Annotated in this window: 66 protein-coding genes and 1 tRNA gene (1 of these 67 running past the window's edge); 22 read left to right on the top strand and 45 right to left on the bottom strand. The window is 70.8% G+C overall.

The annotated features are described in order from the left end of the window. The 23 genes from DJ70_RS05990 to DJ70_RS05880 form a co-directional block, all read right to left on the bottom strand. A protein-coding gene (locus DJ70_RS05990) for a 50S ribosomal protein L18 (protein WP_094531071.1) crosses the window boundary here: on the bottom strand, positions 1–20 show its 5' portion. The gene continues 538 nt to the left of window position 1, outside the view; 20 of the gene's 558 nt are visible here — the first part of the coding sequence; its start codon is at positions 18–20; its stop codon lies off the left edge, out of view. Continuing rightward, complete coding sequence (locus DJ70_RS05985) at positions 20–481, bottom strand: 50S ribosomal protein L19e (protein ID WP_094531069.1); 462 nt, start codon at positions 479–481, stop codon at positions 20–22. The genes DJ70_RS05990 and DJ70_RS05985 overlap by 1 nt, the downstream gene beginning before the upstream one ends. Then, positions 474–1181 carry a 50S ribosomal protein L32e gene (locus DJ70_RS05980; RefSeq protein ID WP_094531067.1) on the bottom strand — a complete coding sequence of 236 codons (708 nt, stop codon included), beginning with the start codon at positions 1179–1181 and terminating at the stop codon, positions 474–476. The genes DJ70_RS05985 and DJ70_RS05980 overlap by 8 nt, the downstream gene beginning before the upstream one ends. A gap of 1 nt (position 1182) precedes the next feature. After that, positions 1183–1716 carry a 50S ribosomal protein L6 gene (locus DJ70_RS05975; protein WP_094531066.1) on the bottom strand — a complete coding sequence of 178 codons (534 nt, stop codon included), beginning with the start codon at positions 1714–1716 and terminating at the stop codon, positions 1183–1185. Between the two features lie 2 nt (positions 1717–1718). Further along, entirely contained in the window at positions 1719–2111 is a 393-nt protein-coding gene (locus tag DJ70_RS05970; RefSeq protein WP_094531064.1) for a 30S ribosomal protein S8, read from the bottom strand. A gap of 2 nt (positions 2112–2113) precedes the next feature. Continuing rightward, the gene (locus DJ70_RS05965; protein ID WP_066413547.1) at positions 2114–2287 is read right to left on the bottom strand and encodes a 30S ribosomal protein S14; all 174 of its coding nucleotides are present in this window, start codon (positions 2285–2287) and stop codon (positions 2114–2116) included. Next, complete coding sequence (locus tag DJ70_RS05960; protein WP_094531062.1) at positions 2284–2808, bottom strand: 50S ribosomal protein L5; 525 nt, start codon at positions 2806–2808, stop codon at positions 2284–2286. The genes DJ70_RS05965 and DJ70_RS05960 overlap by 4 nt, the downstream gene beginning before the upstream one ends. After that, on the bottom strand, positions 2801–3556 hold the full coding sequence (locus tag DJ70_RS05955) for a 30S ribosomal protein S4e (RefSeq protein ID WP_094531060.1): 756 nt from the start codon (positions 3554–3556) through the stop codon (positions 2801–2803). The genes DJ70_RS05960 and DJ70_RS05955 overlap by 8 nt, the downstream gene beginning before the upstream one ends. Continuing rightward, the gene (gene rplX, locus DJ70_RS05950; RefSeq protein WP_094531058.1) at positions 3553–3909 is read right to left on the bottom strand and encodes a 50S ribosomal protein L24; all 357 of its coding nucleotides are present in this window, start codon (positions 3907–3909) and stop codon (positions 3553–3555) included. The genes DJ70_RS05955 and rplX overlap by 4 nt, the downstream gene beginning before the upstream one ends. Before the next feature lie 2 nt (positions 3910–3911). Next, positions 3912–4310 (bottom strand): 50S ribosomal protein L14, encoded by a 399-nt coding sequence (locus DJ70_RS05945; RefSeq protein WP_094531056.1) that lies wholly within the window; start codon positions 4308–4310, stop codon positions 3912–3914. Beyond that, on the bottom strand, positions 4310–4654 hold the full coding sequence (locus DJ70_RS05940; protein WP_094531054.1) for a 30S ribosomal protein S17: 345 nt from the start codon (positions 4652–4654) through the stop codon (positions 4310–4312). The genes DJ70_RS05945 and DJ70_RS05940 overlap by 1 nt, the downstream gene beginning before the upstream one ends. After that, positions 4645–5091 (bottom strand): ribonuclease P protein component 1, encoded by a 447-nt coding sequence (locus DJ70_RS05935; RefSeq protein ID WP_094531052.1) that lies wholly within the window; start codon positions 5089–5091, stop codon positions 4645–4647. Before DJ70_RS05935 ends, DJ70_RS05940 begins: the two co-directional genes overlap by 10 nt. 2 nt (positions 5092–5093) lie before the next feature. Then, on the bottom strand, positions 5094–5306 hold the full coding sequence (gene rpmC, locus DJ70_RS05930) for a 50S ribosomal protein L29 (protein WP_066413526.1): 213 nt from the start codon (positions 5304–5306) through the stop codon (positions 5094–5096). Beyond that, positions 5307–6248 carry a 30S ribosomal protein S3 gene (locus tag DJ70_RS05925; RefSeq protein WP_094531050.1) on the bottom strand — a complete coding sequence of 314 codons (942 nt, stop codon included), beginning with the start codon at positions 6246–6248 and terminating at the stop codon, positions 5307–5309. Then, positions 6248–6712 (bottom strand): 50S ribosomal protein L22, encoded by a 465-nt coding sequence (locus DJ70_RS05920; RefSeq protein WP_094531048.1) that lies wholly within the window; start codon positions 6710–6712, stop codon positions 6248–6250. Before DJ70_RS05920 ends, DJ70_RS05925 begins: the two co-directional genes overlap by 1 nt. Before the next feature lie 3 nt (positions 6713–6715). Further along, positions 6716–7141 carry a 30S ribosomal protein S19 gene (locus DJ70_RS05915; RefSeq protein ID WP_094531046.1) on the bottom strand — a complete coding sequence of 142 codons (426 nt, stop codon included), beginning with the start codon at positions 7139–7141 and terminating at the stop codon, positions 6716–6718. Then, positions 7138–7860 carry a 50S ribosomal protein L2 gene (locus tag DJ70_RS05910; RefSeq protein ID WP_094531044.1) on the bottom strand — a complete coding sequence of 241 codons (723 nt, stop codon included), beginning with the start codon at positions 7858–7860 and terminating at the stop codon, positions 7138–7140. The genes DJ70_RS05915 and DJ70_RS05910 overlap by 4 nt, the downstream gene beginning before the upstream one ends. Positions 7861–7862: 2 nt before the next feature. Next, positions 7863–8117, bottom strand: coding sequence for a 50S ribosomal protein L23 (locus DJ70_RS05905; RefSeq protein WP_094531042.1), 255 nt, complete (start codon positions 8115–8117; stop codon positions 7863–7865). Further along, on the bottom strand, positions 8114–8860 hold the full coding sequence (gene rpl4p, locus DJ70_RS05900) for a 50S ribosomal protein L4 (RefSeq protein WP_094531040.1): 747 nt from the start codon (positions 8858–8860) through the stop codon (positions 8114–8116). The genes DJ70_RS05905 and rpl4p overlap by 4 nt, the downstream gene beginning before the upstream one ends. Positions 8861–8863: 3 nt before the next feature. After that, the gene (locus DJ70_RS05895; RefSeq protein ID WP_094531038.1) at positions 8864–9880 is read right to left on the bottom strand and encodes a 50S ribosomal protein L3; all 1017 of its coding nucleotides are present in this window, start codon (positions 9878–9880) and stop codon (positions 8864–8866) included. A 4-nt stretch (positions 9881–9884) separates the two neighbouring features. Next, positions 9885–10751, bottom strand: a complete 867-nt coding sequence (locus tag DJ70_RS05890; RefSeq protein WP_094531036.1) for a putative RNA uridine N3 methyltransferase — start codon at positions 10749–10751, stop codon at positions 9885–9887. A 125-nt stretch (positions 10752–10876) separates the two neighbouring features. Continuing rightward, entirely contained in the window at positions 10877–11974 is a 1098-nt protein-coding gene (locus tag DJ70_RS05885; RefSeq protein ID WP_094531034.1) for a molybdopterin-dependent oxidoreductase, read from the bottom strand. Between the two features lie 75 nt (positions 11975–12049). Next, complete coding sequence (locus tag DJ70_RS05880; RefSeq protein ID WP_094531032.1) at positions 12050–12808, bottom strand: HFX_2341 family transcriptional regulator domain-containing protein; 759 nt, start codon at positions 12806–12808, stop codon at positions 12050–12052. A 246-nt stretch (positions 12809–13054) separates the two neighbouring features. Between DJ70_RS05880 and DJ70_RS05875 the strand changes: the two genes are divergently transcribed. Beyond that, positions 13055–13396 (top strand): ArsR/SmtB family transcription factor, encoded by a 342-nt coding sequence (locus DJ70_RS05875; RefSeq protein ID WP_094531031.1) that lies wholly within the window; start codon positions 13055–13057, stop codon positions 13394–13396. Between the two features lie 43 nt (positions 13397–13439). Next, positions 13440–13510 (top strand) — tRNA-Gly (locus tag DJ70_RS05870). 627 nt (positions 13511–14137) lie between these two features. Here DJ70_RS05870 and DJ70_RS05865 read toward each other — a convergent pair. From DJ70_RS05865 to DJ70_RS05850, 4 genes are all read right to left on the bottom strand, one after another. After that, positions 14138–14437 (bottom strand): hypothetical protein, encoded by a 300-nt coding sequence (locus tag DJ70_RS05865; RefSeq protein WP_094531029.1) that lies wholly within the window; start codon positions 14435–14437, stop codon positions 14138–14140. Between the two features lie 77 nt (positions 14438–14514). After that, positions 14515–15042: a redoxin domain-containing protein gene (locus DJ70_RS05860; RefSeq protein ID WP_094531027.1), complete on the bottom strand. Its 528-nt coding sequence runs from the start codon at positions 15040–15042 to the stop codon at positions 14515–14517. Positions 15043–15120: 78 nt separating this feature from the next. Then, positions 15121–15741, bottom strand: coding sequence for a hypothetical protein (locus DJ70_RS05855; RefSeq protein WP_094531025.1), 621 nt, complete (start codon positions 15739–15741; stop codon positions 15121–15123). 43 nt (positions 15742–15784) lie between these two features. Further along, the gene (locus tag DJ70_RS05850; RefSeq protein WP_094531022.1) at positions 15785–17644 is read right to left on the bottom strand and encodes an acyl-CoA carboxylase subunit beta; all 1860 of its coding nucleotides are present in this window, start codon (positions 17642–17644) and stop codon (positions 15785–15787) included. A 117-nt stretch (positions 17645–17761) separates the two neighbouring features. On the opposite strand from DJ70_RS05850, the gene pyrH reads away from it, so the two are divergent. The 4 genes from pyrH (at position 17762) to DJ70_RS05830 (ending at position 21640) form a co-directional block, all read left to right on the top strand. Continuing rightward, positions 17762–18481, top strand: a complete 720-nt coding sequence (gene pyrH / locus DJ70_RS05845) for a UMP kinase (RefSeq protein WP_094531018.1) — start codon at positions 17762–17764, stop codon at positions 18479–18481. Next, positions 18478–20274, top strand: coding sequence for a lysine--tRNA ligase (gene lysS / locus DJ70_RS05840; protein WP_094531015.1), 1797 nt, complete (start codon positions 18478–18480; stop codon positions 20272–20274). Before pyrH ends, lysS begins: the two co-directional genes overlap by 4 nt. Then, on the top strand, positions 20275–20544 hold the full coding sequence (locus DJ70_RS05835; RefSeq protein WP_094531012.1) for a DUF7573 domain-containing protein: 270 nt from the start codon (positions 20275–20277) through the stop codon (positions 20542–20544). 154 nt (positions 20545–20698) lie between these two features. Beyond that, positions 20699–21640 (top strand): sensor histidine kinase, encoded by a 942-nt coding sequence (locus tag DJ70_RS05830; protein ID WP_094531009.1) that lies wholly within the window; start codon positions 20699–20701, stop codon positions 21638–21640. On the opposite strand, the gene DJ70_RS17925 is transcribed toward DJ70_RS05830, so the two are convergent. The 3 genes from DJ70_RS17925 to DJ70_RS05820 all read right to left on the bottom strand — a co-directional run bounded on the left by DJ70_RS17925 (position 21624) and on the right by DJ70_RS05820 (position 24128). Then, on the bottom strand, positions 21624–21758 hold the full coding sequence (locus tag DJ70_RS17925; RefSeq protein WP_255417605.1) for a hypothetical protein: 135 nt from the start codon (positions 21756–21758) through the stop codon (positions 21624–21626). The two genes, DJ70_RS05830 and DJ70_RS17925, sit on opposite strands and share 17 nt — an antisense overlap. A gap of 105 nt (positions 21759–21863) precedes the next feature. Further along, positions 21864–23126 (bottom strand): isocitrate dehydrogenase (NADP(+)), encoded by a 1263-nt coding sequence (gene icd / locus DJ70_RS05825; RefSeq protein WP_094531006.1) that lies wholly within the window; start codon positions 23124–23126, stop codon positions 21864–21866. A gap of 81 nt (positions 23127–23207) precedes the next feature. Beyond that, the gene (locus tag DJ70_RS05820; RefSeq protein WP_245810721.1) at positions 23208–24128 is read right to left on the bottom strand and encodes a glycosyltransferase; all 921 of its coding nucleotides are present in this window, start codon (positions 24126–24128) and stop codon (positions 23208–23210) included. 109 nt (positions 24129–24237) lie between these two features. Here DJ70_RS05820 and DJ70_RS05815 point away from each other — a divergent pair, with 109 nt between their 5' ends. After that, positions 24238–25149 (top strand): isoaspartyl peptidase/L-asparaginase, encoded by a 912-nt coding sequence (locus tag DJ70_RS05815; RefSeq protein ID WP_094530998.1) that lies wholly within the window; start codon positions 24238–24240, stop codon positions 25147–25149. A gap of 30 nt (positions 25150–25179) precedes the next feature. On the opposite strand, the gene DJ70_RS05810 is transcribed toward DJ70_RS05815, so the two are convergent. After that, the gene (locus DJ70_RS05810) at positions 25180–25830 is read right to left on the bottom strand and encodes a potassium channel family protein (protein ID WP_094530994.1); all 651 of its coding nucleotides are present in this window, start codon (positions 25828–25830) and stop codon (positions 25180–25182) included. Positions 25831–25833: 3 nt separating this feature from the next. Beyond that, positions 25834–27339 carry an APC family permease gene (locus tag DJ70_RS05805; protein ID WP_094530992.1) on the bottom strand — a complete coding sequence of 502 codons (1506 nt, stop codon included), beginning with the start codon at positions 27337–27339 and terminating at the stop codon, positions 25834–25836. A gap of 143 nt (positions 27340–27482) precedes the next feature. On the opposite strand from DJ70_RS05805, the gene cofD reads away from it, so the two are divergent. The 9 genes from cofD to DJ70_RS05760 all read left to right on the top strand — a co-directional run bounded on the left by cofD (position 27483) and on the right by DJ70_RS05760 (position 34184). Next, complete coding sequence (gene cofD / locus DJ70_RS05800; RefSeq protein WP_094530990.1) at positions 27483–28487, top strand: 2-phospho-L-lactate transferase; 1005 nt, start codon at positions 27483–27485, stop codon at positions 28485–28487. After that, positions 28484–29362, top strand: a complete 879-nt coding sequence (locus tag DJ70_RS05795; protein WP_094530988.1) for a tRNA-dihydrouridine synthase — start codon at positions 28484–28486, stop codon at positions 29360–29362. The genes cofD and DJ70_RS05795 overlap by 4 nt, the downstream gene beginning before the upstream one ends. Continuing rightward, complete coding sequence (locus DJ70_RS05790; protein WP_245810720.1) at positions 29359–30360, top strand: triphosphoribosyl-dephospho-CoA synthase; 1002 nt, start codon at positions 29359–29361, stop codon at positions 30358–30360. Before DJ70_RS05795 ends, DJ70_RS05790 begins: the two co-directional genes overlap by 4 nt. After that, positions 30357–31037, top strand: a complete 681-nt coding sequence (locus DJ70_RS05785; protein ID WP_094530984.1) for a DUF447 domain-containing protein — start codon at positions 30357–30359, stop codon at positions 31035–31037. Before DJ70_RS05790 ends, DJ70_RS05785 begins: the two co-directional genes overlap by 4 nt. 92 nt (positions 31038–31129) lie before the next feature. After that, a complete protein-coding gene (locus DJ70_RS05780; protein WP_066413442.1) occupies positions 31130–31324 on the top strand; it encodes a 30S ribosomal protein S17e in 195 nt (64 codons plus the stop codon). An 80-nt stretch (positions 31325–31404) separates the two neighbouring features. Continuing rightward, the gene (locus DJ70_RS05775) at positions 31405–32640 is read left to right on the top strand and encodes a tripartite tricarboxylate transporter permease (RefSeq protein WP_094530983.1); all 1236 of its coding nucleotides are present in this window, start codon (positions 31405–31407) and stop codon (positions 32638–32640) included. Positions 32641–32750: 110 nt separating this feature from the next. Continuing rightward, complete coding sequence (locus DJ70_RS05770) at positions 32751–32930, top strand: HVO_2753 family zinc finger protein (RefSeq protein ID WP_066413427.1); 180 nt, start codon at positions 32751–32753, stop codon at positions 32928–32930. Position 32931: 1 nt separating this feature from the next. Next, the gene (locus tag DJ70_RS05765; RefSeq protein WP_094530981.1) at positions 32932–33198 is read left to right on the top strand and encodes an elongation factor 1-beta; all 267 of its coding nucleotides are present in this window, start codon (positions 32932–32934) and stop codon (positions 33196–33198) included. A gap of 131 nt (positions 33199–33329) precedes the next feature. Next, positions 33330–34184, top strand: a complete 855-nt coding sequence (locus tag DJ70_RS05760) for an HpcH/HpaI aldolase family protein (protein WP_094530979.1) — start codon at positions 33330–33332, stop codon at positions 34182–34184. 232 nt (positions 34185–34416) lie between these two features. Here the strand turns inward: DJ70_RS05760 and DJ70_RS05755 are convergent, their stop codons facing one another. The 4 genes from DJ70_RS05755 to DJ70_RS05740 all read right to left on the bottom strand — a co-directional run bounded on the left by DJ70_RS05755 (position 34417) and on the right by DJ70_RS05740 (position 36474). Beyond that, positions 34417–34965, bottom strand: a complete 549-nt coding sequence (locus DJ70_RS05755; protein ID WP_094530977.1) for a DUF1684 domain-containing protein — start codon at positions 34963–34965, stop codon at positions 34417–34419. A gap of 64 nt (positions 34966–35029) precedes the next feature. Then, positions 35030–35734: a helix-turn-helix domain-containing protein gene (locus tag DJ70_RS05750; protein ID WP_094530975.1), complete on the bottom strand. Its 705-nt coding sequence runs from the start codon at positions 35732–35734 to the stop codon at positions 35030–35032. 81 nt (positions 35735–35815) lie between these two features. Continuing rightward, on the bottom strand, positions 35816–36094 hold the full coding sequence (locus DJ70_RS05745) for a DUF7521 family protein (protein ID WP_094530973.1): 279 nt from the start codon (positions 36092–36094) through the stop codon (positions 35816–35818). Then, positions 36091–36474, bottom strand: coding sequence for an ArsR/SmtB family transcription factor (locus DJ70_RS05740; protein WP_094530972.1), 384 nt, complete (start codon positions 36472–36474; stop codon positions 36091–36093). Before DJ70_RS05740 ends, DJ70_RS05745 begins: the two co-directional genes overlap by 4 nt. Positions 36475–36556: 82 nt before the next feature. Here DJ70_RS05740 and DJ70_RS05735 point away from each other — a divergent pair, with 82 nt between their 5' ends. Continuing rightward, the gene (locus DJ70_RS05735) at positions 36557–36859 is read left to right on the top strand and encodes a DUF7853 family protein (protein ID WP_094530970.1); all 303 of its coding nucleotides are present in this window, start codon (positions 36557–36559) and stop codon (positions 36857–36859) included. A gap of 28 nt (positions 36860–36887) precedes the next feature. Here DJ70_RS05735 and DJ70_RS05730 read toward each other — a convergent pair whose 3' ends face one another. From DJ70_RS05730 to DJ70_RS05715, 4 genes are all read right to left on the bottom strand, one after another. After that, complete coding sequence (locus DJ70_RS05730; protein WP_094530968.1) at positions 36888–39074, bottom strand: (Fe-S)-binding protein; 2187 nt, start codon at positions 39072–39074, stop codon at positions 36888–36890. Between the two features lie 66 nt (positions 39075–39140). Beyond that, positions 39141–39851, bottom strand: a complete 711-nt coding sequence (locus DJ70_RS05725; RefSeq protein ID WP_094530966.1) for an energy-coupling factor transporter transmembrane component T family protein — start codon at positions 39849–39851, stop codon at positions 39141–39143. Further along, the gene (locus DJ70_RS05720; protein WP_094530964.1) at positions 39848–40648 is read right to left on the bottom strand and encodes an energy-coupling factor ABC transporter ATP-binding protein; all 801 of its coding nucleotides are present in this window, start codon (positions 40646–40648) and stop codon (positions 39848–39850) included. Before DJ70_RS05720 ends, DJ70_RS05725 begins: the two co-directional genes overlap by 4 nt. 3 nt (positions 40649–40651) lie before the next feature. Further along, positions 40652–41233, bottom strand: coding sequence for a biotin transporter BioY (locus DJ70_RS05715; RefSeq protein WP_094530962.1), 582 nt, complete (start codon positions 41231–41233; stop codon positions 40652–40654). 139 nt (positions 41234–41372) lie between these two features. Between DJ70_RS05715 and DJ70_RS05710 the strand changes: the two genes are divergently transcribed. The 3 genes from DJ70_RS05710 to DJ70_RS05700 all read left to right on the top strand — a co-directional run bounded on the left by DJ70_RS05710 (position 41373) and on the right by DJ70_RS05700 (position 44965). Beyond that, on the top strand, positions 41373–41990 hold the full coding sequence (locus tag DJ70_RS05710) for a hypothetical protein (RefSeq protein ID WP_094530960.1): 618 nt from the start codon (positions 41373–41375) through the stop codon (positions 41988–41990). A gap of 430 nt (positions 41991–42420) precedes the next feature. Then, positions 42421–43080, top strand: coding sequence for a CRISPR-associated protein Cas4 (locus tag DJ70_RS05705; RefSeq protein ID WP_094530959.1), 660 nt, complete (start codon positions 42421–42423; stop codon positions 43078–43080). 304 nt (positions 43081–43384) lie between these two features. After that, positions 43385–44965 carry a (R)-citramalate synthase gene (locus DJ70_RS05700; protein ID WP_179233985.1) on the top strand — a complete coding sequence of 527 codons (1581 nt, stop codon included), beginning with the start codon at positions 43385–43387 and terminating at the stop codon, positions 44963–44965. A 21-nt stretch (positions 44966–44986) separates the two neighbouring features. Here the strand turns inward: DJ70_RS05700 and DJ70_RS05695 are convergent, their stop codons facing one another. Further along, entirely contained in the window at positions 44987–46165 is a 1179-nt protein-coding gene (locus DJ70_RS05695; RefSeq protein WP_094530956.1) for a CBS domain-containing protein, read from the bottom strand. Between the two features lie 93 nt (positions 46166–46258). Then, positions 46259–47599 carry an aminotransferase family protein gene (locus DJ70_RS05690; RefSeq protein WP_094530954.1) on the bottom strand — a complete coding sequence of 447 codons (1341 nt, stop codon included), beginning with the start codon at positions 47597–47599 and terminating at the stop codon, positions 46259–46261. Positions 47600–47665: 66 nt separating this feature from the next. On the opposite strand from DJ70_RS05690, the gene DJ70_RS05685 reads away from it, so the two are divergent. Next, positions 47666–48052 (top strand): cupin domain-containing protein, encoded by a 387-nt coding sequence (locus DJ70_RS05685; protein WP_094530952.1) that lies wholly within the window; start codon positions 47666–47668, stop codon positions 48050–48052. 19 nt (positions 48053–48071) lie between these two features. Here the strand turns inward: DJ70_RS05685 and DJ70_RS05680 are convergent, their stop codons facing one another. After that, entirely contained in the window at positions 48072–48875 is an 804-nt protein-coding gene (locus tag DJ70_RS05680; protein ID WP_094530951.1) for a succinylglutamate desuccinylase/aspartoacylase domain-containing protein, read from the bottom strand. A gap of 99 nt (positions 48876–48974) precedes the next feature. On the opposite strand from DJ70_RS05680, the gene DJ70_RS17295 reads away from it, so the two are divergent. Then, a complete protein-coding gene (locus DJ70_RS17295; protein WP_179233984.1) occupies positions 48975–49121 on the top strand; it encodes a DUF7550 family protein in 147 nt (48 codons plus the stop codon). Positions 49122–49161: 40 nt separating this feature from the next. On the opposite strand, the gene DJ70_RS05675 is transcribed toward DJ70_RS17295, so the two are convergent. Both DJ70_RS05675 and DJ70_RS05670 read right to left on the bottom strand, forming a co-directional pair. Continuing rightward, a complete protein-coding gene (locus DJ70_RS05675; protein ID WP_094530949.1) occupies positions 49162–50355 on the bottom strand; it encodes an ABC transporter ATP-binding protein in 1194 nt (397 codons plus the stop codon). A gap of 148 nt (positions 50356–50503) precedes the next feature. Beyond that, on the bottom strand, positions 50504–51599 hold a 1096-nt coding region (locus DJ70_RS05670), incomplete at its 5' end, for an AIR synthase related protein (RefSeq protein WP_245810718.1).

Raw genomic sequence — 51599 nt, 5'->3', positions numbered from 1 at the left:
TATCGTGGTCCTGTCGCCATTAGTCGTTCACCTCGTAACCGTACTGCGTCCGGATGTACGCCTCCAGCCGGGCGACGTCCTCGAACTCGCCGCCGCTCGCCTTGTTGTAGAGCGTGCGGTACTCCGTGGCGTCGAGGACGTCCTCCTCGTCACGCAGCTCCTTCAGACGGGCCCGCTGTGCGCGGATCCGCGCCTTCCAGTCGTCTTTGGTGTTCTGTCGCGCGCCGGCCTTCCCCTTCCGGGAGCCGGCACCCTTCTTGTGGCCGTACGAGCGCTTCTCCGCGCGCTCGCGGGCCCGACCGCGGGAGTTCGTCTTCGCGTCCTTCGCGCGGATCGTTCCCTGCTCGATCAGCTCGCGAACGTCCTCGCGGGTGATCGCGTCCGCGATCTCCTCCTGGGCGTCGGGGTCGAGCCAGACGCGGCCCTTGCCGACGTCGAGCTCGTCCGCGGCCAGTCGTTTCTGGGCTTTCAGATCACTCATCGTCCACCTCCACCTCGACGTAGGTCGGGTTCAACACGCGGATACCGCGCTCTTCCGCCTCGTCCTCGATCAGTTCGCGCTTCCGACCGCCGACCTTCGAGGCGATCCGTACCGCCTGCGTGTCGCCGTCGACGCCCTCGAGGTCGTCCGTGTTGTGAACGCGGACCTCCTCGAAGCCGCTCGGATGGAGGCCGCGGGACGCCGTCGGCGAGCGGAAGCCCGCCTCGACGACGGGGCCCTTCGCCTTCATGCGGCGGCGCTGCTTGGAGAGCCCGCCGCGCGGCTTGCGCCACGACGTCGGGATCCGCTTTTTCTTGTGGTAGTCCTGCCGGTTGAACTGCGGTTTCCCCTCGCGGTGCTTCTGTGCGAGCGCGCGAGCGGTCTCCTCGTCCAGCTCCGGCGTCTTGTCGGCGTGGCCGCGGGGACGAAGCTCCGTCTCGACCGTCTCGTCGGGCTCGGCCGCCTCGGCCGCCTCCTCGTCGGTCTCGTCTTCGATCTCCGCTTCGGCCTCCTCGTCGACCTCCAGACCGCCGACGTCGGCCTTGATACGCGCGGCGAGCGCGTTGCCGACGCCGTCGACCTCGGAGAGCTCCGACTGGGAGGCGGCCTTCACGTCCTCGACCGTCTCGTAGCCGGCCTCGCGAAGCGCGTCCGCCTTCGAGGGACCGACGCCGCTGATGTCTTCGAGTTCGTCTGCCATGTCAGGCACCTCCGGTCGGCTTCTCGACGATGTACACGCCGTCCTGGAAGACGCGCGTGTCCTTGTCGGTCACCTTGGTCAGCTGTTCGATGTCGGCGGCGGTCTGCCCGACGGCCTCCTTGTCGGAGCCCGAGAGCGTGACCGTCTCGCCGTCTACCTGTACGTCAGTGTCCCCGCGGATCGGGGTGCGTCGCTGCGCCTTCTCGCCGAGGAAGTTCTCGATGACGACCTCCTCGCTCTCCACGCTGACCTGCATCGGGAAGTGGGCGTAGTACACCTCCATCGTGTACTCCCAGCCCTCGGTCACGCCGTGGACCATGTTGGAGACGTGGCTCTCGAAGGTGCCGACCGTGGCGTTCGTCTTCGCGTCCTCGTTCTCCGAGGCGATAACGACAGCACCGTCCTCGACCGACACGTCGATGTCGGGGTACCAGAGGCGTCGCGTGACGCTCCCGTTGGGACCCTCGACGGTGAGTTCGAGGTGATCGGTCTCGGCGGAGACGTCGTCCGGAATCTCGATTTCGACTCTGTTCATTGTTAGTAGACGTATGCGATCACTTGGCCGCCGATGCCCTCCTCGCGGGCCTCGTAGTGGCTCATGACGCCGTGGCTCGTCGTGACGATGAGCGTCCCGTAGTCACGGGCGGGGAGGTATCGCTTCTCCCACTTCTCGAAGTCGTCCGCACCCGCGGAGTAGCGGGGCTTGACGGCGCCACATTCGTTGATCGCGCCTTTCAGTTCGACCTCGAACGTCCCGGCCTTCCCGTCGTCGACGTACTCGAAGCCGTCGACGTACCCGCGGTCGTAGAGGACCTCGAGGACGGAGCCGATGATGTTCGAAGCGGGCTCTACCGTGTACGACAGGTGGCCAACGCTCTCGGCGTTGTCCATGCCGGCCAGTGCGTTGGCGAATGGATCGTTTCCTGTCATGATCAGCTGTACTTCTCGAATCCCATGTCTCGAGCGACCTCGCGGAAGCACTGTCGGCAGAGGTTGATGTCGTACTTCCCGACTAACCCCTGCTCGCGGCCGCACCGCCGGCACTCGTGTTGCTGGCCGGTGCGTTTCGCCGCGTGCTCGCCCGTCTCGTTGTTCGCTTCGCTCATTCCGTTACCTCAACGTCGAAGTGCGTTTCGAGGAACGCGATGGCGTCCTCGGCGGTCATCCGGTGGTTCGACGGGATCGAGCGGGTCACCTTGTCGCGCTTGGCGACGCGGTAGCCCGGTCGGACGATGGTCGTCGTCACGTCGAGCCCGTAGATGCCGATGTTCGGGTCGTACTCCTGGCTCGGGAAGTCGGTGTGGTCCTCGACCCCGAAGCTCAGGTTCCCCGTGTCGTCGAACTGGCTCGACGAGACGTCGACCAGGTCGAGCGCGGTCTCGAGGAACGCGTGGGCGTCCTCGCCGCGCAGCGTCACCTTGACGCCGATCGGGTCGCCCTTGCGGATGCCGAACTCGCCGACGGTGCGTTTCGCGGTCGTCCGGACCGACTGCTGGCCCGTGACCTCCTCGATGATGTTCTCCGCGTCCGCGAGCGGCTCGCCGCCCTGACCGACGCCCATGTGGACGACGACCTTCTCCAGGTACGGCTCGCGCATCTCGTGGGACGCGCTCTCGGCGTCACTCATCCGTCTCACCCGCCTCGTCGGCGTCGTCCGAGTCGGACACGTCCGCGGCGTCCTCGTCGTCGGTGAAGTTCTCGTCGATGACGACGACGTACTCCTCGACCGTCTCGTAGCGGTCCTCGCCGTCGCCGACGACGACCGTGTTCGAGCCGGACCCGAGCGTGACGTCGATCGTCTCGATCTCGCCGATCTGACCGGCGTGCTGGCCGGCGATCGCGGTGACCAGGGCACCCTCCTCGTACTCGAAGTGGGCGACGACCTCCTTCGACTCGTTGTCGATGACGATCGAGTCCTTGGTGTCGTACTCGGTGCCGGCGTCCACGCGGACGTTCGTCCCGTCGTGGAGCGTCAGCTGGACGTCCCCGCCGGGGACGACCGCCTTGTTCGCCACCTTCCCGAGCCGGCTGCCCGCGGACTCCTCGTCGACGGGCGTCAGCGCGAGTCGACCCCCCTCGTCGGGGAACACGCGGAAGTACTCCCCGCGGACGGGGAACGCCAGGATGTCGAACATCCCGATCGGGCGCTGCTCGTCCGAGACCGCGTCCCCGTTGACGAGGACCGAGTCGTTGTTCAGCGCGTAGCGCGCCTCCTTCGTCGAGTCGACGTAGCCGAGCACGTCCCGCAGCAGGACGACGAGCGGAACGCCAGCCTCGCCGTGGGGGCCTGCGCCGGCCTTCACGGTGAACGTCTGGGTCTTCCGCTCGACCGGCCAGGAGTTCGGTACCGCCAGTCGTTTCTGATGTCGCGTCATTCGTTGTCCTCCTGGAGCCGCGCCTCGCGGCGGTCGTCCGAGAGGTCCAGCTCCGTCACGCGGACGTTGCTCGCCGGGATCGGACGGGGAGCCTCTTCCCCGTCCGCGCGCTCGACGGTGACGTCCTCGACGGTGATCCGCTCGGCGGTGAGATCCACCGAGAGGACCTCCGCTTCGGTCCCCGCGGCGTCGCCGCGGAGCACCTCGACGGTGTCGCCCGCGTTGACGCGGACGTTCCGCCGGCCGTACTCCTCGCGGAGCTCGGGCGTGAGCGGGGATCGGACCTTCCGTTGCCGCTCGTGAAGCGGCGCGGTCTCCGACTGTTTTCGTTGTTTGCGTGGCTGTTTCGTCATGGTTACACGATCATCGTCGCGGTGGACGCGATGCTTCCGTAGCGCTCGGCGACCTCGCGGGCGACGGGGCCTTTGATCTCCGTGCCCCGCGGCTCGTCGAGGTCGTCGATGATCACGGCCGCGTTGTCCTCGAACTTCACGCGCGTGCCGTCGGGACGGCGGATCGGCTTGCGCTGGCGGACGACGACCGCCTCCAGCACCTGCCGCCGCATCTCCGGCGTCCCCTTCGTGACCGAGACGGTCACCTTGTCGCCGATACCCGCCTTCGGGTGGCGGTTCTTCGTGCCGGAGTAGCCCGACACGGAGATCACCTTCAGCTCACGCGCGCCGGTGTTGTCGGCACACGTGATGAGAGAGCCCTTCGAGAGCCCCTGCGTGACGTCGGCTTTGAGCGCCTCCATCACGCATCACCCGACAGGTTCTCGACGACGACGTGTGATTTCGTCTTCGAGAGCGGTCGCGTCTCCGCGATGGTCACTTCGTCACCTTCCTCGAGCGAGTCGAGCACGCCCGGCACGTGTGCCGGGATGCGCGAGCGACGCTTCATGTACCGGTCGTATTTCGGTACGAACACGTCGTACTCTCGCTCGACGATGACGGTCTTTTCCATATCCGTCGACACGACCGTCCCCTCTCGGAGCTGGCCGCGGACGGGAAGCTGCCCGTAGAACGGGCACTTCTCGTAGTCGTAATCCTCCGGGTCGTCTGGCTCCGGAGGCATGGGTACGTCGATTCCTATCGCCATTGTGAGACACCTCGTTCGGTGCGTTCGGCGGGCCGATCCCGCAACCGCGTGCCATCCACCGTTACGTAGACCGCGTCTTTGCACTCGCCTCGCCGGCTCGCCGCGTCGACGCTCCGTGCGCCGACCGCGGACGGGCCGGACTGACGGGGGCGGACCCCCGCAGTATCCGACCCGAGTTGGGACGCGGACCCCGACGATTGGCCGTCGTCGGCGGCTTCATCTGTGCGTGCGGTCGCCTGCTCGACGACCGCGAACTCCAACGTCGTGCCCGACTTGGGCACTCGCTTGTCCCCCGACCCGGTCCGCACCACGAGGGTGCGTTCCGTCTCGAACAGCACTCGACCCGCGATCCCGACGTGGGCGTCGCTGTCGGCGTCGGCCACCCGAACCGGGAGGCCGACGAGTTCGTGCCGTACGAGCGTTTCGGGGGAGATCATCGTTACTCGTCGTCGAAGTCGCCTTCTTCCGCCTGGATCGTCTTGATCCGGGCGATCGTCTTCTTCAGCTCGTTCACGCGGCCGGGGCTCTCGGGCATCCCGCCGGCCGCCTGCTGTGCCTTCGTGTTGAGCAGTTCGGTCTCGAGCTCCTCGAGCTCGACCTCCCGCTCCGCAGCGGTCATGTCGCGGATCTCGTCGGTGTAGAGGATCGCCATTTATTCGTCCTCCTCGGCTTCCTCGTCGGCCGCCTCCATCTCGGCGACCAGGTCGGCCGCCTCCGATTCGATCTCCTCGTCGAGCTCGTCGAGCTCCTCGTCGACGTCGCCGGTCTCGACCGGCTCCTCCGCGGGGGCGTCCGTCGCCTCCGTCGCGGTCTCGCCCGTCTCCTCGACGACCTCCTCGACGATCTCCTCGTCGATGACGTCGGCCGGGTCCTCGTCCGGGACCGCCACGTCCTCGTCGTCGTCACCGACGTCCGGAACCTCCTCCGGCTCCTCCTCGAGGAGCGACTCGACGCCCTCGTCGCCGGCCGCGTCGGCCTGGTCGACCTCGGGCACCTCGGCGTCCTCGCGGACGCCGAAGTCGTCGGGCAGCTCCGCGCCCGGCGGGATGATCTTGACGTTGACCCCGATGGTGCCGAGCTTCATCACCGCGACGCCCTTGCCGTGGTCGACGACCTCCTCCGCGGGCTCGCCGTTGTGCTTGATGTAGCCGCGGTTGAACTTCTCGACGCGCGAGCGCGCCCCGGTGACCTTCCCGGAGAGGACGATCTCCGCGCCGAGCGCGCCGGCGTCCATGATCCGGTCGATCGTGGTGTGGCCCGCCTTCCGGAAGTACCAGCCACGCTCCAAGGCGTTCGCGAGCCGGTCGGCGACGATCTGGGCGTTCAGGTCGGGCTCGTCGACCTCCTGAACGTCGATCTGCGGGTCGTCCATGTCGAAGCGGTCCTCGAGCTCGGTGGTGATCTTGCGGATGTTCTTCCCGCCCTTCCCGATCACCATGCCGGGCTTCTCCGCCTTCAGGACGATCTGCGTGCCCATCGGCGTCTTGGCGACGTCCATGCCGCCGTAGCCGGCTCGGCCGAGCTCGTCCGCGAAGAACTCGTTGATCTGTGAACGGCGAAGGCCGTCCTCGATGAATTGGTGTTCGTCAGCCATTAGTTCTCAGCCTCCGGCTCCTCGATGATCAGCTCGACGTCCGCGAGCGTGGTGTTCCACTGCGTCGCGCCCGCCGCACGCGGGTTCCGCCCCGGCCGCTCGCCCACCTTGTGGGGAGCGACGTGTTTGATCACCATCTCGTCGCCGTCGAAGCCCTGCTCGTCGGCGTTGTGCTTGACGTTCTCCAGGAGCTTGAGGAAGTCCTTGGCGGCCTTCTCGGGGTAGCGCCCCGCGTCCCAGCCGTCGATGTCGGAGCGGTGGCCCGCGCCGGCGTTGTGCTGGCGCATCGGCACCGAGGTCTCCTCGTCGATGACCTCTCGGAGGTACGCCTCGGCGTCGGCGACCGTCTCGCCTTTGATCTCCCTGGAGATCTCCTTGCTGTCCTTCACGCTGATGGGCCGGTCGCGGAGCATCCCCTTGGCGGTGGTCTCCGGATCGGCCTCGACGCTGTAGTTGATTCCCATGGGTTACTTGAGGGGCACGAACTTCGAGGACCGGGTCGCGCCGATGCCGGCCTGACCGTGTTCGACGGTGCTTCGCGTCTGGTGGAACTCGCCCAGGTAGTGGCCGATCATCTCGGGTTCGACCTGGACGCGTTCGAAGCTGTGACCGTTGTACACGGCGAAGGTGATGCCGACGAACTCCGGCAGGATCGGCATGTCGCGCAGATGCGTCCGGATCGGGTCGTCGGCGGTCGTCTCCTTGTCGCGGCTTCGAGCCGTCTCGAGAAGCTTCTCCTTCTCGACGCTCAGCCCTCGAGTGATGCTTCGCCGCTGTCGTGCGGGGAGCAGTTCCGCGACCTCCTCTACGTCCATCTCCTGCAGCTCGTCGAGCGAGTGACCGCGGTAGGCGAACTCCTCGCCCTCGCGGCCGATGCGGTATTCGGAACTCATTTGTTGCTACCTCGTCCGGTCCGTTTGGATGCGATGTCACCGACCTTCCGTCCCGGCGGGGCGTCCCGCGAGACGGACTTCGGCTGGCCGGGGTGTTGGCGACCGCCCCCGCCGAAGGGGTGGTCGACGGCGTTCATCGCGACGCCGCGCACGCGCGGGTATTTGGTCCCGCGCGCTTTCATCTTGTGGTGTTTGTTGCCGGCCTTGACGAAGGGTTTCTCCGTCCGCCCGCCGCCCGCGACCACGCCGATCGTGGCGCGACACTGCGGGTCGAGCCGCTTCACTTCCCCGCTCGGAAGCTGGACGACCGCGACGTCGCGGTCGTGGGTGAGAAGCGTCGCCGAGACGCCCGAGGCGCGGGCGAACTTCCCGCCGTCGCCCCGGTTGCTCTCGACGTTACAGACGGGAACCCCCTCGGGGATCTCCGCCAGCGGGAGCGTGTTTCCGGGCTTGATCTCCGCCGAGACGCCGACCTGTATCGTCTCGCCCACGCGCACGCCCTCCGGCGCGAGCACGAGCCGCCGGTCGTCGTCGTCGAACTCGACCTCCGCGAGCGGCGCGGACCGCGCCGGGTCGTGTTCGATCCCGACGATCTCGCCGGTGATCAGGTCGGTGTCCTCGAGCGTCTTGTGCGACAGTTCCGCCTTGTAGCGGTGGGAGGGGGCCCGGAACGTCGGGCCGCCACGTCCTCGCCGCTGTCCTTGGATTCGTCGTCCCATCGTCAGAACACCCCGATCCGGGAGGCGACGTCGGTCGCGTCGTCGTCCGCCGAGAGCGAGACCGTCGCCTTCTTTTTGCCCTTCGGCGTCACCTGCGTGTTCACGTCGACGACGGTGACGTCGTAGCGCTCCGCGACCTCGTCGCGGATCTCCGGCTTCGTCGCGTCGATGTCGACGAGGAACAGCAGTTTGTTCTTGAAGTCCATCTCGTTCATCGCCTGCTCGGTCACGATCGGGTGTTCAATGATCGAGCTCATCGGTCGGCCACCTCCTCGATCGCCGACTCGGTCCACAGCGTGAGCCGACCCGGATGCGCGCCGGGCGCGAGGTCCTCCGCGTTGACCTCGCCGGCGGTCGCGACGTCGACGCCGGCGAGGTTGCGGGCGGCCCGCGACGTCTCCTCGCTCGTGACGACCAGGACGGACTTCGGCTGGCTGTACTTGCGACCGCGGGTCTTCCCGCGGCCGGACCGCACCGAACGACCCTCGTCGGCCCGGTCGACGTCGGCGTCGACGCCGACCGCCTCGAGCACGCCCAGGGCCTCCTGGGTCTTCTCGAGGTCCTCGAACTCGTCGCTCACGACGAGCGGGAGCTCGAGATCCTCGTCGAACGCGTGGCCGCGCTCGGCGACGAGCTCGGCGTCGGCGGTGGCAGCGATCGCCGATCGAACGGCGAGCTGGCGCTCCTTGTCGTTCAGTTTCTTCGTCTGGTCCTTCTCGGCCTTCGGCGGGTGCGCGGCGCGACCCGACACCGCGTGCGGGACGCGGCGGGCGACGTTCTCGGAACGCGGGACGTGCGCGAGCCCGCGCCCGGAGCCGAACGACTCCGCGGGGGTTCGCAGTCCGGCGAACTCGTCGGCCCCGTAGGCCTGTTTCCGGTTAGCCTGTGCGGCGCTGACCGCCCGACCGATGAGGTCCGGTCGGAACGCGGTCTCGAAGATCGCCGGCAGCTCGACGCTGCCCGCGTCCCCGCCGTCCAGGTCGTGTACTGTCGTGTTCATGGATTATCCCTGGTTGGATGCGGTGGATACGTACCGGACCTCGGGGTCGAGGCGCGGCTGGTCGTTCGGCCGGATGGCCGGGCGGAAGCGCAGCAGGCGCTTGTCCGGCCCCGGCAGCGAGCCCTTGATGAGCGCGTACTCGCCGTCGACCTCGCCGTAGTTGACGAAGCCGCCGTCGACGGAGGCGTCGTCGCCCTCGCCGAAGTCGATGAGGCGCTTGTTGAGCTCGGTGCGCTGGTGGTAGCCGGTCTGGCCCTGCTGGGGGACGGTGGAGCGCACGCGGGAGGGGTTCCACGGACCGAGGTTGCCGATCCGACGCCGCCATCCCTGGCGGGCGTGTTTGCCCTTCCGCTTCTGGACGCCCCAGCGCTTGACGGGACCCTGCGTCCCCTTCCCCTTCGTGACGCCGGAGACGTCGGTGTACTGTCCGGCGCGGAAGACGTCGCCGAACTCGTGGGCACCGCCGTCCGCGACGAGATCGAGCGCGAAGTCGGCGCGCTCCTCGAGGGAGCCGCCGCCGACGCGCGTCTCCATCACGTCGGGCTTCTTCTTCGGCACGTTCGCGAGCTCGGCGGGAGTCGTGTGGGTGATGACGCGGAGGTCATCGACCACGCCCGCCTCGAGCAGCTCCTCGAGCTCCGTTCGGTCCTCCTCGAAGGTGTCCTCCGCCGGCAGGTCGAGCGCGCGGTCGAGCTCCTCGTGGAACTCGGTCGCCCAGACCTCGGCAACCGGCTTCTGTCCGTACGGCGTCTCCTCGTAGGCTCGCACGGCGACGGCGTGCATCGGCGGCGTCTCCACCACCGTGACGGGGACGGACTCCTCCATCCCCTCCCGCGGCGAGTCCGCCTCGTCGTTGACCATCATGACGTGGGTCATTCCGGCCTTGTAGCCGGCGAAGCCCTGTAGTGCGGGCGCCCCGTCGTCGTCTGGCCACGAGCGGATACGCGGTACCTCGCTGTCCGCGCGGGTGCGTGGGCCGTAGCCCAGCGAGCCTTTTCGTGGTCGGCTTGGTTGTGGCATGTGTTTACTCCGTGAGTGTGAGCGAGCCGAGGGTCGCGAACAGAGCCTCCTCCGTTCGGACTACCCCGCTGCCCTGTGCCGGGATCGTGTTCAGCCAGAGGTCGAACCCCGGATCGGGTTCGACTCGGCGGCCGTCGGCGACGGCCGCCCGAACGTCCTCGGGCGAGAGCCCGAGCATCTCCGGAAGCCCCCGTTCCGGCGCGCCGAAGGCGACGGTGTAGCCGTCGGCCTCCCGCGCGTCGGCGACGAGGTCGCCGAGCCGCGACACGGAGAGTTCCTCCCCGTGTCGCGACGTGGCGACGGCGAGTCCGTCGCCGGCGAGCGCTTCCGACAGGTCCGCACCCACGACCTGGAAGCCGACCTCCGGCTTCCCGGTGATGCGGGCGCGGACCGGTTCTCTCGAAGAGACCCTGATGGTGACGCGCTCCCCCCGCTCGACCTCCATTCCGGAGGGCACGAGCAGGGAGATCGGGTGTTCCCGCAGCGGGGAATTGACCCGGACGCGGCCTTCAGGTCCGACCTCGGTCACGAGTCCCTGTGTTGTCGACTCGTCCCCGTTCGGGGCCGAGCCGGTCCGCCACGGCACGCGCAGCGGCGGCAGCACGCCGACGTACCGGAGCTCGTCGCGTTCGCCCCAGAGGTCCTTTCGGAGCTCCGGGGGCGTCGCGGCGTACCCCAGCACGGCACGGACGTACTCCCCGCCCCGGCGTCGTTCGCCCTCCCCGTCGGGGAAGACGACGAGCCGGTCCGCCCGGAACACCGCCGCCGCGCGGGCGACGTAGCCGAGTTTGCGAGTCGCCTCGCGGTCGTCCTCGGCTTCCCGGACGACCGAGGACGGAACACATATCGTGAGTCCGTCCTCGGTGCGCATCGTGGCGAGACTGTACCCGTGATTCCGGACGACGGACTAAAAGGATAGCGGTCCGCGTTCCGGGCTGTGGGGCGTTCACACGCGTCCTGCCGGGGGTTTCGGGGTTGCCCGGCCATCGACCGGGCTCAGTCGAACCCGCTCACCAGCGTGACGACCCACTGTGCGGGGTCGCGCTCCGCGCGCACCTCGACGCGAGTCACCCACTTCACCCACTGGAACCCCCGACGACCCGGCGCGACGAGCCGTGCGGGCGCGCCGTGGCCGTGCGAGAGCCGGTCGCCGCCGACGCGGGTCGCGAGCAGGGCGTCCTCGGCCTCCGCGATCGGGAGGGTCCACCGGTACCCCGTGACGGAGACGAACCGGACGTACGCCGGATCGTCCCCCGCCACCCCGCCGGCCGCCGCGAGCAGGTCGCCGACGCGTACGCCGCCCCACTCCTGGACCGTGTACCAGCCGCTCGTACAGTCGAGCAGGGCCGACGTCTCGTCGCCGCCGACGCGCTCGAGGTCGTCAGCGGCGAACTCCCGCGGATCCGCGACGAGCCCGGTCACCGAGAGCCGGTAGTCGGCCCGGTCGATCGGGTCGGGGTCGTCGGCGACCCAGGACGTGACCGGGAACGCGCCGTTCCCCTCCCCCTCTCGCGGCTGTGACCCGGTGAACCGCCGGTCCGCGCCGGGCGTCGAGAGCAGCCGGTTCGCGCCCTGTTGGAGCCGATAGACGACCGCGCCCGCGATCAACAGTATTCCGTACCGGATCGCGGTCCGCCGCCCCTCGAAGTCGACCCGCCTCGGCGGCCGGAACCGCGTCGCGGCGTGGGCGGCGACGAGGGGCACGAGCGCCAGCCCGAAGCCGACGTGGACGGATAACAGCGTCCAGTAGGAGAGCCGGACGTCGAGCCCGAACACCCAGACGATCCCCGTCGAGACCGTCCCGACCGCGGCGACGAGCGCCAGCACCGAGAGCGCGGTCGATCGCCGCCACAGCGTCCGGTCGGTCAGGCGATGGCGGACGCGGGCGAGCTTCCAGCCGAGCAGGACGACGATCGCGAGCCCGAGCGCGCGATGGAGCCAGAACACCGGCCGGCCGGCGGGCGTCCCGATCGTGAACGAGACCAGCCCGGTCCCCGCCTCCGCGAGCACGACGGCGAGAAGCGACCAGTCGACGAGCCGCGGCGGCGGCTCGAGGCGGTCGAGGGCCCCCGAGAGCGTGCCACGAACCCCCATGGGATCCCCTCGGTGCGAGAGTGACATAGGGCTGACGGGGGCGCGGACCGCGGGAGGTCGAGTTCCGGTCCGCGATCACTCCTCGAGGAGGTATCCGAACGCCTGGAGGTGGTTCTCGCCGCTCTCCGTGAGCGAGACGTACTGGTACTTGGAGTGTTCCTCGATCTCGATGAAGCCGCGGCTTTCGAGAGGGTCGACGATGCGCGCGTTGAGCCGCCGGTAGTACCCTCGATCGGGGTTCTGGACGCCCTCCGCGTCGTACCGCTCCACGAACGGAAGCCCCTCGCGACGGCCGTGCTCGATGAGCTCCCGCTTCGTGACGGACCCCTCGCGGTCGACGTGGTCGAGGACCGCGACGTGCTCGCGCTTCGGCTCCTCGATGTGGTACTTCGGGAGCGTCTCGGGCGGCCTCGCGCCCGAGGCGACCGGCCGCTCCTCGCCGCCCGCGTACGTCTCCGCGCGCACGTAGTACGGGACTGCTCCGGTCGCCATACACGCGATCATCCCCCCGATCGCGGTCACCTTCGAGCCGGACGCGAGGTTGACGTAGACGCTGTGATCGCGGAAGCGATTGGCCACCTCCGCGATCGTCCCCAGCGAGCTGTACAGATCGAAGATGTCGCACTCGATCGTCTCCGTCCGGGTCCCGGCGTCCCGGATCCGCTCTCTGACCTCCTCGTGGTAGGCCGGGCGGTCGACGCCCTCGTCGGCGGGGTTCGGCTCCAACAGGAGCGCCTCGTCGGCGTCGGCGTCGACGACCGGGTCGACGATGCGGTCCTTCTCGTATCCGAGCGGGACCACGTGGATCCGCCTCGGCGCGTCCAGGTCGGCCATGTCCGTGGGTACGACCTGCGGGTATTGAGTGTTGTGCTGGTCGTGTCGACCGTGACGATTGTGACGACACAATACCTATCCGGCCGCATCCCGTCGCTTCAGAGAGCCGATGCTCGTTTCATCGAGAGAGAACGGTCATTCGATCGAGTGGTTCCTCCCCGACCGAGGTTCCGCCCCCGCCGCCGACGTCTCCGCCGTCGATGGAGCCGCCCGAGTCCGCCGATCGTCCGCCACGGATCCGCGACGATGACGCTCGAACAGCTCTCCCCGTCGGCGACGGAGTCCGATGCCGACCGGGACCGTCGCACGGTCTCGATCGGGGAGTCCGACGGGCTTCTCGAAGTCCTCGCGTCGACGACTGCCCGCGAGGTGATCGCCGTCGTCCGCGAGTCGCCGTCGACACCCTCCGAGATCGCCGACGAACTCGACGTCTCGCTTCAGGCGGTCACCTACCACCTGCGCCGGCTCCAGCGCGTCGACCTCATCGCGCCCGTCGGGGTGCGGTACTCGACGAAGGGACGCGAGATGAACCTCTACGACCTGTCGACGGAGTCGGTGACGATCGATCTCACGGAGCCGGGAATGTGACAGGTTTAAGTGTCTCACCGGCGGAGCTACGACCGCGAAGCACGCACCGGTAGTGTAGTGGTATCACGCAACCTTGCCATGGTTGCAACCCGAGTTCAAATCTCGGCCGGTGCATCTTCTCGCTGCGCTCGAAGATCCACCGGCCTGACTCCCGTTCACTCCGTTCACGGGAGTCTCGGCCGGTGCTTTCTGTGAACCAAGTGGTCGAAAGCACCCAGAGGTTCGACGCCATCGACCGCTTTCGGTCGGCAGTAGCGACTTGAAACTCGCGGCTCTGCTGAAATCCGCCGTAGAGGACAGGTCAGACTCCGGTCGTGGTCAATACAGGGAAGGAGTGAGCGATCGCCGGAGCGGTGGCGCGCCTCCGAGTGTCCCGAAGGGGCACGAGGAGCCCGCGAGAGATGCTGCGAACGAAGTGAGCAGCGAGGCTAGGGAGGTGTGAGGTATGGTGCTGTGCGGCCTAGGGTGGGATTCAAAGGGGCAGTCGCGAGGAGGCCGTAGGTGACGCAAGCACCGCAACGAGGAAGCGAGTAAACCGAGCGACCGAGTGAGGAGCGCAGCGAGCGTACGGCCTCCTCGCGACTGGGGCTTTGGCAGTGTTCACCGCGCCAGCAACGATATCTTTCTACTCAGCCCGATCACTCACGAAACACCCGTCGTATACCCACTCTTGATCGATCGACCGTTTCGGTCCAAATCGTATCCGAAGGAGGGAGTTCAACGGAGCCAAACCCGCCCGCGTCAGCCGACGACGACCCCCGGATCGAGGACGATGGCGACGATCAGACACGACAGCACGGAGACAGCCGCCAGTCGAAGCGTGCCGGCCGCGAGACGCCGGTCGTGCGGAAGGGACTCAGCGACGCCGGCTAGCGTGGCCCCGAGAGCCATGACGAGCAGCCAGTCGCTCGAGTCGATGTCGCCGACGATCCTGGAGTAGCCGTACAGTCCCAGGAACGCGATCGCTCCCGCGAACTGGACGAGCGCGTCGGGTCGACCGGACGGCTCGTCGAACACGAGGTCGGAGAGGACGGAGGGCATGGTCCCCGTGTCTCCCTCGAGACACAAATAACGACAGTTCGACTCCGCTCCGAGGTCGGTGAGACGACGCGGCGGTCTCACCACGGTCCGTCGTAGTTCACGCGCGGGTGGTCGACGTCAACGCCCGACTCGCGGAGCGTCGCGGTCGCGTTCTCGACCGGCGCGGGCGCGGGGCGGTCGAGCGCGTCGGTCGTCGCCTCGGCGAACCGCACCCGCCAGTCGCCGTCGATCACGACGGTCGCGCGGCGCGGGACGTCGGCGTGCCCCTCCCACGAGTCGGCCAGCAGGTCATAGGAGTCGGCGATCCCGCCGTGGAAGTCCGAGACGACCGGGAACGGGAGGTCGAAGCGGTCGACGTACGCGAACCCGGCGTACAGCGAGTCGCCGGTCAGCGCGACCACGGCCAGGTCCTCCCGGTCGTGCCATCCGGCGTCCCGGACCGCCGCGAACGCCGCCGTGGTCGTCGGGACGAACGTCGCCGGCGCGAACGCGAGGACGACCGCGCGATGCGCCTCCACGAGCCGGTACAGCGCGAGTTCGGTCGCCCGCCCGTCGGCGACCGCCGGCGCGGCGAAGTCGGGGGCTTTGACGCCGGTCTCGATCATCGTTCGCTCACGGTCGCGTGCGCCGCATATAAGATCACCATCCACAGGGTTCCGGGGATCGGACCGCTCCGGAGCCGATCAGGGACCGAACGTCAACGACACGTCGGCGGTGCCCTGGAGGCCGAACATCGAGACGCCGGCCCCGCCGGTGACGCTCCACTCCCGAAGACTGGTGTGGGAGGAGACCAGGCTCCACAGCCGCGACGATATCGACGAGAGGGTGTTCCTGATCCAGCCGAACACGCTCTTTATCTTGCTCTTTGCCTTGCCCGATATCGATCCGGTGACCAACGACTGGAGGGTCTCGAACCGCCGATCGACCAACTGTACCGTCCACATCGTTTCGATGACCGGCTCGTCCCCGTCCTCGGGAAGGTCGCCGTCGTCGTCGACCGGCGCGAGAACGGCCACAGTACCCGAGAGCAGGCGTAACGACTCGACGAACTCGCGGGAGGCCTCCCACGAGTCCCGCCTCTCTTCGAAGACCGCCGCTTCGAGATCTTCGGGGGATTCGATCTCGGTGTGGAGGCTCCCGTAGACCGACTCCACGTCCACGCTGTGTTCCTCGAACCTCGCCTCGGCTCGAACCGACCGGGGGAACACGTCGATCATGGCGTCGATCTCCCGAAGCGTCTCGGCGACGAACGTTCGCTGGTACTCCCTTCGAACGTCGCTTCTCCACGTACTCACGTCCAGCATCACGACGGGATCATACGGCTCCGACTCCAAAACCGTATTCGCCTTACAGCACCGTCCCGTGTTTCTTCTCGGGGAGGTCCTTCTCCACGTCCTCGTAGAAGTCGAAGCGGGCGGCGAGTTGGGCGCGGAGGTCGGAGGGTGGGACGATCTCGTCGATGACGACCTCGCTCGCCATTCGATGGACGTCTATCTCCTCGCGGTACTCCTCGCGGAGCCGCGCCTCCTCCGCGGCCCGCTCCTCGGGGTCGTCGATCTCGGCGAGCTTTCTGGCGTACACCGCGTTGATCGCGGCCTCCGGCCCCATGATCGCGATCTCGCCGGAGGGGAGCCCGATGGTGCTCTCGGGGTCGTAGGCGGGCCCGCCCATCGCGTAGATCCCCGCGCCGTACGCCTTTCGAACCACGACCGTCTGTTTCGGGACCGTCGCGGACGACGTGGCGTAGATCAGCTTCTTTCCCTTCTCCAAGATCCCGTCCCTCTCCACCTGACTCCCCGCCATGAAGCCGGGGGTGTCACAGAGGTATAAGAGGGGGATCTCGTAGGCGTCACACGTCCAGACGAACTCCGCGGACTTCTCGGCGGCGTCGGGGAAGATCGCGCCCGAGCGCTCCGTCGGCTGGTTGGCGACGACGCCGACGGGCCGGCCGTCGATCCGGCAGAACGCGGTGAGCATCTCGGATCCGTACCCCGACTTCAGCTCGAAGACGGACTCCGCGTCCGCGATCCGGTCGAGGAGGTCGCGAACGTCGTACGGGCGGGTCGGCGACTCGGGGATCAGCTCGTCTATCCCCTCGGGCGAGAACTTCGGCGGCTTCGGATCGGATCGCGGGGGTTTCTCGCCGGCCCGGTCCGGGAGGTAGCCGATCAGGTCGGCGACGAGCTCGCGGGCGTGTTCCTCGTCGCGGGCGACGAGGTCCGCGGAGCCGGACTCCTCGGCGTGGATCCGCGGACCGCCCAGTTCCCGTAGATCGATCTCCTCGCCGGTGACCATCTCGACCATTCGGGGGGAGGCGATCGCCATCGCGGAGACGTCCTCGACCATCACGGTGAAGTCGGCGAAGACGGGCGTGTACGCCGCCCCGGCGATACAGGGGCCGTAGAGCACGCAGATCTGCGGGACCGCCCCCGACAGCATCGAGTGGTTGTAGTAGTACTTCCCGATCCCCTCGCGGTTGGCGAAGAAGCCGGACTGCCGGTCGATCCGCCCGCCCGAGGAGTCCATCAGGTAGAGAACCGGGTTGCCCGTCTTCAGCGCGCGTCGTTGCATCCGGAGGAACTTCTCGACGCCCTTCGCCGCCATCGACCCCGCCTTCACCGTGAAGTCGTTGGCCATGAAGTGGACGTCGCGCCCCTCGAACTCGGCACCGCCCGTCAGGAGGCCGTCGGCCGGGAGGCGGTCGCCGTCGTCGGACGCCTCCGCGCCATCGCTCTCGCCGTCCGCGTCGTCGCCGGTGCCCTCGTCGCCGCCGTCGCTCCCGCCGTCCCGTCCCGGCGCGTCCGGGTGCCAGTCGTCGAAGGCGGCGAACGTCCCGTCCTCGAAGCGCACTCCGGCCGGGCCGCCGGCGGACGCGTCGCCCGCGCCGCGCGTCCCGCCCTCGCCGCCGAACCAGAGGTCGAGCCGGTCGCGGACGAACAGCTTCCCCTGCTCCTCCAGTCGCTCGCGGTACTTCGCGGGGCCGCCCTCCCGAATGTCCGCGATCTCCGCCCGGAGGTCGCGCTCGCGGTCGGTGGGGCCCAGATCGTCCTCGAGGGGATAGGCCGTCTCGGGAGGGTCCGCGCTCGCGACGGGCTCCCCGTCGTCCCCGACGTGAACCTCGACGCCGACGCCGAGGTGCGCCGCGAGCGACCGGGCGATCGCCTCGGCCTCCTCGGCCGTCGCCGCCGACCCGACGTGGACCTTCATGGCGGAGTGACTCCCGGACGGTCCTAAACTGTTTTCCATGAGAAACGCCCCGCTGGAGGCGCCGTCGCCGCCCCCGCTTGACAATCCTTAAGCCGGCGACACGGCTACCTCGGCGCAATGAGAGTCGTCGTGTCCATCGGCGGGAGCGTGCTCGCGCCGGAGCTCGATCCCGAACGTGTCGCCGCCTACGCCGACGCGATCGAGCGGCTGACGGCGGAGGAGTGGTCGGTCGCCGCGGTCGTCGGCGGCGGCGGCGTCGCTCGCGAGTACATCACGACCGCCCGCGAGCTCGGCGGCAACGAGGTCGAGCTCGACGAGCTCGGGATCGGCACCACGCGGCTCAACGCTCGCCTGCTGATAGCGGCGCTCGGCGACGCGGCCGCGCCCGCCCCGGTGACGGGGTACGACGAGGCGGCGACCGCGTTCCGTCGGGGCGAGGTGCCCGTGATGGGCGGGATAACGCCCGGCCAGACGACCGACGCGGTCGCGGTCGCGCTCGCGGAGTCGGTCGACGCCGACCTGCTCGTGTTCGCGACGAGCGCCGACGGGGTGTACGACGTCGACCCGAATCGCCACGACGACGCGACCCGGTTCGAGTCGCTGTCGCCGGCCGAGCTGGTCGACGTGGTGCTCCCGATGAGCCGGAACGCCGGCTCCTCCGCCCCCGTCGACCTGCTCGCGGCGAAGCTGATCGACCGCGCCGGGATCCGCTCCGTCGTCCTCGACGGCACCGACCCGGACGCGGTCGTCGACGCGGTCCTCCGGGGCGAACACACCGGGACGAGCGTGGTCCCCGAGGGCAGCACCGAGCCGGCGGCCTGGGCGGGGGATCGATGACCGGCGACCCGGCGGACGACGACTCGGCGAGCGAAAGTTCGGCGGACGACGACTCGGCGAGCGCCGACTCCCCGCACATCCTCTCGGAGCAGGCGGACTCCGGGGGCGGGCTCTCGGGGGACGACGGCGAGTTCCACGCCTTCTGGGCGGACGTCGTCGCCGACGAGATCGAGGCGCGCGACCCCGACGAGCCGATCGTGATCAAGGGCGGCGTCTCGCCCTCCGGCGTCGCGCACGTCGGCAACGTCAACGAGGTCATGCGCGGCTACTTCGTCGCCGAGGTGCTCCGCGAGCGCGGCCACGAGGTCCGCCAGCTGTTCACCTCCGACGACAAGGACCCGCTCCGGAAGCTCCCGCGGAAGCTGGCGAACGCCGACGGGGAGATCGTCGGCCTCGGCGACGTCGACGCGGGCGCGCTCGGCCGCAACCTCGGGAAGCCGTACACCGCGATTCCCGACCCGTTCGGCGAGCGCGAGTCGTACGCGGCCCACTTCGCGGCGCTGCTCTCCGCCGACGCCGACCGGCTCGGCGTCCCCGTCGAGATGGTCTCGAACACGGCGCTGTACGCCGACGGGCGCTTCGACGACGCGGTCCGGACGGCGCTGTCGGACCTCGAGACGCTCCGCGGGACGCTCGGGGCGTACCAGGACAAGGTCGACGACGAGTACGTCCCGTTCAACCCGGTCTGTGCGGCGTGCGGGAAGGTCACGGAGACGGTGACGGCAGTCGACCTCGAGGCGGAGACGGTCGAGTACGTCTGTACGGATTTGGAGGTCGGCGACGACGTCATCGAGGGCTGCGGCCACGAGGGCACCGCCACGTTCCGGGAGGGGAAGCTGCCGTGGCGGCTGGAGTGGCCCGCCCAGTGGGACGTGCTCGACGTCGACTTCGAGCCGTTCGGCAAGGACCACGCCGAGGGGTCGTGGCCCTCCGGCGTCGACCTCGCGCGGACCGTCTTCGGCATCGAGCCGCCGGTGCCGATGGTGTACGAGTGGTTCACGCTCGGCGGGGAGGCGCTCTCCTCGTCGGCGGGCAACGTCGTCACGGTGCCCGAGCTGCTCGAGGTACTGGAGCCGGAGGTGGTCCGCTACTTCTTCGCGCTCCACCCGAAGAAGGCGCGCGATCTCGACCTCGAGCGGATCGACCTCCTCGTGGACCGCTTCGACCGCTTCGAGCGGGCGTACTTCGGCGAGGTCGACGACGAGGAGCTGACCCGGTTCGCCGAGCGCGCGTACCCGTTCGTGATGGGGTGGGGCGGCGAGTCGCCCGACGGCCGGTCCGGGGACGGGCGGGCGCTCTCCGACCGGCCCGCGGACGCCGACCCCGCCGATCGGGTCCGGTTCCCGTACACCTTCGCCGCCGTCCTCGGCATGGTCGAGGACGAGGACCTGCGCGAGCAGCTCGCGCGCGACGAGGGCCACGTCGACGACGACACCCCGGAGTGGGCGGTTCGGGAGGCGCTCGCCCGCGTCGAGCGCGCGCGGACGTGGGCCGAGCGCACCGACAACGAGTACAACTACCGGCTCCAGACCGAGCTCCCGGCGGTCGACCTCGACGACGACGCGGCCGCGGCGCTCGACGCGCTCGCCGACTTCGTCGCCGCGGGTCACGACGGGGAGGCGATCCAGGCCGAGATGTACGAGACCGCCCGCGACCACGGCGTCGAGGTCGCCGACTTCTTCGAGGCGGGCTACCGGCTCTTCTTCGACCAGCCGCAGGGTCCCCGGCTCGGCGAGTTCCTCGGCGAACTGGAACGCGAGTTCGTCGTCGCCAGGCTGCGGCGGGAGGCGTGAATGTCCGGAGACCGATCGCTCGACGAATTCGCGGCCGCCGGAGCCGGCGGGGGCGACTCGACGGACGGAAGCGACTCGACGGACGGGGACGACGCGGTCGCCGAGGGCGATCCGGCGGTCGAGGACGAGGGTTCGAACGACGTCGCCCCCGCCGAGTCGACGTCGACGTGGTCGGCGGAGGGGGCCGACTGCGATCGCTGCGGCGCGACGGTCGAACGACGCTGGCGCGACGACGCCGACCTCGTCTGTGCCGACTGTGCGGAGTGGTAGCCGTTCGCGTCGCCGATCCGCCGGAGCCCTGATCCGGAAGACGGGCGTTCGGTCCGGCGATCCGCGGGCTCGTTCCACCGCGGAGAACACTTAATACACGTCGGATCGAGCCGTTAGTTACGCACTATCTACCGCGGGGTTAACCACTATATAGATGAGACCGGATCCGGAACGACTGTTCGATCGGTCGCCGCGCGCCGTCGCGGGCCTGTACCTCCTCTTCGGCGCGGCGTGCGTGGTCGCGGTCGACGTCGCGGTCGGGGCGCTCGCCGGGTCCCCCGCCCCGTTCGCGCCCGCCCGGATCGCGGGCGGGTTGGCGCTCGTCGGTGGCTCCGGGCTCTTCGTCTACGGCGCGGTGCGCCACCACTCACGCCGAGCCGTCACCGCCCGCAGGGAACTCGAGACCTCGAACCAGCAGCTCCAGGTGGTGAGTCGGGTGTTCAGACACAACGTCCGGAACGACCTCAACGTCGTCCAGGGGTACGCCGACCTGCTCGAGCGCCGCCTGGACGACGAGCGCAGCCGCGAGTGTCTGGCGACGATCCGGGAGACGACGGAGGACATGGTCGAGATAAGCGAGAAGCTCCGGGTCATCGAGGACGCCGCGCCCGGCCCCGTCGAGGATCGGGTCGACCTCACGGCGGTCGTCCACGAGACGGTCGCGGAGCTGGACGACGAGCGGACGGACGCGGAGTTCTCGCTCGACCTCCCGGACCAGGCCTGGATACGCGCGGACGAGTCGGTGAGCTACCCGGTCCGGGAGGTGTTCGAGAACGCGCTCGCCCACAACGAGGAGCCGGACCGACGAGTCCGCGCGCGGGTCGAGACGAACGGGACGACGACCCGGCTGGAGGTCCACGACAACGGGCCGGGGATCCCCGAGGACGAGCGGGCGGTGTTGCGGGCCGAGGAGGAGACCCCGCTCTCACACGCCAGCAGCATCGGGCTGTGGCTCGTCAAGTGGATGTGCGAGCTTCAGGGCGGCACCGTGGCGTTCGACGCCACCGACGACGGGACCACCGTCCTGCTCCGGTTCCGGTCGGCGGAGGCGTCGCCGCACGGAGGGATCGGAGAGCGCCTCACTCGAGCTCGGTGATCGTGACCGCGTACACCGCCCCGCAGTTGCCGCATTCGACGTGAACCCCCCGGCTCGTCTGCCCTCGAGTGAACTCGGAGATCTCCTCGGAACACGAGCACTCGAACTGGACTTTCATTACTCCGGTTAGGCGCCATCCGCATTTAAAACACGGTGATCGGTTCTCCCCGATGATACTCGCGTTCCGGCGGACGTCCGACCGCCGGGCGCTCGAAAAGCTCGCCTAGGCGAGCTTCTCGATGTTCTCGACGACGGCGTCGGCGAACTCGCTCGTGGCGAGCTTCTCACCGCCCTCGATCTGCCGGTGGAGGTCGTAGGTGACCTTCCCGGAGGAGATCGTCTCCTCGACGGCGTCGCGCACGAGGTCCGCGGCCTCCGACCAGCCGAGGTAGTCGAGCATCTCGCGGCCGGAGAGGATCATCGCGGTCGGGTTGACCTTGTCCTCGCCGGCGTACTTGGGCGCGGAGCCGTGGACGGGCTCGGCGAGCGCGCGCCCGTGGCCGTAGTTGACGCCGGGCGCGATGCCGAGGCCGCCGATCTGCGCGCCGGCGGCGTCGGACATGTAGTCGCCGTTGAGGTTCATCGTCGCGATGACGGAGTAGTCGCCCGTCCGGGTGAGCAGCTGCTGGAGCATGTTGTCCGCGATGCGGTCCTTGACGACGATGGTGTCCTCGGGCTGCTCGCCGTCGTACTCCTCCCACAGCTCGTCCTCGGTGATGAACTCGTCGCCGTACTCCTCCTCGACGAGCTCGTAGCCCCAGTCGCGGAACTGCGCCTCGGTGAACTTCATGATGTTCCCCTTGTGAACGAGCGTGACGGAGTCGCGGTCGTTCGCGAGCGCGTAGTCGAGCGCCTCGCGGATGAGCCGCTTGGAGGCGAACTCGGAGATGGGCTTGACGCCGATCCCGATGGGACCGTCGTGGAGCACGTCCTCGACGTCCATGTCCTCCTCGAGGAAGTCACGGACCTGCTCGACCTCGTCGGTGCCGGCCTCCCACTCGACGCCGGCGTAGACGTCCTCGGTGTTCTCCCGGAAGGTGACCATGTCCATCTCCTCGGGGTTCTTCACGGGCGACGGGACGCCGTCGAGGTGGTAGGTCGGGCGGACGTTCGCGTACAGGTCGAGCGTCTGCCGGAGCGCGACGTTCAGCGAGCGGAAGCCGGAGCCGACCGGCGTCGTCATCGGGCCCTTGATCGCGACGCGGAACTCGCGGATCGCGTTCACGGTGTCGTCCGGGAGGTTCTCGTCGTACTTCTCGCGGGCGCTCTCGCCGCCGTACACGCGCATCCACGCGATGGAGCGGCCGGTCGCCTCGGCGGCCGCGTCGAGTACCTGCTGGGCGGCCGGGCCGACGTCGGTTCCGATGCCGTCCCCGTGGAGGATCGGGATGATCGGGTTCTCGGGAACGTCGAGTTCGCCAGTCTCCTCGTCGGCGAGCGTGATACGCTCCCCGTCGTCGGGGACGTCGATCTTCTCGTAGCTCATGTCGGTGGAGCGTTCTCAGACCGCCGTAAAGTGCCTGCCGCTTTCCGCGCGATCGGATCCGGACCGGGATCGCTCCCGATCTCACTCGGCGCACACGCGAACGTCGTCCTTCCGTACCCACCGGTATCGGCGGCCGCCCCACGCGAACGTCCGCCGAGCGAACGCGTACGCCAAAAGCGCCGGCATCGCGATCGCCGCCGGCCCCGCGAGCAGGAACGTCGGCCGGCGGAGTCCCGCCCAGGCGTACGTCGTCGCGGAGATCAGGGTCACGAACCCGATCCCGAGGACCGGCGCCGCGAGACACAGCGTCGCGAACGCCGCCGCGAGGCCGACGTTGACCGCGCTCGCGCGGGGCACGTGATACCGCACGATCCACAGGAAGCGGACCGACCGCTCCAGCGAGGCGCGGACCGACCCGCCGGCGGGCACGATCCGCGTCCGTCTCGTCGGGGTCACCGCGAGGTGTTCCGAGAGGGTCCCGTCGTCGCTGACGGTTCGCCGGAGGTCGGCGACGAGGGCTGCCTCGTCGAGGTCGTCGCGCTCGAAGACGACCGCGCCGCCCCACGCGATCCCGCCGGCGGCGACCGCGAGGGTTCCCCCGACGAGGTAGGCGGGTTCGAGCAGGACTCCGAGCGGGTCGCGGCCGACGAAGACCGGGAGCTCCGTCGTCGGCCCCCGCCGCTCGTAGTCGGCGTGGAGGTCGTCGAGCCACCCCGGCGGGTGCCGGAAGTCGTCGTCGGTCCAGACGATCCGGTCGTGGCGGGCCGTCTCCATCCCCGCGGCGATCGCGTTCGCCTTGCCGGAACACCCCTCCGGCTCGCCGGCGAGGACGACCCGAACCCCGTCGTCCGTCTCCCCTCGCCGGTCGGCGACCGGGTCGTCGGCGTCGTCCGCGATCACGAGGAGCTCGTCGTCCGCGCGAAGCATCGCGGCGACCTCCGCGCAGGCGTCGGTCCAGCGGACGGTCGGGAGGAGCACGGAGGTCGGCGGCGGGTCGGTCACGCCCGACGGTTCGACGGCGGGGTACAAAAGCGGGGCGTCGGTCGGCCCCGGAGCTGCCCGCCCCGCCGCTTTCCGGAGCCTTATGCCGTCGCCCGCGGAGGGGGCGACCATGCGCGTGATACTCCACGGCGGCGCGGGCGGCGCTCCGGACGACCCCGGATCCAGACAGACGGTCCTCGACGAGGCGGCCGAGACGGGCGCGGCCGCGTCGACCCCGCTGGACGCGGTCGAAGCCGGGATCCGCGTCCTCGAGTCGAGCCCGCGGTTCAACGCGGGCGTGGGCGGCGCGGTCCAGTCCGACGGCGTCGTCCGCACGGACGCGGGCGCGATGACCTCCGACCGCGCCGTCGGGGCGGTCTGCTCGATGCCCGGCGTCGAACACGCGGTCTCGGCCGCCCGCGTCGTCATGGAGGAGACGCCCCACGTCCTCGTTTCCGGCGGGCACGCGGTCGACCTCGCATCCGACTTCGGCGTCGAGACCGGCGTCGACCTCCTGACCGACGAGAAGCGCGAACGCTACGAGGCCGAGGCCCCGCCGGAGGGGACCCCGAGCGAACACCTCGACTGGCTGGCGTCGCGGTTCGGGTCGGGGTCGGATCAGGCCGGCGGCGCGGGGACCCCCGACCGGTCCGAGCGCGACGCCCCCGATCACGACACCGTCGGCGCGGTCGCGACGGACGGCGAGACGTTCGCGGCGGCGACGTCGACCGGCGGACGCTCGTTCGCGCTGGCGGGCCGCGTCGGCGACGTCCCGCAGGTCGGGTCGGGGTTCTTCTGTACGGACGCCGGCGGCGCGAGCGCGACGGGAGCCGGCGAGGACATCGCGCGGGTGACGCTCACGCGCCGGGCGGTCGACCTGCTCGAGGAGGGTCTCGACGCCGAGGCCGCGGCCGAACGGGCGATGGCGGAGTTCGAGGACGCGACCGGCTCGCGGGCGGGCGTGATCGTCTGCGGGGACGAGGGGGTCGGCGGCGCGTTCAACACCGAGGCGATGCAGACGAGCGCGGCGACGCGGCAGTGAGCCGGTACGACGCCGCCGGTCGGGCGCGGCTCAGCCGCGGAAGAGGTTCAACACCTCGTCGACGACCGACGGCTCGACGGCGACGAGGTACGACTCGCCGGGGCGGAGCACCGTCTCCGGGCCGGCGAGGGTGTCGCCGGCGGCGTCGGAGACGACGAGGCTCCCGCGTGGCAGCGACACCTCGTCGAGCGACCGGCCGGCGACGGGCGCACCCTCGACGACGTGGACCTCGAGGATGTCGAGCGTCCCGGTGACGTCCTCGAGCGCGCTCACGTCGGGCTCGATGGCGTTGACCGCGGCGCGCGCGCCGGCGCGCTCGGGGAAGATGACCTCGTCGACGAAGCGGTCGAACTCCTCGCCCGGCTCGCGCTCGGTCCGAGCGACGGTCTGCGTGTCCGGAGCCAGCTCCCGGACGAGCAGGCAGACCGCGAGGTTCGTCCCCGTCAGGCTCGTCAGCGCGGCGACCACGTCGGCCCGCTCCAAGTCCGCCTGTTCGAGGACGCCCGGTCGCGTGGCGTCGCCCTCGATGACCGTGGCAACGTAGTCGTCGCTGAGCGCCTCCGCCCTGTTGGGGTCCTGCTCGATGACGGTCACGTCGTGGCCCCTGTCGTCGAGGATGTGGGCGACGCGGTTCCCCACGCGACCGCCGCCGGCGATGACGATCCGGAAGTTCCCGTCCATGCGTCAGTCGACGCCACCCTCCGCATTAGAAGTGTCCGTCGGAGCGTCCGCGCCGGAAGGCTCCGCGTCGGAAGCGCCCCGCCGTTCCGGGGTCGATCCCTCGCCGCGAGCGCGCAGGGCGTAGTACGCGAGGACGCCAGCGAGGATCCAGCCGACGCTCAACGCCAGTGCCAGCGGATCGGTTCGGACCAGATAGACCACGAGGACGCCGGTGAGGAGGAGGTTCAACGCGATCCCCAACACGGACGGTATCGGGTAGTACGGCATCTCGTACGGCCGCCGCATGTTCGGCCGCTCCCGTCGGAGCTTGATCACGGCCGCGTTGACGACGACGAACGAGAGGAGAAAGAAGAGGCTGGAGACGTTGCCCGCGCTCTCCGTCGGGAGCACGACCGACCCGAGCATCACGACCGCGCTCACGAGGATGGCGACGAACGGCGTCCCGTAGCGGTGGTGAATGCGGCCGAACCGCGGGAGGAGCTGCCCCTCCCGTCCCATCGAGAAGGCGACCCGCGAGGAGGCGATGACGACCGCGTTCAGCGCCGTCAGCGTCGAGAACACCGCGCCGAACACGATGAGCGCCCCGCCGTTGCGGATGATCGGCAGTCCCGAGGGCATGAACGAGGTGGCGGCCTTCGCGATCCCCGCCTCGCCGGCCGCGGCGAGCCCGTCCGCGCCGAGGGTGCCGATGGCGACGACCACGACCAGCGCGTAGACGACCACCGTGGCACCCAGACTGTAGAAGATCGCACGCGGAATGTTCTCGCGGGGGTTCTCGACCTCCTCGGTGACGGTCGTGATGAGGTCGTACCCCTCGAAGGCGATGAAGGTCAGTCCCATCGCCGGCAGGATCGCGAACGCCGAGGTGCCCTCCGGAAACAGGGGGTCGAACTGCTGGAGCGTGAAGCTCGTCTCGCCGCCGCCGCCCGCCGAGAGGAACCCGAAGGCGACGAAGACGACGAGGATCGCGACCTTGACGGCGGTGAACAGGGTCTCCGCGCTGCCGCTCGCGGCGGTCGAGACGGCGTTGACCGTCACGAGCAGTCCCACGGCGGCGAGCGCGAGCCCGACGGAGGCCGGGATCGACACCGGCACCGCCGGGACCGCGACGGCTCCGACCTCGCCCGGCGCGGCGGTGAGCCCGTAGACGTGTAACAGCTCCAGGAAGTTCGGGGCGAACCCGAGCGCGTACAGCCCGCCCGCGATCATGTAGGCGAACCAGAGCATCCACCCCATCAGAAACGAGGGGAGGTCGTCGAACGTCTCGCGGACGAAGGCGTACCCGCCGCCGGACTTCGGGATCGAGGCGGCCAGCTCGGCGTACGACAGGCCGGTGAACGCCGTGACGACCCCGTTGAACATGAACACGAGGATCGCCGCCGGACCGGCGATGTCCGCCGCGAGCCCCGTCAACACGAAGATGCCGGCACCGATCATCGCCCCCATCCCGATCATCGTCGCGTCCAACAGGCCGAGCTCGGCCGCTGGCGCGCGGTCGCCGGCACTCATCGTCGTGGACGAGCGTCCCCATCCGATTAGTTGTTTGGTCGGCGACGGCGACCGCCGGCCGGACCCTCGCGGCCGCGCCGGCGGTCCGCCCGCCTCCGACCGCGGAGCCGAGGATACAAATCCGCCCCCCGCCTTGCGGGCGTATGGTCACGTTCCTCGCGGGCGGCACGGGAACGCCGAAGCTGCTCGAGGGCACGAGCGCCCGCTGGGATCGCGACGACGTGACGGTCGTCGCCAACACGGGCGACGACGTCGAGCTCGCCGGCCACCTCGTCTGCCCGGACGTCGACACCGTGCTGTTCGCGGGCGGCGACGTCCTCGACCGCGAGCGCTGGTGGGGGATCGACGGCGACACCACGGCGACCCACGACGAGTTAGCCCGGCTCGCGGAGGCGGCGGGGCTCGCGTCCGGGCCGCGCTACCTCGACGACGACGCCCAGACGGCCGGTCGACGGCTCTCCCGGTGGCGACGCTTCTCCGGCGTCGCGGAGTTCATGGAGATCGGCGACCGCGACCGCGCCGTCCACCTCACGCGGACCGGACTGCTCGACGAGGGCCACACGCTCACCGAGGCCATCGCCGTGCTGGCGGACGCCTTCGATCTCGACGTCGATCTGCTCCCCATGTCCGACGACCCGGTCGCGACGCTCGTCCACACGACCGATGGCGAGACGCTCCACTTCCAGGAGTACTGGGTCGCCCGGCGCGGCGAGCCGGCCGTCGCCGACGTGGAGTTCCGCGGCGCGGAGGCGGCCGAGCCGACCGACGCGGTCCGCGCCGCCCTCGCCGACCCCGTCGTGATCGGACCGTCGAACCCGGTGACGAGCATCGGCCCGATGCTCGCGATGCCCGAGATCGAGGCGGCGCTCGAGGCGACGCCCGTCGTCGCGGTCTCGCCGTTCGTCGGCGACCGGGTGTTCTCCGGGCCCGCGGCGGAGCTGATGGCGGGCGTCGGCCTCGAGCCCTCGACCGCGGGGGTCGTCGACGCCTACCCGTTCGCGGACGCGTTCGTCCTCGACGACGCCGACCCGACCGATCCCGACCGCCACGTCGAGCGAACCGACACCCGGATCGACGACGCCGACGACGCCGAGCGCGTCGCCCGCGCGTGTGATCGCGCGCTGGAGGCGCTGGAGGCGGCGTCGTGACCGCCCCGTCGCCGACGCCGTCGTCTCCGCCGGCGGCCCCCGCGGCCGCCGACCCGTTCCTCGTCGCCGCGAGCCTCAGCGGCGAGTCGGACGCGGCGTGGGCGCGGGCGGCCGCCGAGCACGTCGACTGCGCGGTGCTGGGCGGCATCGCGCTCGACCCGGCGAGCCGCGATGCCGCCCGCGACCTCGTCGCCCGCGGGCGCTCCGAGTTCCTCCCCGAGGACCCGATCGCGTGGATCGACCGGCAGTTGGGATCGCTCGCCGACGCGCCGGTCCGACTCGGCGTCAACGTCCGGAGCGCGACCCTCGAACCCGTCCGCGAGGCGGCCGCGGTCTGTGCCGATCACGGAGCGGTGTGTGAGATCAACGCCCACTGCCGGCAGCCGGAGCTCCGCGCGGCCGGCTGCGGGGAGGCGTTGCTCGCGGACCGCGACCGCCTCGCCGACTACGTCGCCGCCGCGGCCGGAGCGGGCGCACACACGGGCGTGAAGGTCCGCACGGAGGTCGAAGGCGTCGACCTCGCCGCCGTCGCCCGCGGGGTCGCCGAGGCGGGCGCGGACTGGATCCACGTCGACGCGATGGACTCGGAGGGGATAGTCGCCGAGGTCGCGGCGGCGGCGCGGTCGGCGGGCGCGGACGCGTCCGCGCCCGCCGACGCCGAGGCTCTCGTCTCCCCGAGGGTCGTCGCCAACAACGGCGTCAGGGGTCGCGAGACGGTTCGGGAGTACGCGGCGTACGGGGCCGACGCGGTGAGCGTCGGCCGGCCGAGCGACGACCCGCGGGTCCTCTCGCGGGTCGCGGACGCGGTCGCCGCGTGGCGCGACGGGGACCTGACCGAGCGATCCGACGGGCGGGGGCGGGAGGTGTCACGGTGACGACGCGTTCACCCGCGGACGACGCTGTCCTCGCGCTGCTGCTCGAGGTCGCCGGGACGCCGAAACCGGGGAACGTCGACCGGCGCCGCGACCTCGCGGACCTCCGGTTCGAGTCGTTCCTCGGCGGCGCGGTGGGGGCTCGCGAGGGCCTCGAGCGCGCGGCCCGCGGCGCGGCGGTCGGCCACGCCTTCGAGCGGGCGGTCGCCGGCATGGCCGCGCGCGCGCGGACGAACACGCAGTTCGGCTGTCTCCTGCTTCTCGTTCCGCTCCTCCGGGCGACCCGGACCGGCGACCTCTCCCCCTCGGGAGTCGACCGCGTGGCTCGGGAGACCACCGTCGACGACGCGGTCGCGTTCTACCGCGGGTTCGAACGCGTCGACGTCGCGGTCGGCGACCCGCCCGCCGACGCGCCCGCTCTCGACGTGCGCCGGGGGGCCGACGCCGAACCGGACCTCCGCGGCCGCGGGCTCACCCTCCGCGACGTGATGGCGACGTCGGCGAACGTCGGGGATGACGCCGAACGCGTCCCGGATCGCAACGCCCAGGAGTGGGTCGAGGGGTTCCCGCGGACGTTCCGCGCCGCCGAGTGGATCCTCGCCGACGAGGGGCCGCTGGCGGACCGGGCCGCCAGGACGTTCCTCGGCCTGCTCGCGACCGAGCCGGACACGCTCGTCGCGACGGCGCACGGGCCGGCGACCGCGCGCGAGGCGAGCGCGGAGGCGCGCGGGGTCGTCTCGGACGCGAACCCGACGGACGCGAACCCGGCGACGGACGCGAACCCGACGGCTCCCCGCGAGGGCACCCCGCCCGACGCCGACGCGGTCCACGGGATCGACCTCGAGGCGGCCGAGTCGCTCGCGGCGTCGTTTCTCGAGCGGGGGATCAATCCGGGGACCACGGCGGATCTCACCTGTGGGGCGCTGTACGTCGCGCTCCGGCGCGGGGCGGAGACGGGCGAAGCGGGAGCGTCGAGAAACGGGAGGGAGGCGGAGCCGTGAGCCCGGACGGCTGGCCGGTCGATCTCCGGGGAGTCACGGAGTCCGTCGTCGCCACCCTCGGTCCGAACGACCTGTGGAACGTCGCCGCGCTCGGCCTCCACGCGCCGGACGGCCCGGACGACCCCGTCACCGCCCGGACGTACGGCCGGACCCGGACCTGGCGGAACTTCACCGAGCGCGGCGGCGGCGTGGTCCAGTTCACCGCCGATCCTCGGGAGTTCGTCGACGCGGCGCTCACCGTCCGCGAGGAGGCCGATCCCGTCCTCCCGGACGCGGACGCCTGGGTCGAGGTCGACGCGATCGAGGTCGACGCCGAGACGCGGGGAGACGTCACCGTGCGGACGTGGGCGCTCGACCCCGTCGAGAGCGCGGTCGTCTCCGAGCGGGTGCCCACGATCAACCGAGGGTTCGGCGCGGTCGTCGACGCGACCGTGGCCGCCTCGCGGCTCGACATCCCCGCGTACGACACGGCGGAGCTGCTCGACCGCCTGCGGTACTTCGCCGACGTCGTCGACCGCTGCGGCGGTCCGGCGGAGCGCGAGGCGTTCGCGCGGATCGACGGGGCGACCGGCTGGCGGGCGACCGCGGCGGAACGCGGACGCGACGCGGACGTGGTCGTGATCGCGGACGATTCGGACGACTCGGATGGTTCAAACGACTCGGACGACTCGCCGTGAGACGTCTCCGGGGGTACGGGGGCGTCGTTCCCCCGTACAGCCGCTCGTGCGGGAACGAACCCTTTTAGTTCGGTCCGCCGGTATCGCTCGGTATGGCCATCAAGCCCAAGTACATCAAACAGCTCGCGAACGTCCTCCTGGAGCAGTATCCGGAGTCGTTCAACACCGACTTCGAGACGAACAAGGAGAGCGTCTCCGCGCTGACGACCGTCGAGTCCAAGGGCGTCCGCAACCGCATCGCCGGCTACATCACCCAGAAGAAGTCGCAGGCGGCCGCTTCGGCCTGATTCTCGGATCTCGTCGTCCGTTCCGATAGCCCGACGCGTCGGCGCACGTTTATCCCCGAAGCCGCGGCCACCTCGCCGGGATGGACGCGCTCGTCCGGCCGGTGCTGGATCCGACCTTCGCCGGAGCCGCGCTCGCCTTCCTGTTCTGCGGGGCGGCTCTGGGGGCCGTGAGCGGGCTGGTTCCCGGACTCCACGCGAACAACTTCGCGCTGCTGCTCGCCGGGCTCGCGCCCTCGATCCCCGCCGATCCCCTGCTCGTCGGCGTCGCCATGCTCGGGGCGGGCGTCGTCCACTCGTTTCTCGACATCGTCCCCGCGCTCGCGCTCGGCGTGCCCGACGCCGCGACCGCGGTCGCCGCGCTGCCCGGCCACCGGCTCGTGGTCGCCGGGCGCGGCCGCGAGGCCATCCGCCTCTCCGCGGTCGGGTCCGGGCTCGCGGTCGCGCTGGCGGTGCCGTTCGCGGTCCCGATCACGTGGGTCATGGCGCGGGGGTACCCGACCGTCAGGGCGCACCTCCCCCTCCTGCTCGGGGCGGTCGTGGTCTTTCTCGTCGTCACCGAGTCGTCGAAACGGGCCGCGGTCGGCGGGGTGGTCGCCCTCCTCGCGAGCGCGGCGCTCGGCGTCGCCACCCTCGACGTCGACCCGTCGGCCCCGCTGGACGCGGGCGGGGTGCTCGCCCCGCTCTTCGCCGGGCTGTTCGGCGCCCCGGTCCTCGTCGACGCGCTCGGCGGGGCGGGAGTGCCGCCGCAGTCCGACGCCCGCATCACGATGGGGAGACGCGACCTCGGCGTCAGCGCGACCGCCGGGTCGCTCGCGGGCGCCGTCGTCGGCTACGTGCCGGGGATATCTGCGGCGATCGCGAGCGTCGCGGCGCTGCCCGCGGTCCCGGAAAGCGAGGCGGACCGCGGGTTCATCGTCGCCACGAGCGGGGCCAACACGGCCAACACCGTCTTCGCGCTGTTCGCGCTCGCGGCGCTCGGCACGCCGCGGACCGGCGTCACGGTCGCGATCGACCGCGCCGAGGTGCCGCTCGCGCTGCCGATCCTCCTCGTCGCCTGCGCCGCCGCGGCGGCCTGCGGCTTCGCGCTCCTCCTCCTCGTCGGCGACGCGTACCTCCGGGTGGTCGGGAACGTCGACTACACCCGGCTCTCGGTCGGCGTCCTCTGTCTGCTCGGCTGCGTCTCCTACGCGTTCGCGGGCGCCTTCGGCGTCGGCGTCTTCGTCGTCGCGGCGGCGCTGGGGATGGTACCCCCGCGGCTCGGCGCGCGGCGCGTCCACCTGATGGGGGTGTTGATCGGGCCGTTGATGCTCGGGTGACCGCGGGTGGTCGGGTCGAGGCGCCGCCGCGGGCACCCGTTCCGTCCACGGACGCCCCGGATCGAGGGCAAAGAACAACGGTTAAACGTCACGCGCCGGTGAGAACTGGTATGAGCGATACCGAAAGCCGGGGCACGAAGCAGTGTGTCTCCTGTGGCATCCAGGTGTCCGGGATGAACGCCGCGCGGTTCTCCTGCCCGGACTGTGGCGCGACGATCCACCGGTGCGCGAAGTGCCGGAAGCAGAGCAACCTGTACGAGTGTCACGACTGCGGCTTCCGGGGGCCCTGAGATGGGGGACGTCGCCGCCAAGATCAAGGTCATGCCGAACAGCCCCGAGGTCGACCTCGACGAGCTTCAGGACGACCTCGAGGCGGCCCTCCCGCAGGGTGCGCGCATCCGCGGCTTCGAGCGCGACGACGTCGCGTTCGGGCTCGTCGCGCTGCTCCCGACCGTGATCGTCCCCGACGACGCGGGCGGCACCGAGGCCGTCGAGGAGGCCTTCGCGGACGTCGAGGACGTCGAGTCCGTCGCCGTCGAGAACGTCGGCCGCCTGTAGTCGGGTCCTCACGCCGGCGTCGGCACCTCGTGTTCTCCGTATCGTCGAGTCGCCGGCCACAGGTCTGCGGTGTACCCCCCGACGATGGCCGCCGCACCGGCGTTTTTGTATCCCGTTCGTGAACGTGGCGTATGGACCTGAAACGTAAGCTCGTCGAGGGGGAGCGCCCGGTCGGCGGCTGGTGTGCGACGCCCTCGCCGGGCGTCGCGGAGGTGCTGGCGACCGCCGACTTCGACTTCGTGACCGTCGACACCGAGCACTCGGCGGCCACGGTCGAGTCCGTCGAGAACATGCTGCGGGCGATCGAGGCGGCCCCCGGCGACACGGAGGCGCTGGTGCGCGTCGCCGACGTCGAGGCGGCCCGGATCAAGCGCGTGCTGGACGCGGGGCCGTCGGCGATCATGGCCCCGCAGATCGACTCGCCGGCGGCCGCGCGCGAGCTCGTCGAGCTGTGCCGATACCCGCCACAGGCCGCGAGCGCGAGCGGAGACGATGCGTCGGCGTCGACCGACACGACGGGGGCGCCCGACCCGGCGGACCGCGTCGACGCCGACGGCCACCGCGGTCGGCGCGGGGTCGCCGGCAGCCGGGCCTCGGACTTCGGACGGCGGCTCGACGGATATCTCCGGCACGGGGCCGACGACATCGCGGTGATCGCCCAGATCGAGACCCCGCGTGCGGTCGAGGCGGCCGGCGAGATCGCGGCCGTTTCCGGGGTCGACGCGCTGTTCGTCGGGCCCGCCGACCTCTCGGCGTCGTTCGGACGGTTCGGCGAGTACGACCACCCCGCGGTCGTGGACGCGATCGAGGAGACCGTCGCCGCCGCGAACGACGCAGGGGTCCCGGTCGGGACGCTGGCGACGAGCGACGAGCTGATCGACCGGTGGATGGAGGCGGGCTACGACTACCTGATCGCCGGAACGGACATCGGGTTCCTCTCCGTGGGGGCCGACCGGGCGATCGAGCGGTTCGAGGGAGGGACCTGAAGCGGCTCGGCTCGCCGGACGCGTCGGGACCGCCCGGATCGGCGAACGCACCGCGAACGCACCGTGACCGTCCGCCCTCCCGACCGCGCCTCACGCCTCCCCAGCCTCGGCCTCGGTGACCCGCCGGACCCGCCGGCGGGTCCCCTCGACCTCCCTCGCGCGGGCTCCTCGCGCCCCACCGGGCGCTCGGCGGCGCGCGCCGGCGTGGGGGAGCGCTCCGAAGCCGACCGGGCTACCCCAGATCGGGTGCCTTCTCGCCCGCGGGGACCACGGTCTCCAGCCAGTTCTCCTCCGGCGGCAGCGGGCACGCGAACGTCTCGCTGTACGCACAGAAGGGGTTGTACGCGAGATTGAAGTCGATCACGACGGCGTCGCCGTCCGCGAGCTCCTCGGCCGGGTCCAGCTCCATGTAGCGCCCCTGGTAGTACGTCTGCTGGCCCGTGGTCTTGTCGCGGAACGGGACGAATAGTTCCCCCTCTTCGCCCTCCTGACGGTAGCCGGCGAGCGCGTGTTCCTCGCCGTCGATCTCGAAGGCGAAGGTCACGACCCGGAGGTAGCGGACCGGGTTGCTCGCGGTCGTCTCCATCTCGACGGGCTCGGGCTCGTCGTGGACGGTCACGGTCGCCTCGACGCGGTAGTCGGGGTCCGGCGGGAAGTACTCGAGCCCGTCGAACCCCTCGCGGTGCTCCGGCGGGATCGGCGACTGCGGGTGTTCGGCGAAGAACTCGTCCTTCTCCTCGCGGTTGGCGGCGAGCCGGTCGGCGTATCCCTGGTCGTCCATGGTCGGACCGAGACGGGCCAACGGTTTCAGCGTCGCGGTCGCGTCGCTCCGCGTCCCGCCACGGTCACAGCTCCCGCAGGTCCGCCAGACACGCGTCCAGGTCGCGCGTGGAGGTCGCGAGCGAGAAGCCGTCGACGCGGGCGAGGTCGCCGGCGTGCTCCCAGAGGTCGTCGGCGTCGATCCCGTGGAGCACGACGGCGTTCGGGGTCGGACTCACGACCCGCATCGCGACGAGCGGCGACTCCCCGCGGGTGACCCGCGTGAACACCAGCGCGCGGTTTGTCGACTGGCCGTACAGCCGGTAGAACTCCTCGCTCGACAGCCGCGTGATCGCCTGGATGGAATCGATCACGGTGTGGCCGTTGACGCGGTCGCGGTCGCCGCGGACGACCTCCGTCGCGCCCATCGCCTCGTAGAAGTCCTCGAGCGGCACCGCGGTCGCGTACTCCCGGAGGTCGTGGACGATGTCGCTCTCGAACCCCGCCGAGAGGACGCGGGCGTACTGGCGGAGCCGGCCGCCGCCGCGCCGCTCGTCGATGTCGAGTAACCCCTCGACGGTCCGGCGGACGACGCCGATGCCGGGACTCTCGCGGCGGCCGCTCTCGTAGTCGGATATCACGGACGAGGAGACCCCGAGCTGGTCGGCGAGCTCCGTCTGGGAGACGTCGAAGTCGGTCCGCCACTTCCGGAGCGTCGCTCCGGGGTCGTCGCTGAGCGTGATCTCGCCGGCTATCCGGCGGGAGAGCTCCTCGCGTGGGGCCTCACTCATCTGTCCGATACCACGCGTGAGCCCCGCAAAAGGCTACCGTTCGTCGTCGGTGGGCGTGGTCGGCCGGTCCGCGCCCGCGGCTCACTCGACGTACAGCGAGTAGACGATCACCGCGAAGCCGGCGGCCGTCAGCAGGCTGTCGATCGCGATCCCCACCGCGAGGTCCGCGCCGATGATCTGGTGGGAGACCCCGCCGACCAGCGCGCCGACGGTCACCACGCCGAAGCCGATCCCGAGCGCCCGCAGCGAGCGGTCGCCGGTGCGATCGAACGCCCGGAGCGCGTAGTAGGTGATCGAGCCACCCAACACGAGGATGGCGGTCTTTGCCACGATTATCGTCAGATCGATGTGCGTTGTCATGTTTCCTCACGAAGCTCCGACCACAGGTCGGCAAGCCGTTCGTCGCGCGTCGGTTCCGGCCGCTCGAACTCGACGGTCAGCTCGCGTCCGCCGTCCTCGTCGATCGAGACGGCCACCTCCTCGAACGCGACGCTGTACCGCGTCGTGTGCTGGCCGTCGCGCCGGATGTCGGTCGACTCGTTCAGGAGGGAGGCGTCGGTGAGCTTCTCGAGCTTCCGGTACGTCGTCGAGAGCGGGACGTCACACTCCTCTGACAGTTCGCTCGCCGTCTTCGGTTCCGCGAGCGCCACGACGATCCGTCGAGCGGCCTCGTCGGCCAGCGCGTCGAGCACCTCCGCGGGGTCGGGTGGGTCCTCATCGCGCGACGGATCCCGCACCATACCGGGCGCTTTCGTCCGGCGAGTCTTAAACCATCGAACTCGGGCATACTTTTAAGACCCTCCCTCTGGAGAACCCAGGTGAATGCCCTCTCGGAGAACCGACGCGGCCGACTTAGCCCTCTCCCGCGAGGAGGCGTGGGTCGCGCACGCGGCGCTGCTCGACGCCTGCGAGCGCGCCGTCGACGCCGGCGGGGACGCCGCTCCGTACCGCCGCCCGATCGCCGACATCGAACGTGGAGAGGCGCTCGACGCGGACGGAACGGCGCTGCTCCGGGACGCCCTCGTCGACTACCTCGGCGACGCCCCCGTTCGTGACCGCGCGCCCGGCCGGGCGCTGCTCCGCCGGACCGACGACGCGGTCGATTCGGCCCCGCGCCGCGCCTGACGCGCCGACCCCGATCGCCCGGTTCCCGTCAGTTCGTCGCCTCCACCGCCTCGATCAGCAGCTCCGCCACGTCGACGATCTCCACCGCCTCTTCGAACCCGCCCGTCTTCCGGCCGTCCTCGAACATGGTCGTACACATCGGACAGGCGACGACGAACTTCTCGACGGCATCGCCCGCGTCGGTGTCCTCGAGCGCCTCGCGGAGCCGCTCCTCGCTCGGTTTGACCTCCTCGTCGTGTTCGGTCCAGAGGCCGCCGCCGCCGCCGCCACAACAGAAGGAGTCCGACCGCGAGCGAGGCATCTCGTGGAGGTCGGCGCCGGTCGCGCGGATCAGTTCGCGGGGGGCCTCGTACTCGTCGTTGTACCGCCCGAGGTGACAGGGGTCGTGGTAGGTGACGGTGTAGTCGAGCTCGTCGCCCGAGAGGTCGAGCCGGCCGTCCGCCACGAGCTCCTCGACGACCTGCGTCCAGTGGCGCACGTCGATCTCGCCGTCGGCGTTCCACGGCTCCTCGCGCTCGAACGGCATCATCGGGTCGTCGGCGAACTCCGCGAAGTCGACCTCGGGGTACTCGTTTTTCATCGTGTTGTACGAGTGCGGGTCCGTACAGACGATCGTCTCGAACTCGCAGTCGGCGAACGTCTCGACGTGGTGGCCGGCCAGCTCGAGGTAGAGGAACTCCTCGCCGATCCGCCGGACGTCGTTGCCGTCGTTCCTCTCGTCGTCGAAGAGGATCCCGAACTCGACGCCGGCCTCCTCGAACAGCCGGGCGAGCGAGCGGGCGACCCGCTTGTTCCGGTCGTCGAAGCTCGGGTAGTCGCCCACGTACCAGAGGTACTCCACCTCGGTCTCGCGGGCGTCGTCGACGTCGAACGCGAGGTCGTCGGTCCAGTCGCCCCGCGTCGACTGCGACTCGCCGAAGGTGTTCCCCTTCTGCATCACGTCCTGGAAGACGTCCTGGAGGTTCGAGTCGACCGCGCCCTCGTCGACCAGCTGGCGGTTCATGCGGGTGAAGGAGGTGAGGTGCTCGATGTCGACGGGGCAGGCGTCCATACACGCCATACAGGACATACACGACTCCATCGACTCGCTGGCGATGACCCCGCCCTCGTCGGCGACGATGGGGACGGTGCCGCCGTCGCCGGCGGCGGAACTCGCCACGCCGCCGTCGGTCGCGACGGTTCCGTCGTCGCGTCTCCCCGCCACCGGATCGTCGACCACCGACTCGCGGTACGCCTTCAGGTCCAGGATCACGTCGCGGGGGTCCAGGTTCCGTCCGACCGTGTCGGCCGGGCAGGCGTCGGTACACCGGCCGCACTTGGTACAGGCGTCGCCGTCCAGCAGCTCCTTCCAGGTGAAGTCCTCGAGCGACTCGGCGTTCGTGTGGTCGAGGTCGGCGGGGACGTTCGGCAGCCGCGCGCCGGCCGTCTCGTCGCGGACGACGACGTTCGCGAACGAGGAGATCATGTGGAACGGCTTCGCGTACGGGATCCACGCGATGAACGCGAAGGCGAGAAGCGAGTGGCTCCACCAGACGACGCCGTACACCGCCTCGGCGCCGGCGGTCGTCAGCCCCATCGCCTCGAGCCCCGCGGCCATCGCCATGCCGACGAAGCTCACGGTCTCGTCCGCGCGTGCGGGCTGGCCGACGATCCCGATCGCCTGGAGGACGAAGCCGCCGACGCCGAGGAGGAACAGGGTCCAGACGAACGCGTCGTCCTCGAGCGAGGTGTGTTTGCCCCACAGTCGTCCGTCGCGCTCGCGGTAGCGCCGGTACATCGCCATCCCGACGCCCACGACGAACAGCAGGCCGAACGCGTCGACGGCGAACTGGTACACCAGGTAGAAGTCGCCGACCCAGAAGGACTCGCCGGCGAGCGGGCGGTAGAGGTCGATGTCGATCCCGAGGATCGTCGTGGCGACGAGCAACACGAGGAACCCCCAGAGCACGAACGTGTGCATCACCCCGGCGTACAGGTCGCCGTCGAACTGGTTCTCGTTCGAGAGGACGGTCCGCGTCGCCGAGACGACGCGGCCGGGGAGGTTCGAGAGTCGGTCACGCGGGTCCTCGCGCCCTCGTGCGTACGCCGCGAACCGGGCGTAGACGCCGTAGCCGAACGCGAGGACCGCCACCGCGGCGAGCCAGTAGAACGCGGCCTTCCCGACCGGACCGATGGTCCAGAACGTCTCGCGGGTGGCCGCCTGCAGCGCAGTCATGATCTATCAGGGGCATACGTTCGGGTTAAAACTTGCCACGCGGGGCGACCGGGTCGCCGCCGCCGCTCACGCCGCCGTGGCCGCGAACGCGAACAGCCCGACGCCGAGCGCGATCGCGGGGTAGTCCGCCGCCCCGAACGCCAGTCGCGGGAGCGTCGGGTTCCACGCGAAACACCGGGCGGCCAGCGCGGTCCCCAGCCGGTCAGCCCGGCCGAGCGCCCGGTTCGTCCCGGCGACCGCGACCAGACGCATCCGCTCGCGGACGGGAAGCCGGTCGCCGCCGCGGGCGCGAACCGCCTCGCGCGCGGCCGCCAGGTCGCGCCGGAGCAGCGGGAGGAAGCGGAACACGAGCGCGACCCCGGCCCCGAGGAACGCGCCGGGACGCCCCGGCACGGTCCGCTGGATCGCCGCCCGCGAGTCGCGAACCGGGGTCGACCGCACGTAGGCCGCGGCGACGACGAGCAGGAGGAGGACGCGATAGCTCGCGAGCGCCGTCGTCGCGGCGCGGGCCGGCCGGAACCAGGGCGACCCGAGCGTCGCGCCGGCGACGAGGGGGGCGAAGAAGAGGACGGGGAACGCGACCCGGTACGCCCACAGGTCGGCGAGGTCGCCGTCGGCGGCCCACAGACAGCCGCCGGCGAGGAGCGTGAGCGCCGCCAACCCTCGCGGCGTCGTGTGCGCGTAGGCGGCCGCGGCGAAGCCGGCCTGGACGAGCAGCTTCGTCCGGGGGTCGAGCCGGTGGGCGAGCGAGTCGCCCGGAACGTACGCGAGCGTCACGGCTCGGTCGATCCCTCCGCGTCGCCGGCGGCGTCGAACGCCTCGGGCACCCGCACGCCGAGTCCGGCGAGGTCCGGGAGGGCCGCGTCCGGCGGCCCGTCGACGACGACTCGCCCGTCGGCGAGGCCGACGACGCGGTCGGCGATCCCCCACAGATCCCGGAGGTCGTGGGTGACGACGACGACGCCGGTCCCCGCCGCGTGGAGGTCGCGCAGGCGGGCGAGAACCGACTCGCGTGCCGGCTCGTCGAGCCCGACGAACGGCTCGTCACAGACGAGGTGGTCGGGCTCCATCGCGAGCGCGCCGGCGATCGCGACGCGCTCGCGCTCGCCGCCGGACAGCGTCGCGATCCGATCGTCCTCGCGGCCGGCCATGTTCACCGCCTCGAGCGCGGCCGAAACCCGTCGGTCGATCTCGGCGTGGGAGAGTCCGAGGTTCTCCGGGCCGAAGGCCACGTCGCCGCCGACGGTCGCGGCCACCAACTGGTCGCGGGGGTCCTGAAACACCATCCCGATCGCGGCGCGCGCGGCGACGAGGTCCTCCTCGACGGGCGTTCCGTTCACCGAGACGGTCCCCGACTCCGGCCGCACGAGCCCGTTGACCGTGCGGACGAGCGTCGTCTTGCCCGACCCGTTCGCGCCGGCGACGACGAGGAACTCGCCGTCGGGGATCGAGAGGGTGACGTCGTCGACGGCGACGGTCCCGCCGCCGTCGGCTCCGTGCTCGTCGGCTTCGCTCTCGTCGTCGCCGCGATCGCGGCCCTCGTACCGACACGTGACGTTCTCGAGGGCGATCACGGGTCAGGCGGCCGCGATCGCGTCCGAGCGGACGATCCCGACCGCGGCGGCGATCTTCAGCGCCTCCGCGGGGAGGAACGCGACGGCGCCCACCGTCACCGCTTCGACGGGACCGAGCGAGAGCACGAGCGCGAGGCCGGCGACCCCGAGCGCGTAGATGACGGCGGTCCCGAGGACCATCGCACCGACGAGCGTCGCGAGCCCGGCGGACGCGGGGTCGCGGAGGGCGGTGCCGCGGTGGACGACTGCGCCCACGACGCCCGCCGCCAGCGGGTACGACCAGAGGTAGCCGGCCGACTGGCCGAGGAGCTGGCCGACGCCCGCGGAGCCGCCCTCGAACACCGGCGCGCCGAGCGCGCCCGCGGCCAGATAGCACACGAGCGCGGCCGGCCCCCACGCCGGACCCAGGTAGATCCCGGCGAGGAAGACGCCGAGCACCTGGAGCGTCACGGAGACCGGCGAGACCGGGTTCGGGAAGGTGACGTACGCGAACGCGCCGACGAGCGCGGCGAACAGCGCGGCGCGCGCGAGGTTGGTCGCCGCCTCGTCGCCGACGAGATCGACTGACTCGGTTCGGGTCGACATGGACCCTCGTCTCTCGTAAACTCATTTGAGAATGGTGGTTTACGAACGCGGGTCGGCGTCGCCTCCGCGCCGGCCTCCCCGTCCGAGCCGCGGATCCCGCCGACACGTTTTTTCCGTCTCGACGCCTTCCTCCGAGGGTATGGACGAGAAGACCGAGGAGCTTCGGGACCTCTTCGTCGACGCCACCGGCTCGGAGACGGTGACCGACCGACAGGAGGAGCCGCCGGGAAGCCTCCTCGACCGCGACGACGACGCGGTCGCCGACCGGGTCGCGGCGCTCGTCGCGACGATGCGCGAGCGGTACGGGTTTGATTCCGACCTCGACGACGCCCAGTACGAACGCGTCGCTGCCGGCTTCTTCGACGGCGAGGACGACGCGGCGATCGCCGACGTCGTCGGCGGCTCCGGATCGGCGGTCGACGCCCGCGCGGTTCGCGACGCCCGCCTCGACCTCCACCTCGTCGCCGACGCGGACCGCGACGCTCCCTTCGAGTACGCGGCGCTGAAGCGCCTGCTGGCGGCCGACCGCTCGGTCGAGGCGGCCGCGGCGGAGTTGGAGGCCGACGTCGAGACGGTTCGCGAGTTCGTCCCCGTCGCCCGCGCCGACCTCGCGTCCACGCGCGTGAACGACCGCTTCCGCGACGAGTTCCGCGCGCTCCTCACCGACGCCGACATCGAGGACGCCCACGCCGCGACCGCCCGCGAGGACGGGCTCCGGGAGGCGACCGAGGACATCGAGACCGACGTGTCGCTGTAGATCGTGAATCACGTGTCGCGTCCGATTCGTTGACCCGACAGCGAAGCGGGGGTCGGTCTCGAAGCCCCAGTCGCTCGGACGTACGTCGTTGCTGGCGCGGTGAACGCGACTGGGAAAAACACCTCCAAAGCCCCAGTCGCGAGGACTCGATGCGCTCGTTGCGGTGCTTACGTCACGCGTCTTCGTCCTCGCGACTGCCCCGTTGAGTCCCACCCGACCGCGACCGCCCCGCACCTCACGCCTCCCCAGCCTCGCTGCTCGCGCGTTCCACGCGCTCGCGGCGTCCCTCGCGGGCTCCTCGTGCCCCGAAGGGGCACTCGGAGGCGCGCCACCGCTATCGATGATAACGTATGGCCCCCGATGAACTCCGCTCTCCGGATCCGTCCGGATCCACCGACTCCTTATATACGATATCGCGGCGATCCCTCCCGTGACCCCCTTCAGCGACCTCGCGGCCGCGGCGTACTGCCCCCGCCAGCTCTACTACCGCCGCCGCGAGGACGACCGGAGCCTCCCGGCGGAGGTCCACGACCGGATCGATCTGGCCTACCGCTACCCGGAGCTGGTCGACGCCCCCGACGCCGTCCTCCGGCGGCTCCCGATCCGGCGCGAGCCGGCAGCGTACCGTCGGAACCTCTCGCGGCTCCGCGAGCGAGACCTGTACGGCGGGCTCGTCGACCCCGCCGAGACGCGGACGTTCCTCTCGGGACGCGAGTGTCACGGGGTCGTCCACAAGCTGCTGGCGGGCGTCGACGGCGGCCCGCCGGTCCCCGTCCTCTGCTCGCCGGGCGAGCCGCCCGAGTCGGGCGTCTGGGAGCCCCAGTCGGTCCGGGCGGTCGCGGCCGCCAAGGCGCTCGCGTGGGAGCGGGAACGCCCCGTCCCGCGGGCGATCCTCGAGTATCCCGCCGTCGGCGTCGTCCGTGAGGTCCGGCTCACGACCCGCCGGAAGGCGGCGTACCGCCGGGCGCTGCGGGCCGTGCGCGCGATCGACGGTCCGCCGGCCCGCGTCGACGACGGCCGGTGTACGTCCTGCGAGTACCGCGATCGGTGCGGGACCCGCCGCCGAACGCTCCGGTCGCTTCTGGGATGATCGGTGAGGGATCGTCACCGAACTACCGGGGGAAGCCGACGATCGATCGGCGAGTTCGGACGCGAACCGTCCGTTTTATTACCCTGAGGGCCGTCCGCACGGGTACGAATGACACGAGACACTCGTGGTCGTTCGGAGGATAGAGCAAGTCGCCTCGCGGCGGCTGGCCGTGAAATTCGCCGACAGTAACGATCACGCCGCGGCAGACGCCGCGTCAGCCGACGCGCCGAACGCCGACCCGCCCGTTCTCGTTTCCGACGGCGGAACCGACCGACCGACACCGACGCGGACCACGGAGACCCTTTTGAACCCGAACCCACTCACCGACCTCGAGGAGGTACAGCTACTGGACACGACGCTGCGCGACGGCGAGCAGATGCCCGGCGTCTCGCTCACGCCCGCGGACAAGGTCGACGTCGCCCGCGAGCTCGACGCCGCGGGCGTCCACGTGATCGAGGCCGGCTCGGCGTGTACCTCGGAGGGCGAACGCGAGGGGATCCGCCGCGTCGCCCGCGGGGGCCTCGACGCCACCGTCACCAGCTTCGCGCGCGGCGTCCGGTCGGACATCGACCGCGCGCTCGACTGCGGCGTCGACGGCGTCAACCTCGTCGTGCCCGCCTCGGACAAACACGTCGAGACGAAGGTGGGCTCGAGCCGCGAGGAGGTCGTCGAGACCACCGTCGAGCTGGTCGAGTACGCCAAAGAGCACGACCTCTGGGTCGAGGTGCTCGGCGAGGACGGCTCGCGGGCCGACCTCGAGTACCTCGAGCGGCTCATGGGTGCCGGCCTCGACGCGGGCGCGGACCGCGTCTGCTACTGTGACACCGTCGGCGCGGCCGGCCCGGAGCGGACCGCCGAGGTCGTCTCCCGGCTCGCCGATCTGGGGCCGACGAGCCTCCACACCCACGACGACCTCGGGTTCGGCGTGACGAACGTCCACGCGGGCCTGAAGGCGGGCGCGGACACGGTCCACGGCACCGTCCTCGGCGTCGGCGAGCGCGCCGGCAACGTGGCCCTGGAGGAGGTCGCGATCGCGCTCGACCGCTGTTACGACGTGGAGACGATAGAGGTGGAGCGCCTCTATCGGCTCTGCCGGCGCGTCTCGGAGGTGACCGGCGTCGCCGTCCCGCCCAACAAGGCGGTGTGTGGCGCGAACGCGTTCGCCCACGAGTCCGGGATCCACACCGACGGCACGCTGAAGGACGGCACGATGTACGAGCCGTACCCGCCGGAGACGGTCGGCCGCGAGCGCCGGCTCGTGTTGGGCAAACACGCCGGGCGCGCGGGCGTCGCGGCCGCGCTCGCCGACCACGGCGTCGACGTCGACGAGGACGAGCTCCGGGAGGTCGTCTCGCGGGTCAAGGAACTCGGCGACCGCGGGAAACGCGTCACCGACGCGGATCTCTTGGCGATCACCGAGGACGTCCAGGGTCGCGAGCGCGACCGCCACGTGGAGTTGGTCGACCTCTCCGCGACCTCCGGCGGCAACCTGCCGACCGCCTCGGTGCGGCTCCGCGTCGGCGACGAGGAGCGGGTCGCCTCGGGGACCGGCTCCGGGCCGGTCGACGCCGGCCTCGAGGCGGTTCGCGCCGCGCTCGCCGACGAGAGCGGCGGCGTCGACGCCGTCTCCTTCGAGCTCGACTCGTATCACGTCGACGCGATCACCGGCGGCACGGACGCCGTCGTCACGGTCGCGGTCGACCTCTCGCGCGGCGACCGCTCCGTGTCGGTCTCGGCGTCGGACGCCGACATCACGCGCGCGAGCGTCGTCGCGATGGTCGACGCGCTCGACCGGCTCTCGGAGCTTGGCGACGGCGAGGGCGGCGACGGCGAGAGCGCGGACGGGACGTCGACGTCGACGCCGGTCGGCTCCGCGGACGACTGAGCCGGCCGGGGGACGACCCCGTCAGAGGATCCGCCCGTCCTCCTCGGCGCGCCGGCCGGTGATCACGCTCGGCGTGCCGCCGGTCTGGATGATGTTGAACGCGGTCATCAGGTCGGACCGCGAGATGAGCCCCACCAGCTCCCCGTTCGCGTCGAGGACGGGGAGTCGTCCCACGCCGTGCTCCTGCATCACCTGGAGGGCGCTCATCGCGTCCGTGCCCGCGGTGACGGAGGCGACGTCCGTCTCCATCACGTCCTCGACGCGGTAGGCGTCGCGTTCGACCTCCCGGATCTCGCGGGCGTCCTCCAGCGTGACCATGCCGACGAGGGTCCCGCCGTCCATCACCGGATAGCCGGTGTGTCGCTCCTCGAACATCCGGCTCATCAGGTCGGCGACGGAGGTGGTCTCGGTCACCGTGTGGAGCCGATCGCGGGGCGTCATCACGTCCGCGACCGTGACGCCCTCGAAGACCGCCTTCAGCGTCGTCTGCTGGGCCTCGCCGGAGGCCGCCATGTAGATGAAGAAGGCGAGCACGATGAGCAGCAGTTGGAACGTCAGCAGGCCGAAGACGCCCATCAGGAACGCGAATATCTTGCCGATCGCGGCCGCGCGCTGGGTCGCCTGCGCGTGCGGCTGGTTGCGCGCGAGCAGCGCCCGGAGGACGCGCCCGCCGTCCATCGGGAACGCCGGGAGCATGTTGAACCCGGCGAGGACGACGTTCAACACCGCGAGGTAGCTGAACACGAAGAGCAGGGCGTTCGCGCTCGCGGGCGCGAGCACGAACACGCCGTAACAGACCGCGCCGACGCCGAGGCTGACGATCGGACCCGCGACCGCGATCCAGAACTCGTGTCGCCAGTCCTCGGGGAACTCCGCGAAGTTCGCGAGCCCGCCGAGCAGCCACAGCGTGATCGACTCGATCTCGTAGCCGTACCGCATCGCGACGAGCGAGTGGCCGAACTCGTGGAGGAGGACGCCGCCGAACAGCCCCACCACGGCCGCCAGCCCGAGCAGCCACGGGGTGGCCCCGGCTCCGACCGCGGCCGTGTCGATGCCGGCACCCAGCGTCTCGTTCATCACGCCGGCGATCGTCTCCACTTCCGAGCCGATGAGGTAGGCGAAGAGCGGCAACACGATCAGGAACGTCCAGTTGAGTCTGACCGGAATGCCGACGACGGTCCCGATCCGGAGTCCACGCATGCTCCCGTGTTGATCGGGCGGCCGTTTAACTGTTGACCGTGGGGCGGTCGTCGGTCGATCCCGCCGGGTCGGCGGAAGCCGAGCGACGGGCCGCTACTCGAACGTCTCCTCGATCGCCTCGTCGAGGGCGGCGATGCCGCGTTCGATCTCCTCGCGGGTGGTACAGAGCGGCGGCGAGATGAGTATCTGTACGTCCGGCCGGCCGCTGCCGAAGAGGACCCCCTTCTCCGCAGCCGCCTCCCGGACCGCCGCGACCGGGTTCTCCTCCGCCTCGTCGGCGTCGGCGGCCCACGGGTGGACGAAGGGCTCGCCCGTTTCGGGGTCGGCGAAGACGACGCTCCAGAGGAATCCGCGGCCGCGCACGGTCTCGACCGCGTCGTGTGCGTCCGCCAGCTCCGTCAGGCGGGACTCGAGCACCGGCGCCAGCTCCCGAACGTCGTCGATGAGGTGTGACTCGTACTCCTCGATCGCGGCGCGGCCGGCGGCACAGGCCACGGGGTGCCCGGCGAACGTCTGTCCCAGGTCGTACCCCTCCTCGCGGACGGCCTCGCCGATCCAGTCGTCGGCGATCACGCCGGCCAACGGGGCGTACGCGCTCGTGACCCCCTTCGCGAACGTGATCATGTCGGGTTCGACGTCCTCGGTGTCGATGCCGAACCAGTCGCCACAGCGGCCGAACCCCGTGATCACCTCGTCCGCGATCAACAACACGTCGTACTCGTCACAGATGGCACGGAGCCGGTCGAAGTAGCCCGGCGGCGCGGGATAGCCGCCGCTCGATCCGCCGACCGGCTCCATCATGATCGCGGCGACGGAGTCGGCCCCCTCGTTCCGGATCACGAACTCCACGTGGTCCGCGGCCTGCTTCGCGAGGTCCGCCGGGGAGTCGGCGTCGAACGCCGTCGGCAGGGGCGGCAGGAACTTCCCCGACCCGGTCGTCGCGGCATAGCGGCCGACGGTCGACCGCGTGCTCGGGTCGCCGGTGAGCGCGCCCGCGCCGGCGGTCCCGCCGTGATAGGACTGCCACCGCGTCAGCACCTTCGGAGCGTCCTGGACCGTCCGCGCTATCTGTGCGGCCGACTCGTTCGCCTCGCTCCCCGATATCGAGAAGTACACCTCCGAGAGCGATCCGGGCGCGATCTCCGCCAGGTCCGCGGCCAGCGCGTCGCGGACGTCGTTCCCCTTCGCCGAGGAGACGTAGGGGATCCGCTCCATTTGGGCGGTCATCGCGTCCGTGATGGCCTCGTTGCTGTGACCGGCGTTCGTACAGTAGAGCTGCGAGACGAAGTCGAGGTACGCGGCGCCCTCGTCGTCGTACACCGTCGCGTCCTCGCCCTCGACGATGGTCATCGCCTCGCCCTCCGGGTCGTGCCAGTGCGGGATCGTCTCCCCGCCCGCCTCGCCGCGGCCGGCGTGAGGTACGTTCTCTTGCATACGTCGATCATGGTCTTTCGTACCACAATAAATCCATTTATACCGGCTCCCGACGATCGACCCGACATGAGCGGACCGACCCACGCCGACCCGGAACCGGTCGTCAAACGCGCGAGCGACGTCGTCTACGAGGCCGTCGACGCGGCCGAGGGGCTCCGGAAGGGCGTCCTCCTCGACGAGTCCGACGGCGCGCCGAACTTCGCGATCCGGCGGTTCGAGCTCGCCGCCGGCAGCGAGGTCCCGCGACACACCAACGCGGTCGAACACGAACAACACGTCCTCGCGGGCGAGTACGTCGTCGGGATCGGCGAGGAGGAGCACACGGTGAAGGCGGGCGACTCGCTCCTGATCCCCGCGGGCGTCGACCACTGGTACCGGAACGAGGGCGACGAGGACGGCGCGTTCCTCTGTGCGGTGCCGAACGGCGACGACACGATCGAGCTCGTCGAGTAGGCCCCGATCGGCGGCCGATCTACTCTATCGCGCCGACCCGCTCGGCGACGTACCCGAACTGGTCGCGGTAGCCGTACGCCGACAGCAACACGGGGTAGAAGGGCTCCTCGGCGCGAAGCGGCTCGCCGTCGGCGGTCGCGAACCGGTCGCCGGCCTCGACGCGCTCGAAGTTGTGCGCGAACACCTCGTACTCCTCGGCGTCGGGCTTGGGGATCCGGTCGCGGAGCCGGAAGACGGGGACCTGCTCGCGGCCGCCCGCGTCTATCACGTCGTCGGAGCCGGGCGCCGGCAGCGCGCCGGTCGCCGCGAGGAACGCACGCGTGATCCAGTAGGCGTTGTCGGCCGCGTCCTCCGACCCCTGGAGTCCCGCCTCGATCTCGATGGTGTGCGGGTGTTCGATCAGCCGGCCCTCGGTGAAGGCGTCGGTCTGGATGACGGCGTCGACCGGGAGGTGCGGCGCGACCGCGCGGGCCACCTCGTCCATCGAGTCGACGACGGCGAACGGCTCGGCGTACGACTGCGTCGAGTGGATGGCGAGAGTGGTACAGCCGACGAGCTCCGACCGGAGCCGGTGGGCGAGCCGCTCCTCGTGGGCGTCGGCGTCCGGATCGCCCGGAAACGCGCGGTTGAGGTCGGCCTCGAGGTAGCGAGTCTCCGCCGCGAGCGCCTCCTCGTTCGCGACGATCAGCTTCACCGTCCGCTCGACGTCGGGCTCCTCGGCGACGAGCCGCTCGACCGCGTGAACCCCGCAGGGCTCGTCGCCGTGGATCGCCGCGACGACCGCGACTTCCGCCGGGCCCTCGCCCAGCTCGTACACGTCCATGACCGATCCAGACGGTCGGCGGATAAGTCGCGTTCGGATCGGTGCGGGTCACGCGCCCGTTCAGGTGCGTTTTTGTATCCGGCGGGCACACCCTCGGGCATGGACGACCACTCCCACGAACCCGACCCGGAGAAGCGCGTGACCGCCCCGATGCAGGAGTTCGGGGGCCGCGAGGTCGGCATCGGCGCGGCCGTCACGCTCCTCGGGCTGCTCGTCGCGTACGTGCTGCCGGCGCTGCTGATCTAGACGCCGAGAGCCGGCCCTCGAGAACCGTCGCGTCGACCGGCTACCGCGGGTACCACGCCAGCGGGTGGTCGGCGATGAGGTCGATGCTCACCGGCTGGTCGAGCTCGAACTCCTCGACGTGGTTGTGGAGGCAGTGAACCGCCTCGCCGGAGTCGAGTTCGACCCGGTAGATGAACGAGGGACCGACGTACTGTCTGGAGACCACGACGCCGTCGGCGACGTCCTCGTCGGCGGGCGTCGCCCGCAGGTCGTCGGGGCGGACGAGCACGTCGACGGGCGCGCCGTCGTAGGTCGTATCGTACCCCTCCAGCGTGGCGGCGTTGAACCGGCCGACGCCGGTCTCGACCTGGCCCTCCCGGAGGCTCCCCTCGAGGAAGGAGGCTCGGCCGAGGAAGGAGGCGACGAACTTCGACTCGGGCCGCTCGAAGACGGTCTCGGGGCGGCCCACCTGCTCGATGGAGCCGTCGTTCATCACGGCGACGCGGTCGGAGATGGAGAGCGCCTCCTCCTGGTCGTGGGTGACGGAGACGGCGGTGACGCCCGCAGCCTTCAGGATGCGGCGCACCTCCTCGCGCATCTCGACGCGCAGGCGCACGTCGAGGTTCGAGAACGGCTCGTCGAGGAGGAGGACGTCGGGCTCGGGCGCGAGCGAGCGCGCCAGCGCGACGCGCTGTTTCTGGCCGCCGGAGAGCTGGTCGGGCGTCTTCTCGCCGTGCTCGGTCATCTCGACGAGGTCGAGCAGCTCGTCGACGCGGGCGTCGGCGTCCGCCCCGTCGACCTCCAGCCCGAACGCGATGTTCTCGCGGACGGTGAGGTGCGGGAAGAGCGCGAAGTTCTGGAAGACGATCCCCACGTCGCGGCGCTCGGGCTCGACGAAGGCGGTCCCGGCGTCGGCGTCCGCGACCGTCTCGCCGGCGAGCGCGATCGAGCCCGTCGTCGGTTCCTCGAGGCCCGCGATCATCCGGAGGGTGGTGGTCTTCCCGCAGCCCGAGGGACCGAGGAAGGTGAGCAGTTCCCCCGAGCGGACCTCAAGGGAGACCTCGTCGACGGCGCGCTCGGGGCCGAACTCCTTCGAGACGTCCGAGAGCGTCAACACGGTATCTGCCCCGTCGCCGGGGTCCGACCCGTCCGACGGGGCCTCCGCGGCGGACCGGTCCGTCCCTGCCGAGGCGGTCGACGCGCCGCCCGCGCGATCCGTCGCCTGTCGTGAGTCCGTGCCTTGTGAGTGAGCCATGTGCGTTCGGACGCCGATCGAAGCGGCGTCCGGTGGTTGTGGCCATATATTTTAGGAGAACCTAAAAGCGTGTCGTTCGCGGCGGCGCTCGGAAGGGGCGACCGATCGGCGGATGCGAAGCGCTCGCGGCGGCGCGAGCGGGGCCGTCTCAGGCGAGTTCGCGCTCGATCACGCCGCGGAGCTCCCGAACCGCGTCGGCGTCGACCGCGATCGACTCCTCGCCGACCGACAGCGACAGCGTGCCGTCCGTCGTCACGTCCCCGAGCCGGAAGACGGGGAGGTCGCCGGCTAGGTCGGCGACCGCGCCGGGATCGGTCGTCTGGACGACGATCCGACCCGGCGTCTCCTCGAACGCCGCCGTGTGGTCCGGGAGAGACACGTCCGCGCCCGCGTCGTCGTCGACGAGCTCGGCGAGCGCGACCGCGAGCCCGCCGTCGCTGGCGTCGTGGCTCGCGAGGGTGCCCTCGTGGCGTGCGACCGCCGCGAGCGACGAGACGACGGCCGCCGGCTCCTCCGGCAGCGCCGGGAACCGGTCAGATCCGCCCGCCGCCGCGAGGTACGCCGACCCGCCGAGCGCGTCGCCCGCGTGGCCGACGACGAGGAGTTCAGAGTCGCCCGCGACGTCGCCGTCCAGTCGGGCCGGCGGGGCGTCGTAGCCCGCGCGCGTGCCGAGCAGCGCGAGCGTCGGCGTCGGCGGGATCGGTCCCTCGACGCTGTCGTTGTACAGCGAGACGTTGCCGCCGACGACCGGCGCGTCGAGGGCGGCACACGCGTCCGCCAGCCCGTCGACGATCGCCTCGAAGCCGCCGTACACGTCCGGCTTCTCCGGGTTGCCGCCGTTGAGACAGTCGACCGCGGCGAGCGGGGTCGCCCCCTTCGCCGCGAGGTTCGTCGCGTTCTCGAGCGCGACCGCACGCGCCCCGTCGTAGGGCGCGACGGTCGTCCAGCGGGGGTTCGCGCCCGAGGAGAGCGCGAGGCCGACGCCGGTCGAACCCGTCGTACCGTCGACGCGGTCCGCGGCGGTCTCGGCCGCACCGGTTCCGTCGTCGACCGGCTCCGGGTCGTCCGCGGTCGCGCCCGCGGCCGCCTCGCGCATCGCGAGGATCGCGGCGTCGTCGCCGGGCTTCATCGCGGTCCGCGTCCCGACCTCGTGGTCGTACTGCCGGTACACCCAGCGCTTGCTGGCGGCGGTGGGGTCCGAGACGACCGCCTCGAAGGCGGCCTCGAGGTCGGGATCGGGCAGG

The sequence above is a fragment of the Halorubrum halodurans genome (assembly GCF_002252985.1).
GTDB lineage: Archaea > Halobacteriota > Halobacteria > Halobacteriales > Haloferacaceae > Halorubrum > Halorubrum halodurans.
This window is presented reverse-complemented; position numbering and strand designations above follow the sequence as displayed.

What these genes read in the sequence shown, in the direction of transcription:
- DJ70_RS05895 (WP_094531038.1), bottom strand. Translation starts at nt 9,880, where the DNA reads ATGCCACAACCAAGCCGACCACGAAAAGGCTCGCTGGGCTACGGCCCA.
- DJ70_RS05850 (WP_094531022.1), bottom strand. Translation starts at nt 17,644, where the DNA reads ATGAAGGTCCACGTCGGGTCGGCGGCGACGGCCGAGGAGGCCGAGGCG.
- DJ70_RS05980 (WP_094531067.1), bottom strand. Translation starts at nt 1,181, where the DNA reads ATGGCAGACGAACTCGAAGACATCAGCGGCGTCGGTCCCTCGAAGGCG.
- DJ70_RS05865 (WP_094531029.1), bottom strand. Translation starts at nt 14,437, where the DNA reads ATGCCCTCCGTCCTCTCCGACCTCGTGTTCGACGAGCCGTCCGGTCGA.
- DJ70_RS05760 (WP_094530979.1), top strand. Translation starts at nt 33,330, where the DNA reads ATGGACCTGAAACGTAAGCTCGTCGAGGGGGAGCGCCCGGTCGGCGGC.
- DJ70_RS05815 (WP_094530998.1), top strand. Translation starts at nt 24,238, where the DNA reads ATGCGCGTGATACTCCACGGCGGCGCGGGCGGCGCTCCGGACGACCCC.
- DJ70_RS05775 (WP_094530983.1), top strand. Translation starts at nt 31,405, where the DNA reads ATGGACGCGCTCGTCCGGCCGGTGCTGGATCCGACCTTCGCCGGAGCC.
- DJ70_RS05680 (WP_094530951.1), bottom strand. Translation starts at nt 48,875, where the DNA reads ATGGACGTGTACGAGCTGGGCGAGGGCCCGGCGGAAGTCGCGGTCGTC.
- lysS (WP_094531015.1), top strand. Translation starts at nt 18,478, where the DNA reads ATGACCGGCGACCCGGCGGACGACGACTCGGCGAGCGAAAGTTCGGCG.
- DJ70_RS17295 (WP_179233984.1), top strand. Translation starts at nt 48,975, where the DNA reads ATGGACGACCACTCCCACGAACCCGACCCGGAGAAGCGCGTGACCGCC.
- DJ70_RS05975 (WP_094531066.1), bottom strand. Translation starts at nt 1,716, where the DNA reads ATGAACAGAGTCGAAATCGAGATTCCGGACGACGTCTCCGCCGAGACC.
- DJ70_RS05945 (WP_094531056.1), bottom strand. Translation starts at nt 4,310, where the DNA reads ATGGAGGCGCTCAAAGCCGACGTCACGCAGGGGCTCTCGAAGGGCTCT.
- DJ70_RS05835 (WP_094531012.1), top strand. Translation starts at nt 20,275, where the DNA reads ATGTCCGGAGACCGATCGCTCGACGAATTCGCGGCCGCCGGAGCCGGC.
- rpl4p (WP_094531040.1), bottom strand. Translation starts at nt 8,860, where the DNA reads ATGAACACGACAGTACACGACCTGGACGGCGGGGACGCGGGCAGCGTC.
- DJ70_RS05770 (WP_066413427.1), top strand. Translation starts at nt 32,751, where the DNA reads ATGAGCGATACCGAAAGCCGGGGCACGAAGCAGTGTGTCTCCTGTGGC.
- DJ70_RS17925 (WP_255417605.1), bottom strand. Translation starts at nt 21,758, where the DNA reads ATGAAAGTCCAGTTCGAGTGCTCGTGTTCCGAGGAGATCTCCGAGTTC.
- DJ70_RS05935 (WP_094531052.1), bottom strand. Translation starts at nt 5,091, where the DNA reads ATGATCTCCCCCGAAACGCTCGTACGGCACGAACTCGTCGGCCTCCCG.
- DJ70_RS05960 (WP_094531062.1), bottom strand. Translation starts at nt 2,808, where the DNA reads ATGAGTGACGCCGAGAGCGCGTCCCACGAGATGCGCGAGCCGTACCTG.
- cofD (WP_094530990.1), top strand. Translation starts at nt 27,483, where the DNA reads ATGGTCACGTTCCTCGCGGGCGGCACGGGAACGCCGAAGCTGCTCGAG.
- DJ70_RS05690 (WP_094530954.1), bottom strand. Translation starts at nt 47,599, where the DNA reads ATGCAAGAGAACGTACCTCACGCCGGCCGCGGCGAGGCGGGCGGGGAG.
- DJ70_RS05885 (WP_094531034.1), bottom strand. Translation starts at nt 11,974, where the DNA reads ATGGGGGTTCGTGGCACGCTCTCGGGGGCCCTCGACCGCCTCGAGCCG.
- DJ70_RS05695 (WP_094530956.1), bottom strand. Translation starts at nt 46,165, where the DNA reads ATGCGTGGACTCCGGATCGGGACCGTCGTCGGCATTCCGGTCAGACTC.
- icd (WP_094531006.1), bottom strand. Translation starts at nt 23,126, where the DNA reads ATGAGCTACGAGAAGATCGACGTCCCCGACGACGGGGAGCGTATCACG.
- rplX (WP_094531058.1), bottom strand. Translation starts at nt 3,909, where the DNA reads ATGACGAAACAGCCACGCAAACAACGAAAACAGTCGGAGACCGCGCCG.
- DJ70_RS05755 (WP_094530977.1), bottom strand. Translation starts at nt 34,965, where the DNA reads ATGGACGACCAGGGATACGCCGACCGGCTCGCCGCCAACCGCGAGGAG.
- DJ70_RS05830 (WP_094531009.1), top strand. Translation starts at nt 20,699, where the DNA reads ATGAGACCGGATCCGGAACGACTGTTCGATCGGTCGCCGCGCGCCGTC.
- DJ70_RS05925 (WP_094531050.1), bottom strand. Translation starts at nt 6,248, where the DNA reads ATGGCTGACGAACACCAATTCATCGAGGACGGCCTTCGCCGTTCACAG.
- DJ70_RS05675 (WP_094530949.1), bottom strand. Translation starts at nt 50,355, where the DNA reads ATGGCTCACTCACAAGGCACGGACTCACGACAGGCGACGGATCGCGCG.
- DJ70_RS05780 (WP_066413442.1), top strand. Translation starts at nt 31,130, where the DNA reads ATGGCCATCAAGCCCAAGTACATCAAACAGCTCGCGAACGTCCTCCTG.
- DJ70_RS05735 (WP_094530970.1), top strand. Translation starts at nt 36,557, where the DNA reads ATGCCCTCTCGGAGAACCGACGCGGCCGACTTAGCCCTCTCCCGCGAG.
- DJ70_RS05915 (WP_094531046.1), bottom strand. Translation starts at nt 7,141, where the DNA reads ATGAGTTCCGAATACCGCATCGGCCGCGAGGGCGAGGAGTTCGCCTAC.
- DJ70_RS05875 (WP_094531031.1), top strand. Translation starts at nt 13,055, where the DNA reads ATGACGCTCGAACAGCTCTCCCCGTCGGCGACGGAGTCCGATGCCGAC.
- DJ70_RS05855 (WP_094531025.1), bottom strand. Translation starts at nt 15,741, where the DNA reads ATGCTGGACGTGAGTACGTGGAGAAGCGACGTTCGAAGGGAGTACCAG.
- rpmC (WP_066413526.1), bottom strand. Translation starts at nt 5,306, where the DNA reads ATGGCGATCCTCTACACCGACGAGATCCGCGACATGACCGCTGCGGAG.
- DJ70_RS05710 (WP_094530960.1), top strand. Translation starts at nt 41,373, where the DNA reads ATGGACGAGAAGACCGAGGAGCTTCGGGACCTCTTCGTCGACGCCACC.
- DJ70_RS05715 (WP_094530962.1), bottom strand. Translation starts at nt 41,233, where the DNA reads ATGTCGACCCGAACCGAGTCAGTCGATCTCGTCGGCGACGAGGCGGCG.
- DJ70_RS05955 (WP_094531060.1), bottom strand. Translation starts at nt 3,556, where the DNA reads ATGACGCGACATCAGAAACGACTGGCGGTACCGAACTCCTGGCCGGTC.
- DJ70_RS05890 (WP_094531036.1), bottom strand. Translation starts at nt 10,751, where the DNA reads ATGCGCACCGAGGACGGACTCACGATATGTGTTCCGTCCTCGGTCGTC.
- DJ70_RS05940 (WP_094531054.1), bottom strand. Translation starts at nt 4,654, where the DNA reads ATGGCGATAGGAATCGACGTACCCATGCCTCCGGAGCCAGACGACCCG.
- DJ70_RS05730 (WP_094530968.1), bottom strand. Translation starts at nt 39,074, where the DNA reads ATGACTGCGCTGCAGGCGGCCACCCGCGAGACGTTCTGGACCATCGGT.
- DJ70_RS05740 (WP_094530972.1), bottom strand. Translation starts at nt 36,474, where the DNA reads ATGGTGCGGGATCCGTCGCGCGATGAGGACCCACCCGACCCCGCGGAG.
- DJ70_RS05765 (WP_094530981.1), top strand. Translation starts at nt 32,932, where the DNA reads ATGGGGGACGTCGCCGCCAAGATCAAGGTCATGCCGAACAGCCCCGAG.
- DJ70_RS05745 (WP_094530973.1), bottom strand. Translation starts at nt 36,094, where the DNA reads ATGACAACGCACATCGATCTGACGATAATCGTGGCAAAGACCGCCATC.
- DJ70_RS05880 (WP_094531032.1), bottom strand. Translation starts at nt 12,808, where the DNA reads ATGGCCGACCTGGACGCGCCGAGGCGGATCCACGTGGTCCCGCTCGGA.
- DJ70_RS05810 (WP_094530994.1), bottom strand. Translation starts at nt 25,830, where the DNA reads ATGGACGGGAACTTCCGGATCGTCATCGCCGGCGGCGGTCGCGTGGGG.
- DJ70_RS05750 (WP_094530975.1), bottom strand. Translation starts at nt 35,734, where the DNA reads ATGAGTGAGGCCCCACGCGAGGAGCTCTCCCGCCGGATAGCCGGCGAG.
- DJ70_RS05965 (WP_066413547.1), bottom strand. Translation starts at nt 2,287, where the DNA reads ATGAGCGAAGCGAACAACGAGACGGGCGAGCACGCGGCGAAACGCACC.
- DJ70_RS05860 (WP_094531027.1), bottom strand. Translation starts at nt 15,042, where the DNA reads ATGATCGAGACCGGCGTCAAAGCCCCCGACTTCGCCGCGCCGGCGGTC.
- DJ70_RS05685 (WP_094530952.1), top strand. Translation starts at nt 47,666, where the DNA reads ATGAGCGGACCGACCCACGCCGACCCGGAACCGGTCGTCAAACGCGCG.
- DJ70_RS05910 (WP_094531044.1), bottom strand. Translation starts at nt 7,860, where the DNA reads ATGGGACGACGAATCCAAGGACAGCGGCGAGGACGTGGCGGCCCGACG.
- DJ70_RS05920 (WP_094531048.1), bottom strand. Translation starts at nt 6,712, where the DNA reads ATGGGAATCAACTACAGCGTCGAGGCCGATCCGGAGACCACCGCCAAG.
- DJ70_RS05805 (WP_094530992.1), bottom strand. Translation starts at nt 27,339, where the DNA reads ATGAGTGCCGGCGACCGCGCGCCAGCGGCCGAGCTCGGCCTGTTGGAC.
- DJ70_RS05985 (WP_094531069.1), bottom strand. Translation starts at nt 481, where the DNA reads ATGAGTGATCTGAAAGCCCAGAAACGACTGGCCGCGGACGAGCTCGAC.
- DJ70_RS05970 (WP_094531064.1), bottom strand. Translation starts at nt 2,111, where the DNA reads ATGACAGGAAACGATCCATTCGCCAACGCACTGGCCGGCATGGACAAC.
- pyrH (WP_094531018.1), top strand. Translation starts at nt 17,762, where the DNA reads ATGAGAGTCGTCGTGTCCATCGGCGGGAGCGTGCTCGCGCCGGAGCTC.
- DJ70_RS05905 (WP_094531042.1), bottom strand. Translation starts at nt 8,117, where the DNA reads ATGAGCTCGATCATTGAACACCCGATCGTGACCGAGCAGGCGATGAAC.